This is a genomic window from Helicobacter sp. MIT 21-1697 (genome assembly GCF_026241255.1).
In the GTDB taxonomy this organism is placed as follows: domain Bacteria; phylum Campylobacterota; class Campylobacteria; order Campylobacterales; family Helicobacteraceae; genus Helicobacter_C.
In genome coordinates this window covers 56,314-113,370 of sequence record NZ_JAPHNC010000006.1, presented here as the reverse complement: position 1 = coordinate 113,370, position 57,057 = coordinate 56,314, and the positions used below count along the sequence as shown (strand labels likewise).

Below are 57,057 nucleotides of genomic sequence, written 5' to 3'. Positions count from 1 at the left end.
TGTATATGCGATGAACCTAGAATCTGCGTCTTTGATGATGCAAATGTGATTGCTCAAGCCTTTGGCACAATCAGCTATGAGATTCTCACTCATCTCTCGCCCTTTATCAAACGCACCATTATTTAGCTATGTCGCTACACTCCCATACATTTGAAAATACTTTTAGAATCTATCCCTTTACACATACTCCCATAGAATGCCATTTCAACGCCTCGCCTCGCGATTTTGTTATTAAAGAAATGCCACTTTATGAGCCAAGCGGGAGTGGTGAGCATTTATTGCTTTATGTGCGAAAAAAAGGTTTAAGCACCTTTGAACTCTTGAAGATTCTCTCCAATACACTAGGTTGCAGAGTGCGCGACATTGGCTATGCAGGGCTTAAAGATAAGGCAGCTACAAGCTATCAATATCTAAGCATTCCCCGCTCTTTGCACAATCGCATTGAATCTGCCCTGTCCTATTTATCCACCCAACACATTAAGATTCTCACTCTCACGCCCCACAATCACAAACTCAAAATCGGACATCTTAAGGGCAATAGCTTTTTTATACGCCTTAAAAAAGTTTCTCCAAATAATGCTACCAAACTTCACTCTATATTAGGATTGCTTGCTCAAAGTGGATTCCCAAATTATTTTGGTAATCAACGTTTTGGCAAAGAGGGAGATAATTTTCAAAGTGGCAAGGCTATAAGTGAGCATAAACTCACGCTCAAAAACAAAAAAATCAGTAATTTTCTCATCTCAAGCTATCAAAGTCATCTTTTTAACGCGTGGCTTAGCTCAAGGATACAGCTCACACAAATACTTCGCTCTTTTAAACCAAATGAAGTTTTACAAGCGCTCCAAAGCCCTAACTTTCCTGCCTTACACACCTTTGCTCACTCTTGCACATCAAAACTCATTCAATCTTTACAAAGCCAAAAACAACCTTTTGTGATTCTCCAAGGCGATATAATGTGCCATTATCCTTTTGGCAAAAACTTTGTATGTGAAGATACAGCCATAGAATCCACGCGTTTTTTACAAAAACATATCGCGCCCACAGGTGCGCTCTGTGGCACAAAATTCACACATTCAGAACACCTCGCCTTTGATATTGAAAAGCAGTTTTTAGATTTACATATTCAAGCAAATGGCACAAGACGTTATGCGTGGGTATGGGCAGAGGATATAGAGGGACAATATATTCCGCAAGAGGCACACTTTGAGCTGCATTTTTATCTCCCCAAAGGGAGTTATGCAACGATTTTTCTTGAAAGCCTGCTGGGCAATCACTCATAACTTGGTATGTCCAAAAGATGTTGCTCTTTCATTGCTTGAGCAATTTCCTCATAGCCTTTTAATGCGTTTTCATCACACAAAACCCATTCATTAAGTCCCTCTAAACTCATCATTGACGAGATTTTAGGGTCATTTTTAAGTGTATTTTGTGATTTCATCATTTCCACAAAGCTTTTTTTCAAGCTAGAATCAAAACTTTTCAAAGTTGTAAAATTACAATGGCAATAACCCGAACTTGTATAGAAATTCACCATTTCAGGGTAGTTTCCCTCTTGCATAATTCTCGCCCAAGTGCTTGAGCCAATCGCTCCCGCGTCTAATTCTCCATTTTTAATCTTATCAAGCACATCAAATTCACTTCGCCCTGTGTCGCCGTGTTTGCCCACATCGCTATTAAAGCGATAGATTCTTAGTGTCTCATCTGTGTTAGCAAGATGCAAAGAATCTAAAGGCATTTCTTTAAGCGCAAGTCGCGTTTGCTGCAAGTAAAATAAAGGCATAATCGCGGCTTGAGCAGAATCCAAACTCCCTAAACCAAATTTTTTGCCCTTTAAATCCTCTAAAGCCTTTATCGTGTCTCTTTTAGTGACAAATACGCTTTTAAAGCCAATATCAGTATCACGCATTAAAATTGCCTCTACACCATTACTTGTAATGTGTTGAGAGCGGATATAAGCAACATTTGTATTCCACGCAATATCAATTTTGCCCTCCTTGAGCCACTGCACTTGCCGCTCATAGTTGCTAAAGAGCACATAATCTAGCCTTATATCTTTAAAATAATCATTAGCATACTCTCTAATCGTATCCCAAATAGGGACAATTTGGGGTGCATACGCCACCGCACCTACTAAAATTGACTTCATTTTGCTTACTCCTTTGGCAAAAGTGCGTCAGAAAGCCACACTTGCAAAATATCAAGGCTTGGTGCCATTACTTGAGAGGCAAACGCGTCTCGTAAATATCGCTCTAATGGCAAGAGTTTGCTATAAGCCTTTCCTCCGCCAAGTCGCATTGCAAGAGCACAAATGTCCATAACAAGCTGTGTGGCATTGATTCTGCACGCAAAGATTTTACACACTGCATCAGCTTCTTGATTATCAAATGCCCTTGCAGCCTCATAAACAAGTGCAATTTGTGCTTGTGTTTTTGTATAAAGCTCTGCAATATGGATTCTCACTAGCTCTTTATCTGCCAAAGATGAGCCATCGGTATATTTTCTACTCTTACAATGAGCAAGTGCGCATTCATAGGCAGCTTTGCCAACGCCACTATACACCGCTCCAAGCCCTACGACAAAATACATTGCCACAACTCCAGCTTGTGTCTCACCCTCTCCGTCTTTGCCAAGCAAATATTTTTCGGGTAACTTCACATCATTATACTGCACAGGTTTTGAAACATTCCCACGCATACCTAACCCATTCCATACACCCTCCTCGTGTATAATGCCCTGTGCATCATTAGGTGTAATCCAATTATTTTTGCCACCATTTACCTTACAAGAATTTGTATAAGTAAGGTAGTAGTTTGCTTGTTGTGCGGAAGTTACAAAACTTTTACGCCCTTTTAAGATTCTATATTCTCCTGCTTGCGTTTCTGTTATATCAGGCAGCCCAAAATGTGTCCCAGAGCCACTTTCACTATAAGCAAGAGCAAAAGAAATCTCACCTTTTGCTACTTTTGGCAAAAATTCCTCTTTTTGCTCCTTTGTCCCAAAAGTTGCAATACACGCTGTTGCAACATTGTGCATCATATAGCAAAGTGCAGTAGAAGCGTCAAATTGTGCTATATTATAACATACTTGCGCGTGATGAGCGCAGTTTCCACCACTTCCACCATATTCTTTAGGCACGAGTAAGCCCATAAAGCCTTGCTTTTTGAGCTCATTATAAGCCTCTTTTGGGAATCTTGCTTCTTTATCAATAGATTCTGTATGAGGGGCGACAAATGCTCTCCCAAACTCTGCTGCTTTTTGTTCTAAGTTTTCCAAACTTAACATATGTTCTCCTTACATAAAATTAGGTGTGTGAGCCCTGCTTAAATCAAGGGCAAGTTCCTCATCAATGCCACATTCCACAAGCCGCTTTGTGCGGTTTTTTTCCATTTTTTTCTTTAATTCCAACACCTCCTCAAATCCAAGTGAAATTTCCGCACTGCTCTCCCCTCCCCCACGTAAAATTGCCATAGATTCTAAGAGCAAAGAAGATTCGCTACTTTGAGCGTCTAAATAATTCTTTCTCTTAAAAACGACTTCTTTTAAGGCAGTGATTTTGGCAGGATTTTGTGCTATTGCTTGTTTGACATTACTCATTCCATAGGCTACATGGCGACTTTCATCTTTTCTTGCCAAAGCAAATAAATGCGCGCTCGCCTCATCTCCTAAAGCCCTAAAGCTCTCTTCTAAAAATTTCAATAAATCAATGAAAGTCCCCTCTCCCATAATATGCAGCAAAAAGCTAGATTTGAAATAATCTTTCTCATTCCATAAGCTAAAGAGGCTTTGCTGCGTGGTGAGTGTGGAATATTGCACGCCAAGCCCGGTAATATTTGCTCTTTTGATAAAAGATTCAATATGCCTACTCTCATCGCCAATAATAGAAGAAAGCAAAAGCGGGATAGGCGTGAAAAAAGGTGAAATCTGCCCCAAAAATCGCGCAGGGATATATAGGGCTGAAAATTCATTTTCGGTTAAATAAGTCATAATCTGTGCGATTGCAAACTGCAAAGCGGGGCTAAATTGCGGGATTTCCTCCCATTGTATATCTGTGGTAGCATTCCATTGCGCCTTTTTAGAATCCTCATAAATGTGTGCGACATTGCTACTCAAAATATCAGTATGAGATTCTATGCCAAAATGATAATTTGGACTTGCTAACTCCACTTGCACACCATTTGGAGCTAAACCCTGCGTAGGCGGCGCAATATGAGCAGCACTATCAAATTTTTGGAATCTTGTGGGTGATTTTTTGCGCAATATATAGACAAAATTCCCTTTAGAATCTGTATTTTGGCTTATTATGCGCTTTTGTATAAATTCCTCGCCTTTAAAAGCACACCACATACTTATATCATTTTCTAAATTATCTCTATCACTCACAACTTCTATCAATGTGCCTTGTTGTGTGAGTAAAAGCGCATTTTCAAGTCGCATAAAAAAGAGTGTGCCAACAGGTAAGCACCCCATAAAAATACAGGATTTTGAATCTTGCATAAAATGACTTTGTATTAAACTACATTCAAGTTTGAGAAGACTTGTTTTCTTTCTTACAGAAAGCTTAGGAGGAAATAATAAAAATATTTAACTTAAATAGCTCTTAAAGATAGACTTCATATAAAGTTTAAAATATCTTCCAATACTTGCTCTTTGTTGATTTCATTTAGAATCTCGTGCCTTGCACCCTCATAAAGTATCAACTCCACATTAAAGCCACATTGCTCATACTGATATGCGATTTTTTCTACACCTATGCCAAAATTACCGCAACTATCACAGCTCCCACTTATAATTAAAAGTGGGAGATTCTCTCCTTGTAGCCCTTGCATATCATTTACACACTTCATACCCTTAAAAAGCCCTATAAAACTCTCTAAACTCAAAACAAATTGACACGCACTATCTGCTTTATATGCCTCTACTACGGCTTTATCACGACAGAGCCACGCAAAGCCACCTTTTGTATTGTCTTCACCCTTATTATGCAAAAATGGCGTATTAAAATTACCAAAAGAAAGATTATTAATCAAATGTTTTCCCCATTGCTTGAGTTGGCAGAACTTCAGAATCTCTGCCAATACCTGTCCAAAGCCAACAAGCCCATTATATGCAGGTGAGCCTGATAAAATAAGTGCATCAAGTTCGTGTTGATAGCTTTTGAGATAACCACGCGCAAGCAAAGAACCCATAGAATGCCCAAGCAAAACAAATTTTTGGGGAACAAAACGCTCTTTAAGCAAAAGTGTAAGCTGGTGCATATCTGCGAGTGCTTTTTGAAATCCATCAGCCTTATTTGCCTTATCTTGCACATTTCCTTTCATCTCGCCCCACATATGACTTTCATCAATGCTCTTGCCGTGCCCTCTATGGTCATTTATTGCCACAACAAATCCAGCTTGAGATAGAGATTTGCCTACCCACTCATAACGTCCTTTATGCTCTACCATTCCGTGCGCTATTTGAATAACAGCAATATACTCTGACAAAGTGCTGGGCATATACATATCATAAAAGATTCTAAGTTTATCTTGTGCTGAAATAAAGCTATTATCTTTTTGTATCAAAATTTCTTCTGTAATATTATTTTGCATAGTATTCCTTATTTTTTATTTTTTTTAATCCACTCCTCTAACTGCTTTTGCCCACCATTAAACACATTTAAATCAATATATTTTTCAGATCCGCTATATCCTTTTAATACACCTTTTGGATTATACTGCCAAAATACCCACGAGTTTTTATCAAAATACACATTAAATAACCTCGCCCACACAGAGTGTGGTGCAAAAAAAACCGACCTTATCCATAATGGATTATCTTTATATCGCCCACGCAAATACATATTATAAAAACTTGGCGTAGTATAGATAATAGGCTTTACTTTATAATGTTTCTCCAAACGCAAAAGCAATGAATCAAGCTCCTTATACACAGATTGAGCACTTGGGGGATTACTTGCCTTTGTGCCATAAAATTCTATATCTACCACAGGCGGCAAACTCTTAGGAGATGTAGAATCTTGCACATTACGAATAAAATTTTCTGCCTGCGTAAGTCCGCTACTATCAAAGCTAAAAAAATGATAAGCCCCTACAAATAAGCCTTCATTATGTGCATTTTCAAAATTATAGACAAAATGTTTATCTACCCATTTGCTTCCCTCTGTGGCTTTGATAAAAGCAAAGCTAATGCCTTGCTCTTTTAGAATCTTCCATTCAATGCGTCCCTGATGAACAGAGACATCTACGCCTTTAAGAGGATATGCTTTATCACTTGGCATATTAAACCACACCATACCATTATGTTGCAAAATAAAAAAAATAAAACCCAACACACATAGCACACCGACACGAATAGCAAACTTACCTACTCGCCGCAAAAATACCAAATAACGCAAATAGTGCAATCTCACTTTAATCTCGCATCATATTTTTCAAGCAAAAATGCTGGCTGATAAGAAAGTTTTGCCTTTCGCAAGCCTTCAATACCCAAATCTTCCTCGCGATTAGCATAGCGGTGATGTGGAAATTCATTTTTAAGTAAAGCTTGATTAATCGCTTGATATGCACCACTAAAAGCAATATTTGCCTTTTCAATATGAATAAGCACTAAATCATCATCAATCTCCTCACCAAAACTAAAGGCAATAATCTCCCCATCACAACGCAAAAGTCCCCCACGCAAACAAAGTGTATCAAAAGCGTTAAGAGCATCATTAATGCCTAGATTCTCAAAATATAATCCCTTATCCTCATTCTCTCCTGCCGCAAACCACGCATTACTTACTCTTAAAACTTCAGCAAGATTGGCATTTGAAAGAGATTCGTATTGTGTTTGTGGATATGTAAGCCAAAAACGATTAAGATGATTTTTTTTCTTATGAAACTTGCGTCCAGAAAGCGTGATGAGTTCCTCTATATTATACACATAATCAAATCTATCGCGTCTTTGTGTGATTTCAAAAGTATGTGGAAAATAAGATTCAATCTCCTCTACCTCATCTTTTTGCAAAGAATGAAATTCAAGCGGCAATGATATATCTTTATAAAATTGTATCAGAGATTCTATAATTGGTTTTTTACTGCCTTTGCCTAATGGATAAAACACAAATGGATTTTGATTGGGATAACGTGTCTGCACGATAAGATGCTCTTGTAAAAAACTCCAGCTAATCTCGCGTGAATGTCGCCACATAAACATATTGCTAAAGTTCATATCTGATAGCCATCGTCCCTTTTGATGTGTAAAGGGCTCTAGGATTGTCCTATCTTTAAGTTCTATTTTTTTAAACTCCATTGCCTCTCCTTAAGTTGCCCATATTGCATTTATTCTTTAATATCAGTAAAAATATAACTTCCAAGCCATTTTATTTCATCACTTCTTTTAGCAAAAAGTCGCTGCAATGGTTTATCAAGGTAATGCCCCTCACAATCAATAAAAAAACCTGTTTTAAAACTCTCATTTGAACGAATCGGACGAGAATCTATTTTAGTAAGATTAATACCCTCTTTTTGAAAATCACCCAACAGAGCAAACAAAGTGCCTACTTGGTCATCATTTTTTAGATTCACAAAAAGTGATGTTTTATCTTTTCCGCTAGGCGCATTCGCAAAATCACTGACTATAACAAAACGAGTTTTGTTATTTTGAGAATCCTCAATATGTTCAAACATCAATGGCAAATTATAAAGCTTTCCTGCAATTTTAGAACCAATAGCCGCACTTTGTGGATTGTTCGCAGCAAGCTGCACAGCACGCGCTGTTGAATCTGTGGGAATCTGCTCAATATGATGAAGATTGTGCGCGTGAAGAAATTTTTGACATTGCCCAAATGCAATATCTTTAGAAAAAATCTTTTTCACCTCACCCAAATGCTCGCAACTACTCAAAAAACTATGATGAATGGGCAAAATGATTTCTGCAATGATTTTAAAATCATAATGTGCCAAAAAGTCAATACTCTCGCCTACCATACCATTTGTATTGTTTTCAAGTGGTATCACGCCATATTTTACGCGCTTATAAGCAAGAGATTCAAAAACTGCACTAATAGTATTCAGTGGTATATATTCGCTCATTGCGCCAAATCGCTCTTCGGCAGCTTGATGCGTATAACTGCCAATAGGTCCTAAAAATGCTACTTTTTCAGGCAACTCAAGATTGCGAGAGAGAGCAAAAATTTCTTGATAAATTGCCTCAATAGCGCGTTCATTTAAATACTTGCTTTCTCTTTGGCTCAAACGTTCAATAATTTCTCTCTCTCGCTCTGGGCGATAAATTGCTCCACCTTGTTTTGCTTTATGCGCTCCTACTTGTGCTACAAGTGCCATACGTTTATCTAAAGCATTAAAAATCTCTGAATCAATGCTGTCAATCTCATTACGAAGAGCTTGAAGTATCATATCTTGCTGAATTTTGGGCATAATATGTCCTTACAAAGAAGTTTGAAGAGTATCTTGGAGCAAACTCTCCTCATCTTCTATCATTTTCTCAAAAGATTCTCTGTGTTTGATAAGTCGTGCATTACCTTGCATAATGGCTACTTCTGCAGGACGAGGACGCGTATTATAATTGCTCGCCATACTATAACCATACGCTCCAGCATTTTTAAGTATGAGCAAATCTCCTGCTTGCAGTGGCGGGAGAGGGATATTTTTAGCCAAATAATCACTACTTTCACAAATTGGTCCTACAATATCACACAAGCTAGATTCTAAAGAAGAATCCGCTCTTTTATCCCTTAAAAAATATTCCACCTGATGTATAGCACGATAAAGTGCAGGGCGCATTAAATCATTCATTGCTGCATCTACAATCACGAAACGTTTATGTCCATTATGTTTTTCATACAGCACACGCGTGAGTAAGACACCACTCTCCCCGACAAGAAAGCGTCCGGGCTCACAAATAATCGTTAAATCAAGTCCATACAGGGCTTCCAAAATGGCTTGAGCATAATCATAGGGGTTAATAAGAGATTCATCACTATAACGAATCCCTATGCCGCCACCAATATCAAAAAATTTCAAATCAATTTTAAGCGCAAGAAGACTATGTGCAAGCTGCGCAATTTTTTGAGCAGATTGTTTGATTGGCTCTAAATCTGTAATTTGTGAGCCAATATGAAAATGAATCCCGATGGGTTCAAGAAATTGAGCATTTTTAGCAAAAATGTACATAGATTTTGCCTGTTCAATATCTACGCCAAACTTATTTTCAGACAATCCTGTTGAGATGTAAGGGTGAGTTTTGGCATCAATATTGGGATTAACACGCACAGATATTCTTGCGATTTTATTGAGTTTTTTTGCAATAGATTCTATGCGCGTTAATTCCTCTTCACTCTCCACATTTAAAAATAAAATATCGCTCTCAAGTGCTTCTTGTATTTCATTATCTTGCTTCCCTACGCCGCTAAAAATAATTTTATATTTAGGAATCCCTGCCCTTAGTGCGCGTCTCACTTCACCAATAGATACACAATCCGCTCCGCTACCAAGTTGAGCCAAGTGATGAACAATAGAGAGATTAGAATTTGCCTTGAGTGCATAGCAAATGAGCGATTTACGCGCTTTAAAAGCATCTTTTATCGCACAAAATGCTTGAGTAATGCGCTCCAAATCATATATATAAAGTGGTGTTTGATAGGTATCTGCGAGGGCAAAATAATGTGTTTGCTCCATAATTACTCCGAATTTATCATTTGAATTGCTTTTATAAATGATAATTTTAGCCACAATAGCATAATATTATGTTAAAATCTAATTATGTAATAATAATTTCTCTTTAACAAGGATTGCTATGGCGTTATCTCCAGATGGTGTCTTTATGCTCATAAGCATATTTTTTGTAGCTTTATTCGTGCTCATCTCTATGCTCTATATTTTTGGTCCAGCACCCAAAAAACCTACATATGAATTTAAAGAGGAAGAACGGACAATAAGTATTGAAGATATTATGAAAATCCTTGATTCTCCTAAAAGCGATTTACCCAAGCTCAAAAAAGCAGCTAATATGTTTTTTGACCACTATGACAAGCTTGCCTTAAGTGATTATCGCAAAAAAAGTTTTCTCTTTGCAATTACCACGCACGCACATACCTCAACTGAACTGATTATGGACACAGAAAAACGTTTAAGAGAGCTTAACCCCGGTTTAGAAAAAGACCTGAACAAAACACTTCATCGCGCCCTTGATGCACGAGATATAATGGCTATATCTTAAGCACGATTAATGTTTGTGCTGTGTAGGTTGAATGTCTTTGTTATCAGCAAGATTTTGCGATGAGACTTTTTCCAAAAAGTTTAAAAGCTTTGTGGCTGCTTGCATATATGCCTTTGCACTTTTAGAATCTGGCTCAAAAAATGTGATAGGTTTGCCACTATCACCGCCTTCGCGCACCTTTGGTTCAAGCGGCACTTGGGCAAGAATGCTTGTGCTATATTGACTTGCTAAGTCCTCACTTGTGCCTTTACCAAAAATATCATATTCCTTGCCACAATCTGGACAAATAAAACCGCTCATATTTTCAATAATCCCTGCGATTGGCACTTTAAGCTTATCAAACATATCCAAACTTCTCGCACTATCATCAAGGCTTACTTTTTGAGGTGTCGTTACGATAACTCCTGCACTCACAGGCACACTTTGAGCAAGAGTAAGTTGTGCATCGCCTGTTCCCGGTGGCATATCAATCACAAGCACATCAAGATTGCTCCAGACCACATCTGTAAGCATTTGCTCAATTGCACGCATAATCATCGGTCCTCGCCAAATGAGGCTTTGCCCCTCATCATAGAGCACTCCCATACTCATCATTTCAACACCAAAAGCTTTGAGTGGGATAAGCTTTTTTTGACTCTCATCTACTTGAGCCTTATTAGCATTAAGTCCAAGCATTCGCGGGATATTAGGACCATAAATATCTGCATCAAGCAATCCTACCCTTTTGCCCTGTTGTGCAAGAGCAATAGCAAGATTCACACTTGAAGTAGATTTTCCTACGCCACCTTTACCAGAGCTTACCATTACAAAATGCTTAATGTGTGGAGCAAGATTCTTTGTTTTTGGTTGAGGTTGCGGGGCAGGTTTAGGAGAATTAATCTCAAGGTGCAATGTTGCTCCTTGTAAGGCATTTTCAAGCTTTTGACTTACCTCTTGTCTTAATTTTTCAATCGTCTCCTGTGCGCTTGAGGGTATGTCTATACGGATTCTCACCTCATTTTCATCTACTTTCACTTCTTTAACAAAGCCAAAGCTTACAATATCTTTTGAAAATTGAGGATAAATCACACTTGATAAAATGTGCGTGATTTGTTCTTGATTTTGTGGCATAGTTATCCTTTTGCAAATAATTTTTGCTTATGTAAAGTAATTTTACATTGCATTTATTCTTAAAAAATGGCAATTATATCAACTAAAATTTAACCTTTAATGCGATATTGGTTTATTGAATTATTCACCCAAATCAAACAAAATGCTATTTAAATATATGCAATCTATTTAAAATATGTTAAAATTCATTATAAACTCACTTTATTGGATAGAATATGCTCCTTGCGATTTATAGTGTATGTGTATTTATTTTTATTGGTTACATTGCAAAACTTTTGCGACTTGTAGGAAATAAACAAAGCGGTATTTTGCTTGGCTTTTTGCTTAATTTTGCCCTACCTGCACAAATCTTTAATGGCACTTATCACGCCGATATTGATAGGGTATTTTTTTCTGTATGTTTAATAAGCTTTCTTTGCTCTATAAGCGGTGGATTGGCACTATTTGCCATTGGCAAAGCCTTAAAACTCAATCGGGATTCTATTATTACAATGAGCTTTATGGGGGCATTTGGCAATACACTTTTTTTAGGGCTACCCATTGTTAATGGCGCACTTGGTGAAGCATATGCAAATAAAGTCATTATTTATGACCAAATTGTTACAGGTATTCCTATTGCGTTTCTTGCACCGCTTATTTTAAATCTTGGAGGCAAAGGAAGTTTTCGCCCTAAAGCTGTTGCTTTGCGACTTTTTCAAAGCCCTCTTTTCCTTGCCTTGCTCTGTGGCTTAGCACTCAAATCTTTACCCCTAAAAATCCCCGATGAACTCTTCCTCCCCCTTAAAAGCCTTGCGCAAACTGCTACTCCTGTGGCGCTTTTTGCCATTGGTGTGCAAATGAGCTTACAAAGTATCAAGGAGGAATGGAAGCTTACTTCAGTTTTACTCTTTGGCAAAATGTGTATTGCGCCTTTGTTTCTTTTTGGCATCGTCAAAATTGGTTTTAATGGGTTTAATGATTTGTGGCGTATGGCACTCATTGAAGTAGCTATGCCACCGGTAGTGAGTGCTGGAGCGATTGTTATTAGAGCAGGACTAAATGCAAGACTTGCTGTAAGTGCTATTGCTTTTGGTATTTTACTTAGTTTTGTGAGTGTGCCATTATGGCTTACTCTCACATAATCTTACATTGAAAGGTGGAACAATGTTTCAAAAGTATCTTATCCCGCTGTGTATCGTTACAATCATCTATCTTGTCTCTACGAGTGAAGCTCTTACGAGTGTTACTGCTGGACTTGCAATTTTACTCTTTGGTATGCTTAGTCTTGGTAATGGTTTTAGAGTGTTTAATGGAGGATTTTTAGAGAATCTTCTCACCACATCAACAAATACCTCTGTTAAAAGTGTAAGTTTTGGAGCGATAGCTACGGCAATTATGCAAAGCTCCTCCCTTGTTTCTGTGCTTTCCATATCTTTTGTTTCAGCAGCACTCCTCAATCTTTCACAAGGTATTGGCGTAATGTTTGGAGCAAATCTTGGCAATAGTGCTGGTTCGTGGCTTATCGCAGGAGTAAGCGGTATGAAAATTTCAGCCCTTGCATTGCCACTTGTCGTGGGTGGTGTATTATTCAATTTTCAAGCCAATAAAACCTCAAAAGGCGTAGGACAAATTTTTATTGGTATTGGATTCTTTTTCTTAGGTGTATCCTACATTAAAGAAGGCTTTGAAGAATACAAAGAAATCATTGACTTTTCACAATATTCCATAGAAGGCTTAAGAGGAGTGCTCTTTTTCGTAGGGCTTGGTGCATTGATGACAGCTATTGTGCAAAGCTCACACGCCACGCTCACTATTATCATTGCTGCATTTGCCGCAGGAAGTATGACTTATGAAAATGCTTTAGCTGCGACACTTGGCACAAGTGTTGGTGGTGTGGTAACTGCGGCAGTAGCCTCACTTAGCACCAATATTGATGGTAAGCGCCTAGCTGCAGCAAATTGTATATTCAACTTCGGGATTGCCCTCCTTGTAATCGCAACATTTGATTATTTTGTATGGACTAATAGCACACTTGCTTCGTTTCTTGGCTTAGATGAAGAAAGTGTGTTGCGCATTGCTTTATTTCACACACTCTTTAATCTTGTAGCCGTTGTAATTTTGCTACCCATCATACCCAAAATCGCGAATCTACTTGAAAAACTTATGACACAAAAAGATACACAAGTAGATAAACCTCTTTATATCAACAGCACAATCGTGCGCTATCCAGATACTGCTTTTGTTGCCCTCATCAAAGAAATTGAACATCTCTACCAAAATGCTTTTGAACTTATCGCACACTCTCTAGGTCTTTCGCGCGCAGATATTACTAGCGATAAAAATATGAGTGAAGTATTAAAAAAAGATGTGTGGAAAAAAGAAGATATTGATATTGAAATTTTTTATATCAAAAAAATCAAAGTGCTTTTTAATGCCATACTTGATTTTTCTACACAAGTGCAAGCCCACACGCAAGATGCAGCTTATATTTCTAAATTTGCACTACTGACTTCATCTTCGCGTCATATTGTTGAGGCTATAAAAAGTATGGAACTTTTACAACCTAATCTCAAAAAAAATAGTCTCTCTAAAAATTCAATCCTCTCAAATGAATATAATAATCTAAGAATACATCTTGCCGCACTTTTGCGCAATATCCAAGAAATAGGATTTGATAGACAAATCCACCCACAAGAGGCTATTATTAAGCTTAAAGCACAAAAAAAGACATTCAAAAAAATAGATAAAGAATCCATTGTGCATATAGAATCTATGCTTAGCAAAAAAGAAATCAGTGTCTCTCATAGCACTTCATTGCTTAATGCGATAGGTTTTAGCCATAATATTGCCAAAGAACTTGCAAATGCAATCATTCAAATCCAAAAAACATATATAGAAAAAGAGCAAGTGCCAAATAATATTATAGGAGGCAATGATAATGAATCAAGCGAAAGTCTTGATGAAAAATAAACGAGTAATCCTAAGTTTTATATTTATCACTATATGCGCTAGTGTGGGCATTATAGCTTATATATTCTTACATCAAAAACACTTAAGTCCGCCAAGCATAGAATCTATTATGGCTAAATATGAGCACCTTAGCCCCACTCAATGGGGAGAGCATTTAGAGGGTATAACTTCGCTTTTACCCGATAAAAATAAGCCTGTGGTATATCTTACCTTTGATGCGTGCGGTGGGGCGTATGATAAGGCATTGATTGATTATTTAATCGCTCATAATATTCAGGCGACTTTATTCATTAATGCACGTTGGATTCGTAAGCATCGTGAAGATTTTTTGCTCCTTGCGCATAATCCACTTTTTTCAATTCAAAATCACGGCACAAATCACCGCCCTTTAAGCGTAAATGGTAAATCAATCTATCATATCAAAGGCACAGATTCTGTGCGCGGAGTATATGAGGAAATTATGGATAATGATAGGCTTATTTTCACTCTTACAGGCAAGAGAGCACATTATTTTCGCTCTGGCACAGCCTATTATGATGAAATTGCCATACACATTGCCAAAGACTTAGGTTATAAAATCGGCGGTTTTGATGTGTTGGGCGATGGTGGAGCAACTTTCTCTAAAGAAAAAATTATCAAACAAGTTCAAAAAGTGCGCAATGGCTCAATTCTTATTTACCATTTTAATAAACCTCAAAGCGATACATTTGCGGGAATTCAAGAAGTTGTGCCTCTCCTTTTAGAAAAAGGCTATCATTTTAGTAAGCTTTAAAGAATCCCCTCCTATAAGGAGGAGAAAAAGTAGTCTTAGTTACCTTTTACAACCACTGTTGTAGTAGAGTAAAGTCCAAGAATACCAAAATTCTTAGCGTCTGCACTCTTAATTTGAGTAATACCTCCAGCTTTCGCTGCAGTATCAATAGAACAATCACCAAGTGCTACAAGACCAAGAATATTTTTGCAAGTTGCAGTTCCTTCTTTTGAAGATCCACTTGCTGAAGTAGCTGTACCCGGAGTAGTATTGCCTGTATAAAGCATACCCGGTGCTGTTCCAGCTGTAGAACAAGCTGCAAAGAATGCCATACTACCACCTAAACCTAAAGCTAAAATAAGCTTTTTCATAATAAACTCCTTATGAGATAAAATATTATACACATTGGATAAATCCTAATGTGGAGCGCTGATTATACAAAAAAAAAAAAAAAACGAAATCAAGAGTAAATCAATATTTTCTGCACTAAAAGTAAAATCAGTAGTTGTCCTTCTTTGCTATATACACGCCAAAAATAATAAGCGCAATGCCACATATTTCATATATACCAAGATTCTCTCCCAACAATATAAAGCCCATAAATGCAGCAATCACAGGAGCAAAAAGCAGTAAAAATGAGGAAGTTTGGGTATTAACCTTACCCATAATGTAATTAAAGAATCCCTGCCCTATTACCTGCCCACAAAGTGTGATAAGTACTACTATGCCCCAATCTCTAGTATCCTTTGGTAACTCAAACCCCTCAAAAACAAGCACTAAGGCTAAAAGCACAATGCTTGAGCCCACACAAGCAAAAAACATAATCTCAAATGTGCCATATTTGCGCCGCAGTGAGTAAATCACAGCCAAAAAACAGCTATAACACAGCACGCTTAAAAATGCCATAAAGTCTCCATAAGGTGTCGCTACGCTTAAATCTCCCTTGCCCCCAACAAGCACACATACACCTATAATGGCTACAAAAGCGCCAATAAAGAAACTTTTTTTGATTTTTTCTTTAAAGAAAAATATGCCAATAGGGACAAGGATAAAACAAGCAAGGGAAGCAAAAAGATTCACATTTGCAACGCTTGTATGGCGCAAAGCAAGATTAAAAAAGAGTAAGTCAAAAGCAAAAAATATCCCAGCTATAAACATAAGGGCAATATCTTTCAAAGGGATTTGAAAAATCTTTCTACGCGTATTCACCATAAGCCAAAAAATTGGTAAAGCAAGTGCTATGCGATAGAATCCTAGATTTATAGGCGACATATCTGTGAGTTTGACAAGCACACTTGCGTAAATAATAAAACATTCTGCCATAACAGCCAAAGCAATGAACAAGAGAGTATTTTTAGATTGAGACATTTATATCCTTAAAGAGAATCTGTGCGGAGTTAAAAGAGATTCTAACACAAGTAGGTGATAAAATTTATGCTATAATGCACTGGTTTGAAAGCTTATTTAAGGATTCTCTATGAATTTATCTCTGTTAAAGCACCCACTTACACTTTTAATTATCCGCACTTGTCTTTTGATATTTACTCTTCTACTTCTTTGCACACTAGCACGTGGTATTATGGTAGCACATTTTTTGCCTCAAAGTATGTGGGAATCACATTTAAGCGATTTTGGTGCAATGTGGTTTATGGGATTCAAACTTGATATGCGCAGCATTGGCATTGCTATGCTTGGATTTATGGCATTAACTTATCTTGTAGAAACAATATATACTCTGAGTATGCGTGTCAGAAACAATTTAATGGGGGGGGGGGCATAATAATCTTTGTGAAAAAATCCGCCTAATTCCACAAATATATGCCTTTTTACTTGGCTTTGTGTTTATGGTGGCTGGGATTATTAATTTTTATTATTTTCGGACCTATGGAAACAAAATTGATGTTTTTATTTTTGGATTAAAAGATGATGACACACTTGCTATCTTGCAAATTATGTGGCAAGATTATCCTGTTCTGCTTGGTGTATGTAGTGCTTTTCTTTTTGGATTACTTACCCTTTATATCTATAAAATTCCAACCAAAATGCCCCCTCTTTTAACAAAATTACAACTCCCATATACTAAACTTCGCCCTATACAATCTATCTTAGCACATCTCCTCCTTATTATTTGTTTGATTATTGCAGCGCGTGGCTCACTTGGGACTTTTCCTATTACTTCAAATAATTACTATATCTCCACCCTACCCATTTTTAATCATCTCGCCACAAATCCACTTCTTGCACTTGATTGGGCATATAAAGATTATAAAGCAAATGCCCATTTTACTCCGCCCTCACCCCAAAAAGGTGAAAATTTGCAAAAAGCACTTTTCCCTTTACTTCACAAAAGCGCAGATTCTGTATTTTTAAAACATAATCCGCCTCATATCGTGCTCAATCTTATGGAAAGCTTTGGTAGCAATATGCTCGTCTATGACGAGTTTCCACATAATGACTTGCTTGGCTCATTGAGAAAACATTTTAAAGAAGATTTTGTATTTTATAAATTCCTATCAGGGACAGATGGCACTGCTGGTTCTTTTGCCGCACTTTTCTTTAATAGTCCAACTGCACATATTTTGCGTGGAGCTACCAAAAATACGCCTCTCCCTTACAATCCATTTTCTATCTATGCAAATGCAGGATACGAAGTTATTTATATTACTTCAGGCTATGCTTCGTGGCAAAATTTAGGCGAATTTATTACAATTCAAGGCGCACATCATATTTATGATGCCCTCTCGCTTATGGAGCGCTTCCCACAAAGCAAAATAGACAAAAACGCCTATGGTATCCCCGATGAGTATGCTTATAAGTTTGCATTTGAGATTTTAGAAAATGCACAAAAGCCAACTTTTATTGCTATACTTACCACGAGTAATCACCCACCCTATCATCTCCCACATAATTACACATCAAAACCTATTGCCCTGAATGAAAAATTCAAGACAAGAACAACAGATGAATCAAGAAGTAAGATTAAAATTTTTACCTTGCTCTATCAATATGCCAATGATGCTTTTGGAAACTTTATGGATAATATAAAAAATTCTTCCTTAGGAAAGAATACGATTGTTGCTGCAAGCGGAGACCATCGTTTGAGGGATTTTATTCATAACCCAAGCACCGATAAAGCACTCTATCACGCTGTGCCACTTTATCTCTATGTGCCACAAGACTACGCACATCATATACATTATGACCCAACTCGTGTAGGCTCACACAAAGACATATTGCCAACACTTTATGAGTTAAGCCTTTCAAATACACAATATATGAGCTTAGGTGGGCGCAATATCCTCGCCAAAGAAGATAATGAAAAATATGCTTTTGGCTATAATGCAAGTGTTTGGATTGATAGGGAGGGTATTTATCCGATTCTAAGTGATGTGGGCTATAAATGGGAAGATTCTCACGATGCCTTTGGACTGCTCTCTACTGATACACAAATACATCTTTCGCCCTACAAAAAGGCTTTTGGCTCTACCTATCAAGAACTTTTTGATTACTCAATAGCTTGGCGGATTTTTAATCCACAACTCCAAAATGATTCTCATTAGATACCTCAAAACAGCGGATTCCTGCAAAACCAAGTAATCCTAACTCCCTAAGAATAGGGATATGATGATGATTAATGCCTCCGAGTGCTATAATGCGCGAACGCAAAAAGTGTGGTATCTGGTGAAAGATTCCCATACCTAGTGGTGTGCCTTTATTTGGCGTAGAAAATATCGGGCTAAGCGTGCAATAATCCGCCCCACACGCTAAGGCATATTTGACCTCATCTACACTATGTGCGCTATATCCAATGATTTTTTTTTCATCAACATAAGATTGCCTTAAAGGAGTAATCCAAGAAAGATATGCGGACTTTAAATGCACACCTGCAAAGCTTTTTGATAAATGCAATATCTCCTCTATATTTTTAAAAGGGAGATTAAGTAAAAGAGGCTTGTGTAACGGAGATAGTGCGTCTATAAAAGATTGCACCCATTCACTATTTTGATGACGATACATAATCCAATCAACAGACAAAGATTGTACTTTAAGCGCAAGATTCTCAAGATATGCCCCATTCATATGGGGCGTAATAAGAAGTGTAATAAAATCAGTGTTCTTCATCCACGACCACTGCGCCGTGAATATACACATAAGTAAGTATCATAAACACAAAAGCTTGAAGCAGAGCCATAAAAGTAAGGATTGCAAAAGGAGCAACAGGCACAATCCAAGGTGCGAGCATTAGCATTACAAGCAAAAACATATCATCACCTTTAATATTACCAAAAAGACGAAAAGAAAGTGAAATAATGCGCGAAAAATGTGAGATGATTTCTACGGGAAACATAAGCGGAGCAAGCCACCATACGGGACCCATAAAATGTTTAAAATATTTGAATACGCCTTGAGCACGAATACCCTCAAAATGATAATAAAAAAATACAACTAATGCCAACACAAGCGTAAAGCTCCAGCTTGAAGTAGGAGCTTCAAATCCGGGTATAATCCCTATGGCATTGCCAAAAAATACTAAAAATGCAATAGTCGCAGCAAGTGGAAAATATTTGCGCGCAACTTGCTCACCTACAATATCTTTAGCAAATGAAATAATGCCAGAAATAATAAATTCAAATACATTTTGTATGCCACTTGGGACAACTTGCATTTTATATGTCGCATATCGTGCAAGAATAAGTAGAATTACTGCCACAAGCAATGTATGAAAACCAATGATGAAGTCGTGATCAGGATTAATCAACCCTGCAAAAGTAAAAAGTCTCTCGTCCATAGCAACACCCCTTTATTTATAATGGTTGATTGTGCCCAGTTTTTGGTTAGTTTTACTTTAAACTTTAAAATTTTTATGAAAACTTTTGATTTAAATACCGAATATGCCACAAAAATACCATAAATAAAATCCCCATAGGAAGCAATAAGCCTATTTCAGGATATATGAGCCCTGCAACACTTAATTGTGAGAGAGAAAAAAATAACCCCCACACTGCTAATGCACCAATAATACATACAAAACTAATAAAGGTAAGATTCCCATAACGAGGCAATGATGGAATATAATAGGAAATAATAGCAATACATAAAGGCACAAAAAATGGAATCACAAGAAGCGCATACAAAATACTACGTATTTTATCAGAACTCACATTTTGTTTGTGTGCGATTCTAAGCGAAGCGAGTGCGTCAATGACTGAAGCTGTGGGTTTATCTTGCGCAATGGTTTCAAGCACTTTTGAACTAAAACCTTTGAGAATCTCAAGCTCCCCACTTGTGGTTATGCTTAAAGCTTTTTCGCCAAGTGTAAGCGAAGGGGCAACCTCAAGGCTTTTGACATTTTTAAGAATCCAAACATTATTTTCAAAAAAAGCCTCTTGTGCTTCGTGATAATTTTTAAGCTTATGCTCACCATCAAGTGTAAAAATTTTAATGCCCTCTGCTCTTGCCTGTTCATTCAGTAAGGGATAAAGTTTTCGGACAAAAATATATTGATTGTCGCTTTTTAAAAGGAGATTCTCACGCGCATTTTGTGTATTTTGTTGATAGATAATGGATTCTGCATATTCTTTTGCGTAGGCAAAAGATGTTGTATTAAGCCCGATAAATCCGCCAATCAGCATACTTGAAATAAGAAGTAAAGGCGCAAGAATCTGTCGCTTAGAATATCCTAAAGCCATAAGTGCTGTTAGTTGTGAGCTTTTGAGAAATGCCATATAAAACATAATTGAACATAACACAAGCGATATAGGCAAAGTATAAGTGAGTGCAAATACTCCATCATAAAATAAAAATAAAATGAGCAAGTTTGCAGAATCTGGCAATTCATCAACATACTTGAGCATATCAATGGCAAGAAAAAAGCCTTCCAAGCCTAGAAAAATAATAAAAAAATATTTAAGATAATATATACCCACAAAACGAAAAATCATTCTCTACCCTTGTGTAAATCTGGTATGCTGCATTTGCGAAGATTGTGCAACAGAGGATTGAGTATTTTGAGCTTGGGGTGCTGTGGATTGAGACATTTTAAGAGTAAAATGCTGCTGCAAATAGGCAAGAATATGCTCTTTAGGATATTGTGCCATATTACAAAAGCTCATAACTGCTTGCTTAGCGTGCGTAATCAGTCTGTCAAGCTGCTCTCTTTCTTGTATGTTAAAATCACTCAAAACATATTCCACTACATTTTTATCTACGCCTCGTCCTACGCCAAAACGCAACCTAAAATATGTATCTCCCATATGAGAATCAATAGATTTTAAGCCATTATGTCCGCCACTTGAGCCACCATATTTAAAACGTATATTACCAAAACCAATATCAATATCATCGTGAATTACAAATGTATGCGTAATATCAAAATACCGCACAAAAGGAGCAATAGCTTCGCCAGAGAGATTCATAAAAGTTTGTGGTTTAAGAAAAAAAACTTTGTGAGAATCAATCTTGACAACACCTACCTCTGCATTAAACTTTTTATCCAAAGAAAAATCAAAACCTAATTCTTTTGATAAAAAATCAAGCACCATAAACCCAACATTATGCCGAGTATTTTGATATTTGGCACTCGGATTACCAAGTCCTGCGACAAGGAGGCAAGACATTATTTGGCTTTAATAACTCCAACTACTGCCACAGATGGACGATTCAGCACATTTACATTATCAAATTGTGGTAAATCGCGAATAAGGATAGAATCCCCCACATCTAAATCACTCACATCAAGCTCATAAACATTAGGGAGATTTTCAGCAGCACATTTAACGCTAATGCGCTTTGTAGAAACAAAAAGCACACCTTTATTCTTCAACCCTTTCGCGCTTCCTTTAACTTTTACAGGAACTTTGTATTTATTTAAAATACCTTTTTGTGCCAAAAGCAAATCCACGTGGATAAGCGTATTTGTTACGGGATCTTTTTGATACTCCTGAATCACCACTTCCAAAGTTTTATTGCCTACTTTCACAGGAAAAATCAAGGTAGTCTTTTGCTTCATTGCTTTAATGAAATCATTAAGCTTAAAGGCACAATGAATATTTTGCTGCCCTTTGCCATAAATGTTTGCAATTAGATAACCATCATTCCTCAAAGCTTTTGCTTGAGATTTTGAAATACTCTCTCTAATCTGTCCTTCTAACATTGTGTGTCCTTTGTGAAAATTTAAGGGTTGCATTATAGCTAAAAACCCTTAAATACACTTGAGTTACTCACCTATATATACTTGTCTTGGTCGTGTGATTCTCGTAGTTGGGTCTTTAACGTGCTCTAAAAGCTGTGCACACCAACCCGGCATACGTCCGATAACAAAAATAGGTGTGAAAAGAGACACAGGAATTTTAAGTGCAGAAAGAATAATACCAGAGTAAAAATCAACATTTGGATAAAGATTTCGCTCTACAAAGTAACTATCACTTAACGCCACTTCTTCAACCTTATGCGCCAAATCGCTTAATCGTGCATTCATTTTAATGCCCTTAGCATCAAGATCATCTTTGAGCTTTTTAAGAATCTTAGCGCGTGGGTCATAGTTTTTATACACACGATGTCCAAAGCCCATAAGCCTAAATGGGTCATTTTTATCTTTTGCTTTATTAATGTATTTATCTACATTTTTTGCATCGCCAATCTCATTAAGCATATCTAGCACTTTTTCATTTGCACCTCCGTGTGCTGCACCCCATAGTGCATTAACCCCAGCACTTAATGCTGCATAAGGGTGTGCGCCCGTAGAAGCGACATTCCGCACAGTAGTAGTGGAAGCATTTTGCCCGTGGTCAGCGTGAAGTGTAAAAATCTTATCCATTGCTTCTACCTCTAAGGGAGTAATCTCAACCTCACCCTTAGTTGTATGTTTCATTTTTCCACCCGGATATGCACGCAACATATAGAGGAAATTCTCAACATAGCCACGCGCAACATCAGGGTAAATATAAGGAATCCCTAAAGAATGTCTATATGCAAACGCTGCAAGTGTAGGAATTTTAGCAATTGCTCGTCTTGCCATCACTTGACGTTCTTCCTCATTACCCATATCTAAATGGCGGAAATGAAAAGTAGAAAGTGCAGAGAGAGAGGCAGAGAGATTTGCCATAGGGTGAGCACTATCAGGAAATGCATTAAAAATATTAATGAGTCCCTCATTCAAAAAGCTGCGATGCACAAGCTCAATCTCAAACTCTTTGGTTTCTGTCTCATTTTTAGGAACTTCACCTGTAATAAGCAACTTACACACATCAGTAAATTGATATTTTTCTACAATTTTTTCTACCGGAAGCCCTTTATAAAGCAGTTCTCCCTCTTTCCCATTAATATAACTAATGGTTGATTTGCATCCTGCGGTTGAACCGTAACCGGGGTCATAAGAAAAAATATTAGCGCGTTCAAAAAGCTTGGAAAAATCCACTGCTTTTGGTCCTCTTGTGCATTCAATGAGTTCAAATTCAAAGCTCTCTTTTGTCTCATTATTTGTTAAAGTAATGCTTGCCATTGTATTCTCCTTTTTAACAATTTTAGAATCTATACGCTTTTATTATGGCACAAACCTATTTCAAAAGTCAAAAAAAAATTAAATTTTGCATACATTTAGCACCAAAAGTGCCAAATCTTACATTTTATTTTCAAAAATATCATTTTCTTATTTATTTTTTAGAAGTTTTGGTTTTTTGTATAACTTTGTTTTATATAATCACATCAAAGCTTAAAACGAAGGAGAAAATATGTCAAAGCATAAGGTTGTCTTAACAGCACAGGATAGAAAAGAACTTGCGCCTTTGCTCCATATTACAAAAGCTGAACGAGAACTTATGCCTCAAGAGATTCTTGACAAACTTGAAATTCTTGCCAAGGAACAAGACAAAAATGAATTTCAAGATTTAGAACAAATCATTGAAGAATCATTACACATTGTAGAATCTCTTGCGCCAAATGCGAAAACAACCTACAAAAAACAAAGACATATCAAAGATTATCTTTGGTGGCAGACAAATTATAGAATCTTCCTTGCTCAACGCAAAGCCCAGCGCGCACGCCGTAAATGCTATAAAAACAAATCAAATTAGCTCCTTGGCACTATGTGTCCTTATTTGCTTGTTTATCTACATCAAGCAAATCACTTGTATCAATATCAAAATCAAAAAATTCAGATTCAAAGTTTGTATTTGCGATTTTATCATAATGCTGTGTCGCAGCTTTCATATTCTTGCCCTCCTGATAGAGCAATCCAAGCGCATATCGTGCTTCAAAATTAGTCGCAGATTCTATCTTTGAAAGCTGTAAAAGAGCTACTGCGTTTTCGTGGCGACCTGCTCCCATAGCCGCAATCGCAGCATAAAAACGTGTTTGAGAATCATCTTCGTGCAAATCATCAAGCAATGAGTTATAAAATGCGAAAGCCTTTTCAAAATCATTGCTGTATATATTTGAAAGTGCTAATGCCTGCAAAATGCCATTGCTTGTGCGTGTTTCTACCACAAGCTTCGCTTCTAATTCTTCTTGCACAGAACGCAGAGAACCTGTTACAAAACCCACATATACATATAATTCACGCGCAAGAGAAGGACCATAATAAATTGAGCGCATATCAAGATTTTTTTCTTTATAAATAATATTCATTTGCAAGGCAAAATCTTTTAAATTACTGCCAAATCGTTTGCCTAGCTCATACATTGTATTTGCCACAACATCTTTGGTGTAAATCTTTTTTATCCTCTCAAATGCACCCACTATTTGATTTGCATTTGCGGTATAAATACCATACACGGCATCAAGCGCATAATAAATAGGCTTTCTATCCTGCAAGGCTTCACTTTGCATACTATTAAGCCAAGCGAGCGAATCTGAAGGAGAATTGCCCGTGTAACGAAAGAGCGAAAGTAAAAAATTATACTCAATTTTGCTTGTATAATTAATTTCTGCTAAATCATTAGAAATTGAATTGCTAAGACGCGAAGTATCTCTATAAGTCAGCTCGGCGCACATTAATGCAAAAATACCTGACATTGTATCATTACCATCAAGATGATAGGCGCGAATAAAATGTAAATACGCATTGTCAAAATCGCTCATCTGCGCATAAAGTAAGCCTACATTATAATGCAAAATTGAATGATTTGGATAATCTTTAAGCAGAGATTCCATTGACTTAATCGTTTCTCTAATATCTTGATTAAGGGATAAAGTGCGCAAATCTTGTGCAAGAGAACGGTTAATTTGTGAAACTTTTTGCCCCTCTTGCAAAATGCTTCTAGCACTCTCAATATTATTTGAGTAAGCATTGATATTCCCATCTTCAATAATTGCTAAAGCATTTTTTGCATCAAACACTCTGAAAGGCGCATAATAAAAGAGAATCTTATAGCCGAGTATTTTATTATGCTCAAAGCGGCGATTCCAAAAATTTTCCTGCGCAAGATTAATATCAAACAAATCATCACGCAATTTAACCTTAATCGGATAATCATTAAAAACTTTTGCGTCCTCTTCTTTAGCATTAAGTCGTTCTAAAATTAATGCACCCTCTTTAAAATTTCCACTTTTAAGCTCAATAAGCTGTAAAGCCATAAGTGCTTGCGCATCGCCTATATGTGAGCCAAGATATTCGTATAAATATCGCTTTGCCTGTGTGTATTCTCCAAGCCGAGCGTGCAAAAGTGCAATAGCAAAATTATCATCTTTAGTTGCCACTTGTTTGAGTTGAGCAAGTGCATTATATTCATCACCAAAAACCAAAAACGCCTCTGAAGCCATTTTTTTGCTCTCTTTTGCATAACTTGTTGAGCTTGGATTCAAAAAGGGCGAAAGGGATTCAAAATAAAATCCTTTATAATATTGCAACAAACCATAAAGATAGGAATAAAGCGGTTGATTTGCTGTGTAATATAAATAACTTGAGCTAATCCCCAAATAATATTCATAAAGATTCATATCACCTAACATATATGCGCTATAAGCGGCATTAAAAGCACTTACGCTAATATCCTCTCCAGCATTAATTGCTCCATCAAAAGAATTAATTGCCTTTTTATAATCGCCCTCTTTGAGCTCAATAACACCTAAATTATAATAAGCAATGGATTGTGAATACACAGCAATATTTTCAAATAAATGAAGAGCCTCCATCTTATCGCCTTGCGTATAGAGGAGATTCGCTTTTTTTATCATATTTCCAAGTTCTGTATTATCAACTTCTGGACGCTTAGAAGCACCAAGAATCGGAGCTGGCTCAATAATTTTGCGCGAAATAGGTGTAGGTTCTGGCTCTTCTTGTGGGGCATTTTTACTCAAAAGTAATACAATGACTAATATTAAAAATATTACGATAAGCACAAAAATAGCAATCACACCAATCATTAATACCTTGTTTTCTTTGAGCATTTGTAAAAAAGGTTGCAAGCGCGATTCAAGTGTCCCTATAAGAGCCTTAATTTTATTTTGCCCAGCAGCAGATTCTGTGCCTTCTTGATTTTGAGAATCTCCCTCATTCGCACCATCTTTACCTTGCGAATCTGGGATTTCTAAATTATCACCGACATTGTTTTCTTGTTCTTCTGCCATAATTGCTCACTTTTTATAGATACTTGTGTAATACTTCAGGGATTATGATACTCCCATCAGCTTGCTGATAATTTTCCATAATCGCAATAAGTGTGCGCCCTACTGCCAATGATGAACCATTTAATGTATGCACAAGAGCATTTTTACCATTTTCTTTATAACGAATCTTTGCTCTACGCGCTTGAAAATCACGCGTATTTGATATAGAACTAATCTCGCGATAACAATTTTGCCCCGGAAGCCACACTTCAATATCAATTGTATTGCTTGCGCTAAAGCCCAAATCACCTCCACACAGCTGCACCAAACGATGAGGAAGCTTCAATTCACTTAAAATCCCACTTGCTGTTTGCACCATTTTTTCCTGCATTGCTACACTTTGAGTTGGGTGAGTGATAGCCACAAGCTCAACTTTATCAAACTGATGTTGGCGTATCATTCCGCGTGTATCGCGCCCTGCACTTCCTGCTTCTTTACGAAAGCAAGGCGTTTGAGCTGTAAGCATAATAGGCAATTCCTCACTTGGAATAATGCTATCTTGATAGAGATTAGTAAGAGTAATTTCGGAAGTAGAGATAAGATACAAATCGTGCTCACTTTGTTCATCATCAAAATGAGAATCCACCTTAAACATATCTTCTTCAAACTTTGGCAGCTGCCCTGTGCCAAAAAGTGCACGTGCATTAACAATCACAGGTGTTATGACAGATTCAAACCCTGCTTTTTCATTATAATCAAGCATAAAATTAATAAGCGCACGATTGATCTTAGCACCCATTCCGCGTAAAACAGAGAATCTGCTCTTGGCAAGTTTCACTCCCGCTTCAAAATCAATCCACCCATTTGTAACACCAAGCTCCCAATGCTCTTTAGGCGCAAAATCAAAATGTGGTGGTGTAAGCACTTTTTTGATTTCAACATTATCATTTTCATCTTCGCCCTGTGGTGTAGCATCATCAGGCAGATTTGGAATCCCATAAGCAAGAATCTCTAAATGCGATTCTATATCTTTGAGGGCGGATTCTAAAGTGCTCATTTTCATTTTATTTTCATCAAGTGCTACTTTGAGCTCTGTAATATCTTTTTGCTCTCTTTTATATTGCCCAAAAAGCTTTGAAGTCTTATTCTGAAATGCTTGCAACTCCTCAAGCTCCTGCTTGCAAGATTTATAAGCAAGAGCTATCTTTTTAAGTTCGCTTAAACTTTCTTCACTCACCTTTTTAATGGCAAGTCGCGCTTTTATCTCATCAAATTGATTTATTAATGCCTTTGTATCAATCATCACTGCTCCACTTTATCTCTTAAACTTGCGAATTTTAACCAAAAAAAGCATTTTTTATTCCTAAAAAGCCAAGCAAGAAACTTGTAAAGTTACTAAGTTATTATAAAATTATGAATCTAGTTATGTGAGTAGTTTAGTAGAGTGAAAACGAGGTAAGTATGTTTGGTGTTGGTATTTTTGAAGTATTAGTTATTTTGATTGTGGCAGTTATTGCACTCGGTCCTAACAAACTTCCGCAAACTATTGTTGATATTGTCAAATTTTTCCGCGCTGTCAAAAAAACTATGGCAGAGGCAAAAGAAAGTTTTGATAAAGAAATTCAGCTCTCTGAAATCAAACAAGAAGCGCTTAAATACAAAGATACCATTGAAAGTGAAGTCAATAAACTCACAAAAGATATAAAGCTTGATGAATTACGCGAAATAAGCGTGGATTCTCTTGCCAAACCCTTGCAAGAGACAAAAGAATCTCTCTCACAAGAAGCAAAAAATCTACAAAGCACTCTGACATCTCTTAATAGTGATATAAGCTATGAAAGTCCCTCATCAACACAAACATCTGCCATAGAGCAATCCCTACCCACAGATTCTACAAAAGAGATTGCATACGCCACGCAAAGTCCTCAAAATCCAACAGATTCTGTGCATTCTTCACCTTTGATAGAATCTGCACAAACTTCACCATCTACAAAGGATTCATAGCTATGCTTGAAGACCTCAAACCACACATACAAGACTTACGCAAAAGACTTATTGTTAGTATCTCTGTATTGTTTATTGCCTTTGTTGCGTGCTTTGGCTTTTGGGAAGAAATTTTCCACATTATCAAACTCCCTCTTGTTGAAGTGCTAGGAAGTGAAGTAAGAGGTAAATTCATTGCTTCAGGTATGATAGAGGGGATTTTCATCGCAATGAAATCTGCGCTTTTTGCCGCACTTGTTATCTCTACGCCTGTTATTTTTTGGCAAGTATGGATTTTTGTCGCTCCGGGCTTATATAAAAATGAAAAAAAAGTAGTGATTCCCTTTGTATTCTTTGGGACGACTATGTTTGCCATCGGTGTGGTATTTTCTTATTTTGGCGTGCTTCCTTTTATTATTAAAAATGTCTTGCTCTTTGGCAATGACCAATTTGAAGCCTACATCACAGCAGAAAATTATTTTACATTCTTTATCCGCCTTGTTATCGGCTTTGGTATTGCTTTTGAATTGCCTGTATTATGCTTTTTTTTGGGAAAAGTAGGTTTAATCACAGATGAAAGCCTAAAGAATTTTTTTAAATATGCAGTGGTGCTTATATTTATCATTGCTGCTCTTATTGCCCCGCCAGATGCAATCTCACAAATTCTTTTAGCTATTCCTCTCACAGCACTTTATGGAATCTCTATTGTCGTACTCAAATTCGTTAATCCAGCTCAACCTCAAGATGAGGAAGAAGATGAAGAAGACATTGCCAAAACAGATTTGCAAGAAAAACAAGAGGACAAAGAGAGTTCTTTATGACATATTTTGAGCAAAAAATCCAAGAAAACGACTTTGCTCTCTCTAGCTATGATTACACCTTGCCTTCTTCTGCCATAGCGCAAAATCCAGCCAATCCTCGCGAAAGTGCAAAGTTACTTATCTATCAAAGAGAGAATGAGCGCATTATCCATAGTGATTTTTATCATTTTTGTGATTTTGTGCCACAAGACACTCTTGTTGTATTCAATGATACGCGCGTCATCAAAGCGAGAATCTACGCTCATAAACTTGATTACACCACACAAAAACCAAGTGATAAAATTTTTGAAATCTTTTATCATAAACCCTTACCATCAACATCTGTGCCACTTTTTCTTGTGCAAATTAAAGGACGCGTAAAATGCGGTGATATGCTTCTGATACACACAGATTCTCAAAATCTATCTTTTAGCGCCCAAGTCCAAGAATGCCTTGATAATGGCTTACGCGTGGTGAGTTTTATGCACAATGAACACATACTTGGACTTACACAAGTGCTTGATATGCTTGAAAAATATGGGCATACTCCTCTTCCTCCTTATATTAAACGCCACGATACACCACAAGATGCGTATTTTTATCAAAGTGTCTTTGGTAAAAAACTTGGGTCAATCGCTGCTCCTACTGCCTCATTGCATTTTAGCCAAGAAAGTATAGAATCTATAAAGACACATTTTCAAACTTGTTTTTTAACCCTACACGTAGGTGCAGGAACATTTATGGGGGTAGAAAGCCCAGATATACGTCAGCATTCTATCCATAAAGAATCTTTTTCTCTCTCGCCTCAAAGTGCAGTCGCTATTGAACAAGCTCACAAGGTGCTTTGTATCGGAACAACAAGTGCGAGATGTGTAGAATATTATGCAAGATATAAAGTTTTGCAAGGAGAGTGCGATATTTTCTTATATCCAAGCAAGGCTTTTAAACGCGTAGATTACTTGCTTACAAATTTTCATCTCCCTAAAAGCACTTTAATGATGCTTGTAAGTGCAATGATAGGGCGAGAGAAATGTCTTGAGATTTATGATATTGCTCTCAATAAGGGATATAAATTTTACTCCTATGGAGATGGAATGTTGATACTATGATAGATTTACAAGAGAGACTTCAAAGACATCGCATTATGTTGCCAGAAATATGCTATAAACACTTTACTACCTTTGGTGATGAACTGCTCAAATGGAATAAGATTCACAATCTCACAGGTGCGAGTAGCATAGAATCTGTGATGGAAAATATTTTTGATTCACTTTATCCATTAAAGTTTATTGATGATTTTGCAAGCTGTATGGACATAGGCTCGGGTGGAGGATTCCCAGCAATCCCCCTTGCTATTGCCAAGCCACAATCACATTTTATCCTCATTGAGCCACGCAATAAACGTTCTTGCTTTTTACAAAATATCATTATACAATTAGAACTCAATAATGTGCAGGTGCGCTCTATTCGCATTCAAGATGTGCCCATTACTGAAGTCAATAATCTTGACCTCATCACTTCGCGTGCGCTTATGGACGCCAAAGAGCTTATTTCACTTTCACGCAAGTTTCTTAAAAGTGAGGGTTATTTTCTTCTCTATAAAGGCACAAGATTCCGCCAAGAGATGCCAAGTATGAGCATAGAGGAATGTTTTACACGAGAAAATCGTATTTATTACTATAAACACAGCCGTGATTTATAGATTTTGTTTTTGTATTGAAAAATTAAAGGAGAGAATATGAAATTTTTACTCATTGTGCTCACTCTTGGCTTACTTGTATATCTCATTATTCGTCCAATGCTTAAAGGCAAAAACCCTCGCAGACATACCAAAGATGAGAGTATTGAAGAAATGCGTGAATGCGCACATTGTGGTGTGTATATTTCTACGCAGGAAGCATTTTTATCCCATAACAAATACTTTTGCTCTAAAGAATGTATGCAAGAGGATACAAAATGATTATTATCGGACATTGCGCAATTGCTTATCAAGAATTTAGCAAAATCACATCTATATCGGATATATCACACACAGATGCTTCTCATATAGTATGGTTTGATACGAACGAGCTCCTGCAAGAGCAGGCTTTTGCACTTGGCAAACACTGCTATGAATATAAAGTCAATTATGCGGTAATAATACACTCTCTTGAAGAACTGCTCATTTATGCTAATTTGATGCCACAATATCTTATTTTACACAAAGATATGCAAAGTCAAGCCAAAGCGTTTCAGGGCATTATAGAGCATTATTTGCTTGATTGCAAATTATTATGTGTAATCAAATCAAGTGCGCATTTGCCAAAGATTGCTCAACTTGGCATTGATGGAGCAATCTTTAAGCAAGTTTTGGATAATATAAAACCCTCATAGAGAGGTGTCCGAGTGGTTGAAGGAGCACGCCTGGAACGCGTGTAAAGTGTAAGCTTTCGAGGGTTCGAATCCCTTCCTCTCTGCCATTAGATTCTATGTTTAAAGCACACAAATATTACTCCTCCTAATACACTCCATACAATCAGTGCAATAACTGATGGCATCTTAAGCGCTGCTGGAGAAAAAGGTAAAAATTCTAGCAATAAAAATAAAATACTTACAATGATACTTAAAAAGCTAGAGAAACTAAAATACTTCAGATGAGTTTTTTTGAGCCTAAAAGTGATAATACTCACATACAAAAATCCTATAATAATCCCTACACAAGCCATATCCACAATATAAAGCAATGCGCTTCTGCCAAAAAGAACCATCACACAAGAGAGAAACCCGATAATATATATTATACGATATGGGATTCCAAAGCAATTAGAATATAGAAGACTTTTTGGCAAAAAATGATGAACGCTCAAAGATTCTATAATTTTGCTTGTTGTGATGAAAAATCCATTTATGCCACTTAAAATCGCTCCAAAAACTCCAATACAAAGCAATATACTGCCATAAGTGCCAAAAGATTGGTAAATGCCCTCATAAATTGCCCAATGAGGCGAAAGAATATGCTCTTTATCTACACCAAATGCGCTCACACAAATAAGTAAAACATACAACAAAAAACCAATCCAAATGGATACATACATAAAAGCATTAAATAAGCGCTTTTTATAACGCAGAGATTCTATAATTTGCACAGCACAATCAAAGCCTAAATACGCCCAAGGTGTGAGTGTAAAAACAATCAAAATGGAGTGAATATTGAAATGCTCAAAACTCAAATAAGAATGAAAATTATACCACGATGACACATCTACACTCATCGTTACAAAAAAGAACAAGACACTTGCACATAAAATAAGAATAAGAAACTTTTGCAACATAAGGGCTGTTCTAATGCCTAAAATATTAGCTACTCCTACACAAAAAATACTCAAAATACTGATGATAATATCAACAAGGTAAATTGATTCGTTATTAATAACATAGATAATCACATTGCCACTCAAACCAAGAGAGTGACTCATTATGTGCAAAGCTGTGGCATTTAAAGGAATAATACATAAATACGCCAAGCTCAAAAACCACCCACAAATAAATCCGTGTGTCCTCCCTAATGCTTGAAGTGCAAAATAAAACTCACCTCCACCTTTCCTAAATACTTCAAGCAAAAATGCGTAATTTGAAGCAATCAAACACATAGCCACCGCTCCTAAAAATAAGCCAATAATACTCTCACTTAACCCAATTTGTGATAAAAATAAATCTTGAGGCAGCACAAATGCTCCCCACCCAATGATACACCCTACACATAAAAATATTACATTTACATTATTCATTTTTCCACAATGCCCCAAATGTTTCATCATAACTATGTGGATTAAATTTACCACTTCCGCCATTTGGAGTAAATGTCAATTCTCCAACAAATACTTGCTCCCCTACACAATATAAATCAACGCGCACATAATTGAAGCAAGCAGATAATTTTTGCGCAATAGCGCACATACTCTTAAGTTGAGGGGGTTGAAGTGGTGGATTCTCACTAGGAGCATTTAGATAGCTTATATCTAATCTATTCCAAGACACATCAAAAAGGTCATTACGTGTATGAGCAGCATTTGCAACTTGAATAAAACCAATTTTTCCACTAAAACAATGGAATCTAAAATCTTGCATATCCATACCTAGCATTTCTTCGGCAAAAATTCTAGGTTCAATATCTTTATAATGCCACTCTCTATACAAAGAATAATAATTTGTTTGCAAGTGCTCTGTAAGCTTTTGCAAAGATTGTTTATAAATCTTGCAATCCTGCAAAAAAATGGCTTTATCAGGCACAAGCACCACTCCTCCACAATCGTGGTTCGTTTTGAGCACAAAACTTTGAGGCAATGCGTTAAAGTCAATGTCTTCAATATTTTTATACATACCATAAAGTTTGGGAATATAAGGACAATCGTTTGTAGCAAAAAGTTCGCTATGTAGAGAATCTATGGGTGCAAAGATGGAAGTAGAGATAGCTTTTAAGCTATGAGTTATACCCCCCCCCCCCCGATATTATTTGTTGAATCTAAAAGAGTATGAGCAATATATATCCTTGCTTTAAGTTTATCAGCAAGAGCTGTATAAATGGGATTTCTATCAAATAAGATTCTATGAATAATCTTTTCATTAAAGGTTCGAGGATTTTTAAAATTTGGTTTGTAGCCAAAAATGTTCTTATATCTTTTTGTAAAATAATCCTCATCACTCATTGCACTTTGCTTTTTTGCTCTATACACCTGCAACCACGGACGAAAATGATTTTGATAAAAAGTGCTCTGTTTTAAAAATGCCTTAATCCCCATAAACCCTCCTTTGTGAAAAATAATAGAAGTATATTTAAAATACTCCTATTCCTCACTTAAAATTGAATTGTTTTCTTTATTATGAAATATACGCCATTTTCTTATCAAGATAGCGCACAAGCACAGAAAGACTAAAACAAATCACAAAATACACACCAGCAACTAATCCAAGCATAGCAAGTATTTCTTCAAAACTCGCTAACTGGGCTAAGATAATTTTAGATTGATAAGTAAGTTCTGCAATCTGTAATCCTGCCAAAAATGAAGTATCCTTAAAAGTCGTAACGATTTGGGAAAGCATAGAAGGGATAACTTTTCTGAAAGTTTGAGGCAAGATAATATAAAAAAGTGTAAAAAATTGACTAAAACCCTGTGAATATGCCGCTTCAAATTGTCCTTTGGGCACAGAATTAAGTCCGCCACGAATAATCTCTGCCATAACAGAGCTTGTATAAAGCGAAAAGCCGATAGTCCCCCATATTGCAGGTTCAGCACGTCCAAAAAAACTCGGCAAAACAAAAACCGCAGTAAGCATCCACAAAAGCAAAGGTGTGTTTCTAAATACTTCAATATAAATAGCTGCAAGAGAACTTATAATCCTACCGCCATAATTACGCGTAATGGCTAAAAATGTGCCAAATACGATAGAAATAACACAAGTTGCCAATGCTACAATAAGCGTTAAATAAAGTCCATCAAGTAAAAATTGCAGATTTGATTGATTCAATACATTTCCCATACTATTCCTTATCGTTTGAGATGAGCCATTTTGAGTTTATCTTCATAAAACTTCGCAAAATAAGCCAAAGGATAGCACACAATAAAATACAAAAATGCCGCAAAAAGATATGCCGGCGCATAATTGCTCGTATCTCCTGCATAGTTATCAGCCACATACATAATCTCCCCACCTGCGACAATTAAAAGTACCGAAGTGTTCTTGATAAGATTCACTACTTGGTTGGTAAGTGGAGGCAAGATAATTTTAATAGTTTGAGGCAAGATAATATAACGCATTTGTTGTGCATAAGTAAAACCCTGTGAGGCAGAAGCTTCAAATTGTCCTTTGGGCACAGCAAGTATCCCGCTACGCACAACTTCACTCACATAAGCGCCGTGATAAGCACCCACACCCAATACGCCTACACTAAACACATCAAGGTGGATTCCAAGCGGAGGCAAAGCAAAATAGAGAAAAAATATCTGTATCACTAAAGGCGTATTTTGAAAAATCTCAACATATACCCGCGTATAAGCACGCAAAATCTTTATCTTGCTTGTCGCCATAACTCCGCCGATTGTGCCAAATATAAGTGATATAAGCAGAGCCAAAACACTTACGCTCAAAGTATAGCCAAAGCCAGAGAGAAACTCATCGCCTTGCGCAAGGGTATCAATAAACTTCCACATTGCAAATGGGCTAGAACTTTCCTCATCATATAAGCCTATACCTTCTAAAAATGTGCGTAGATTCTCTACCCAACCTACATTATCCACGATTATAAGCCCCACTTTTTTGCCAATTCATCAATTTGTGCTTTATGCTCTTTCACAAATGTATCAACAAAAGCTGCAAATTCCTTATCTTTCTTTGGGCTTACAATGCCATATTCTTGAGGCTCAAAACTATCGGGGAGAATCTCACTTTTTTTATCAACATAACCTAAAAGAATAGATTTATCAACACTAAAGGCATCAACTCGTTTTGCATCAAGTGCAGCTTTTATACTTGGATAATCAGGAAACTCGTTAAATTTTACATTTATGCCAAGTTTTTTTGCTGCTGCGGTAATAGCCCTTTTAGAAGTTGCAGCTTGAGCCACACCAATAGTCGCATCTTTCATATCTGCGAGTGATTTGTAACCCTTTTCTTTAAGCACAAGCAACCCCACAGAATCTTTATAGTAAGGTTGCGAAAAATTATAGGTGCGTTTGCGTTCAGGCGTAATGGTAAAAGTCGCAATCACAACATCAACACTTCCATTATCAAGCAATGGTCCTCGTGTTTTAGCATTCACGGCAACAAGTTTGAGCTTGTTTTCATTGCCCAAAATGCTCTTTGCTAGAAGTTTTGCAACATCAACTTCAAAACCCTTAATTTCTTTTGTTTTTTGTTCAAGTAAAGCAAATTGCGGGACATCATTTTTGACACCCACCACAAGTTCACCCTTTTTCTTAATATTTTCTAACATACCTGCATTTGCTTGTGCGACAAACATAGCTAAAAACAAAAATAATCCCACCACTTTGGTTAATCTTTTCATATTTGCAAAACTTTTCATCATTTCTCCTTATCATTTAATGCAACTTAATGGCTTAAAATTTTTCCTAAAAAAGCTTTTGCTCGTTCTGTCTTTGGAGAGGCAAAAAACTCCTTAGGCACACTTTCTTCCACAATAGCACCATCTTCCATAAAGATGATTCTATCAGCAACTTCTCTTGCAAATCCCATCTCGTGCGTTACAACAACCATTGTCGTATTGCTCTGATGTGAGATTTCGCGCATAACATCTAAAACCTCTTGTATCGTTTCAGGATCAAGCGCAGAAGTAGGTTCATCAAAAAGAATGTAGGGCTTTTGGGTGCAAAGACTTCGTGCAATCGCTACGCGCTGCTGCTGCCCTCCACTTAGTGTAGCAGGATAAACCTTTGCCTTATCTACAAGTCCCACAACCTCTAAATATTTATAGGCTAATTCTTGAGCCTCTTTTTTACTTTTGCCTCGTAATTTAATAGGCGCAAGCGTGAGATTCTCAAGCACATTTAAATGTGGGTAGAGATTAAAATGCTGAAATACCATTGCGCAATATTCTCTACAAATTTTCGTTTTTGTTTTGTGATTAAGCGTAATGCCCTCCACAATGACTTCACCAGAGCTCACCTCTTCAAGCCCATTCATACACCGAATAGTCGTGCTCTTACCACTCCCACTAGGTCCAATGATAACAAGCTTTTCGCCATCTTTTATACCTAAATTAATATCTTTTAACACTTGGTGCTGCCCATAAAATTTATTTACATTTTTTAATTCAATCACATTTAACCCTTGCGTAAAATATACAATAAACGACTTTAACATAAAAAATGTAAATAATGCCAAACAACAATAAATACCTCATTGACAAAAAGTAGTAGAATCTACTCATTAGACAAATTGCTCACTTTAAAATCTATATTACTCAAGCTCTGATTGTTTGGGCAAACAAAATGCAATCAAAAGCACTACAACCATTAATATGGCGACATAAATAAAAAAGCCATTTTCACACCCAGCATTTTTAAACCAAAGAGCCACAAAAGGTGCAGAACCACCAAAAATCGCATTAGGTATTGCATATCCAAGTCCTGTTCCAAGTGCTCTTATATGTTCAGGGAAAAGTTTTGCTTTGAAAATCCCTGCTACTGAAGTATAAAAACTCAATATAACAAACAAGGCTAGAACTAAAGTCAAAACAACATAAGGATTCGCACTTACTTTTAAGGCTGCAAAAATAGGATAAATTCCCAAAAATCCTAATACCGAAAAAATAAGTATGGAATTTTTGTGTCCAATTTTATCACCCAGTAAGCCAAACAAAGGCTGAATTATCATTAAAACAAATAGAGCTATGAGATATATATTGTTTGATAAAGTATTATCTATTAAGTGTGCATTCATAATAAAAGTTTTTGTATAGGTTGTTATAGTGTAGAAAGCCAATGAACCACCTGCTGTAATGCCAACAACAAGCAAAAAAGGCTTCCAAGAGAAAGACAAAAGTGTTTTTAGTGTTCCTCTATCACTATGTTCGTGGAGTTTAGTTGCACTTTCATTCATAATATTACGAACAAACAAAGAACCTAACGCCAAAATTCCACCAACAACAAAAAGAATCCGCCAAGCATAATCTTTCATTTCCTCTTCGCTAAAAAATAAAAGCATTATGCTAATGCTTGCCACAGCCAAAAGTTGTCCCCCGATAAGAGTTACATATTGAAAAGACGAATAGAATCCTCTTTTACCCTTGCTTGCAAGCTCTGACAAATAAGTCGCGGCAATGCCATACTCACCTCCTACACTTAAACCCTGAATGAGTCTTGCCACAAGAAGTAAAAAAATAGCAACATCGCCCACACTCTCCTTACTTGGCAAAGCAGCAATAATAAAAGAACCCAAAGCCATTAAAATAACAGAAGTTACCATAGATTTTTTTCGCCCAACTTTATCTGCCAAAGAACCAAAAATCCAGCTACCAATAGGACGCATAAGAAATCCAGCTGCAAACACACCAAAAGCACTGATTTGTTGGACTATTTCATTATCAGAATGCGAAAAAGAGTGAGCAAAATAAATAGCGCTAAAAGCATAAATATAAAAATCAAACCATTCTACTAAATTCCCACTGCTTGCAGCAATGATAGAGCGAATTTTTTGCATTTTTGTTAATTCTTTCATCAATCCACCTTTTATATAAATATTGTTCAATCAAGTTGAGCGTAGCATTGAATCTTTAATTAAAATTAATTCTATCATTGCAGAAAAATGATAAGATGAAGAAATGTTACAAAATTATAAATCCTAAAAGCGGATTAGCCTATTTGAGCTAGAATCCAAATGTATCATACGCAAATAAGCTGAGGTTAATTTACTACATTCCTAGCATTCCATTAAAATCATTTTCAATTTTGAGCATATCTAGCGCACCAGCGATTTGTCCGCGATGATGTGTCGCGTGGTTTAAGAGTGCAAGGATAAAGAATCCACGAGATTTTTGAAACTCCACATTCGGAAAGCTAAGCGTGGCAATGCTTTCAAAATCCTCAATGGATTCTATAAGCGCAATAATTTTGCTATCTACTTTATTTCGCAATGCCTCAAATGCTACCATATCCTCATAAATTGTGCTTTGCAATTTATGTTCAGATGTTACAGAGGCGAAAATCTCCTCTATGTTCTCTAACTTTTTGGACGCAAACGCACCAAAATGCCCCAAAACAATGCCAATATCACCACAGAGGATATGCTCCGCAGTTTGCATTATACTCCCATAATGCAACCCACAATCCTTATACAACACTTCCTTTGGGCATTTCTTAAAGGTGGCAAACATATTTGTATTTGCAAACTCATTGTATTGCGCCTGAAGCAACAAAGTCTTTTTCATTTTCTCTCCTTTAGGTATTAAATTTACTTTGGTATTTTATAAAACTTAGTATTTATAATCAAGTAAGCACTTTTTTAATATATAATATCTATTTTGATACTATTATGTAATTTTGGGATTTAGTTATACTATAATTTTTGAAAATTTAGAATCTTGCATTGAAATTTAGAGAGAAAAGAGGTGCAAAATGAACGCATATATTTCAGCTTGTCCGATTGAGACGACACTCAATCTCATTGGTAACAAATGGAAAATCATCATTATCCGTGATTTACTAGATGGCACAAAGCGATTTGGTGAGCTGAAAACATCTGTGGGTGCGACAAGAAATCAGAGTATTTCGCAAAAGGTTTTAACCCAAAACTTGCGCGAATTAGAGGAAGCAAAGTTGCTCAAAAGAAAAGTCTATGCACAAGTGCCTCCACGCGTGGAATACAGCCTCACTCCACTTGGGCAGAGTTTAGATTCTATATTGGAGGCTTTAGAATCTTGGGGAGAGGATTATAAGAGAGGGCATTAAGAGAGTATGTGTTTAGACAATGCTGTTTGTGCCAAAACAAAAATTATGTTAGAATTTAAAAACTCAAAGACCTCTTAAGGAAAAGCAATGCGGCGCAAAGATTTTGACTTTAAAGACACCCAAATAATCGGCAAGTTTTTAAACCAAATCATCTTTGGCACGCTTGTGATACCTGATAGTATCCCTTATGCTGTGCCGCTTAGCTTTTGCTATGAGGATTCTAAAATTTATCTGCACGGGGCAAAGGCTGGGCGCAAATATGAACTTTTAAAACACAATCCCAAAGTCGCCTTTAGTGCGGCAAAGCCTTATTCCTATATCCCCTCACACTTTTTGCATCACACGATGATTCCCACGCAATTTTTCTTTTCTGTCTTTGTAGAGGGGCAATTTTGTGTCGTGGAGGATTTAGAGGAGAAAAAACATATTTTAACGCGCCTTGTGCAAAAGTATGAACCAAATAATCAAACAATGGATATGGAGAGTGGGCAATTTATCGGCAAAGAAAAGGGTGTATTTGTAGGGAAAATCTTTGTGGAATCTTTAAGTGCCAAAGCGAAATTTGGACAAAATCTTAAACAAGAGGATTGGGAGCAAATCGTGCAGGATTTGCAAAATCGCAATGATAGGCTAGATACGCTAACAATAGAGCAGATGAAAAAGTTTAAATGAGAATAAAGCGACATTTCTACAATCTTTTTGCGTTTTTTGTGTGGCTTTGCTTTATATTCTGTTGTGCAAAATTTGATTTCTTAAATCCGCAATGTTTTTACACAAGATTCTCGCACTCTATATTTGGAGGCTTTAGCTCTATGCTCTATTTTCCAATGTTTCTTAAAGCGAGTTTTGGTTAAGATTGCACTAGAGATTAAAACACACATAAGGGAAGCAAATTGAGCATTCAAGCGCACTTGGATAGAATCCAAACCATTTTTCAAGGGAGTTTTTACACGCCCGATTCTATCGTGTGCCTTGTGTATCAAATGCTTTTGGATTCCCTGCCACAAAGCAAAGATTATGTTTTGCTTGATAGTTCGTGTGGGTATGGGAGTTTTTTGGAGATTCCACAAAGATTCCAAAGCACACAATTTACACAAATTATCGGTGCAGATATTGATAAACAAGCCTTACAACAGGCACAAAAAAACTTTAAAGATTGTGCTATTGCACCTTTATTCCTCCATACAAACTCATTACAGAATGTTTCAAGAGAAAAATTTAATATTTTAGAATCTTCTAAACTCGTTATTATAGGCAATCCACCTTATAATGATAAAACCTCTATTGTGCAACACCACCTTAAAAATAGTGATTTTTTTGAAATAGATTCCACACTCAAGGCGCGTGATATAGGCATTAGCTTTTTGCGCTCCTTTGATACATTAAAGGCGGATTATATCTGTGTGCTTCACCCGCTTTCTTATGTGATTAAGGAATCAAATTTCAAATCTTTAAAAAACTTCGCTCAAAACTACCGCTTGACAGATTCTCTCATCATTAGCTCACAAATCTTTTGCCCTAAATCGCTGGGATTTTTTCCTATCCTCATTGCCTTGTATAAAAGAGACAATCAAGGAATGGATTATGATTTTATTTGTGATTTTTCTTTTAAAACTTGTGAGGGCAAGGAATTTAGGCTTAAAAGTTTTGACTTTATCACTAAATATATTGATAAATATCCAAATAAAAATCGTGTGGATTCAGGACACAAAGTGGCGATGTTTTACACGCTACGAGATATAAATGCCCTACGCCGTTCAAAGACTTTTATTACCAAAGATTGCACGAATGCAGTGTATGTTACGCGCGAAAAATATAGCCTTTATTGCTATGTTGATGTGTTTAAGCAAATCATCAAACACATTCCCTATTATTTTGGAAATTGCGATGTGATGATTGACTATGAGGCTTTTAGGGCTTTAGAATCTGATTTTATTCAAGCAAGTGAAAGCAAGATTCTAAGTGAGAATATAATGCAGTATTTCAAAGATTTGTTAGGGGAGCATTATGCGGATTGAGAGGTTGGAAAAAGGCAGAATTTGTGTAAGTTAAATATAAAATGTTAAAATGCTAATTCTAATAATAGTATAATAAAAGGAGTTATTTATGTATAGTGTTAAGCTTAATCAAAAAGCAATAAGTTATTTATCTAAACCTGTAAATGGGAATGGCGGTTATCAAGAATTGCTACGAAAATTGCAAGGACAATATGATCAGGATTCGCAAACTTTAAATTACAATGATGATGATTTGGAAAAAATGAGAAGATATAATAAATATGATGAGGGTGGTTTTGAAAACATACTTCAATCTATTCTATTTTGCATAGATAAAAGCTAGGTCAAATAAAGAAAATAATTAAGAGAAGAAAGTGCTACAAGCACAAATTAAAACTTCTCTTATCAAAAACAAGGGAGTTAGATGACAATAAGTGCTAATAATATGCCTATCAATAATCAAAAGGCAAATAGTATTGCATTTGACTACAACAACATCATATTATACCAAGATTCTATTTTGCATAAAAAACTTTTAAAACCCAAAACCCTTGATTTAATCATCACTTCTCCACCTTATAATGTGGGCATAGAATACAACTCTAACGCAGATTCTAATGATTATAAAGAATACTTAGAGTTTTGCAAAATTTGGTTAAAAAACTGCTATTTTTGGGCGAAAGAGGAAGCAAGATTCTGTTTAAATATTCCTTTGGATAAAAACAAAGGTGGGCAGCAAAGTGTAGGGGCAGATTTAACACAAATTGCCAAAAAGGTAGGTTGGAAATATCATAGCACAATCATTTGGAATGAGGGGAATATTTCAAGGCGCACTGCGTGGGGGAGTTGGCTTAGTGCCTCTGCGCCTTATGTGATTGCTCCTGTGGAACTTATCCTTGTGCTATATAAGGGCGAATGGAAGAAAAAGCACAAAGGACAAAGCGACATACAAAAGCAAGAGTTTATGGATTGGACAAATGGGCTATGGACATTCAATGGAGAATCTAAAAAGCGTATTGGACACCCCGCACCTTTTCCTAGAGAGTTACCTAGACGTTGCATTAAGCTTTTTTCTTTTGTGGGTGATGTAGTATGCGACCCTTTTAGCGGAAGTGGCACAACAATGATAGAATCTTATCTTAATAAGCGTCAGTTTGTAGGTATTGAACTAGATTCTACCTATTGCGAACTAGCAAAAAACCGCTTTTTAGAAGTAATTAAAAAAGAGAAGGGGTTGTTTGATGAGTGATGAAAAGCAGGGCAGTCAGCTTGATTTGATAATGGAATTTTTTAAGGCAAATCCAAAGAGAGATATTGCTCACCCTGAAGTTGTGGATTGGGTGGTAAAGCAGTGGCAAATGCGCACAGGAAAAGTCTTTAGAGACCCTGATAGGGGGATTAGAAACTTACATCAAAAAGGATATTTACAAAAAATTTCAAAAGGAATTTATCGTTATGACCCTGATTTTGTGAATTTAAGAGAGGATTTGGAGGATTTTAGCACAAGCCTTAAAAAACAAATTTTAGAGCGAGATAATTATAAATGTGTCATCTGCGGTATGGGGAAAAGAGAGGGCGTTGAGCTACATATTGACCATATTAAGCCAAAAGATTTGGGAGGGAAAGCGACTTTAGAAAATGGGCAAACGCTATGCTCAAGGCACAATTTCTTGAAAAAGAATCTAAAACAAACCGAAACAGGAAAGAAAATGTTTATCCAAATGCTAGAAAGTGCCAAAGAATCTAATCAAACAGAACTTATAGAATTTTTAGAAGAGGTGTTAAAAGTTTATGAGAAACATAATATCAATGGGCATATTGTGTGGAAAAAGTAAAATTTATACCACCACTTTTAGGCAAAGTAGCAGAAACCAAAGAATATGGAATTTTGTCATTAGATACTAGACATAAGTCATTTTTGCTTGAATGTTTTAAAATTTTTAGCATTTTAAGCAAGAATCATAATTACGATGTATTAGAAATTTTAAGGGTGATTAAGGAGAAGCAATGAATACAAATAATGTCCAAATTTTAGTGCTAGATTTTGGCTCTCAATACACGCAGCTTATCGCGCGGCGTTTGCGTGAAGCGGGAGTTTATACCGAGATTGTGCCTTATTTTGAAAAGTTAGATTCTATAAAGGCAAAAAATCCTAAGGGGATTATCCTAAGTGGCGGACCTGCGAGCGTGTATGAAAAAGACGCCTACAAGCCCGATAATGCAATTTTCACACTTGGGATTCCTATTCTTGGAATCTGCTATGGTATGCAGCTTATCGCACAGCATTTCGGGGGCAAAGTCATTCGTGCAGACGCACAAGAGTTTGGCAAGGCGATGCTAGAGATTTTGGACTTTCAAGCAGATTGTAGGGATTCTAAGCACTCTCAAAGCACCCAATACACAGAATCTCAATCATTGCAATCTGAACAACCCCAAATCGCGCTTTCCTTTGACATTTTCAATCATCGCAAATTCCCTCAAATGCTAGAAGCATTGCTAGATTTGTGGGAAGATTCTGTGCGTGCGAGCCATTACTTTTTAAACGACAAGCACATCGCAGAGATAAGGCTAGAAGTGAAATCCACACTGCAAAGCTCTCAAAATATCATCACTGCAAAGGATAAAGAGGATTTTTTGGGCTTTATCGGCGTGGAGAAAGATTGCATTGAAATGCTCTTTGTCGCTCCAAAAGCCTTTAAAAAAGGTGTGGGCAAGGCACTCATCAAAGAGGCGATGAATCGGTATTTGAAAGATTATAAGCGCATTCAAGTAAATTGCAACGAGCAAAACACGCAAGGCTTGAGCTTTTATCAATATCTAGGCTTTGAAAAGAGGGGCAGAAGTGCAAAGGATTCTAAAGGACGCGCATTTCCTATCGTGCATTTGGAAGTGGGCAAAGAGAGGTTGCAAATCGCTTTAGAATCTCTGCATTATACGATTACTCCCGCAAGTAAGCGAGATTTAGAGGCGATTTTGCGCTTGCAAAAAGCCGCCTTTGCTGATGAGGCAAAGCGGGTGGGCAAAATGGATATTCTGCCACTCACACAGGATTTAAAGAGTATTCAAAAAGAATTTCAAACGCACACTTTTTTAAAATGCACCCTTAAAAATGGCGCAATTATCGGCTCTGTGCGGGGATATACAAAGCAAGGCACGACTTATCTTAACAAGCTGTGCGTGGATAGTCTTTATCGGCATAAAGGCATTGGAAGTGCGCTCATTGAGTCTCTGTGTGCTACACTTCCTGCGAAGCGATATGAACTTTTTACAAGCGAAAAAAGCCTTGAAAATCTTGCCCTTTATCAAAAGCTAGGTTTTGTGGAATATAAGAGGGAGCAGTTAGAGGATTTTCCAATAAAGGCAGTATTTTTGGAGAAATTCGCAACGCATTCACACAAGGCGATATGCGAGAGTGAGCGGTTACTTTTGCGTCCTTACACACAGGCGGATTTTGCGCAATTACATAGAATCTTAAGTGATAAAGAGACAATGTATGCGTGGGGAGGGAGCTTTAGCAAAAAGCAGAGCCAAGAATGGCTAGAGAAACAGCTCAATCATTATCAAAAATATGGCTTTGGTATTTGGGCGATTGTAGAGAAGCAAAGCGGCACAATTATCGGCAATGCAGGGCTAAACTATGAACACATTTGCCTTGAGCCTTTAGGTAAAAAGGTGCAAAAAAGCAAAAGAAAAGGTGAGCAAATCGTAGAAATTGGCTATCTTTTGCACCGCGATTTTTGGGGCAGGGGCTATGGGATTGAGGCAGCGAGGGCGTGTGCGAAGTATGCCTTTGAGACTTTGGGGCTAGAGCAGGTGTATTGTCTTATCAAAAAAGACAATCTTGCCTCGCAAAAAATCGCTTCTAAGCTTGGAGCAACTTGTGTTGGCGTAAATAGCGCGATTACCACGCATAAAGAGTTAGTGTTTGCACTTGAAAATCCTGTTGTCTTCCAAGCAAATATCCTTTTTAAAGGCGTGAAGCAAGGTTCTATCGTGTGGATGAGCCACGCGGACAAGGTAGAATCTATCCCGCAAGGATTCAAAGAACTTGCAAAGTCAGGCAACACGCATTATTGTGCGATTGCAGATTCCAAGCGTAAGATTTATGCCCTGCAATTTCACCCTGAAGTCGTGCATAGCGAATGTGGGGGGCAGATGTTGCAAAATTTTGCCATTGACATTTGCGAGGCAAATACAAGCTGGAATATGCGTAACTTCGCAGAATCTGAAATCGCAAAACTGCGCCAAATCGTCTATGGAAGCGAGATTATAGAATCTAGTAGCAAGGTAGCCTTTCTTACTATCAAAGAAGCTTTTAAACAAGTAGGGAAAGCACAAGTGATTCAGCGTCTTGTGGGTGTTTGGGAGGAAGGCGCAAGGGCTACACATACAGATTTGAGTGAAAATGAGATTTCTAGTATGAGAGAGGGAATCAAAGGGGATATTTTAGAATCTAAAAACTTGCTCATCGCCCACAAAGGCAACATTTGGCTAGGATTTATCGCAGTGGAGAAAAATGAAATCACAATGCTCTTTGTCGCTCCACAAGCCTTTAAAAAAGGTGTGGGCAAGGCGTTAATCAAAGAGGTATTTGAACGGCATTTGAACGCATTTAAGACAATAAGAGTTGCAAGTATTGAGTGGGCTTTAGGCTTTTATCAACATTTAGGATTTCAAAGGACAAAGGCAAAGCCTATCCCTGCGGGAAGCGTAGGTGTGTTTTCACCCGAGCTTATCCCCCTAAGTATTAAAAATGAGGATTTGCGTCAATCTTTAAGAGCGCAAGGAGAGAATGAGAGGGTGCGTTGTGCGTGGGCGACAGATAAAGACAAATCGGCGCGCAAACTCTATGAGGACTACCACGATACAGAGTGGGGAGTGCCATTGCACGATGAGAGGAAGCTTTTTGAGTTTCTTTTGCTAGAGGGCTTTCAAGCGGGGCTTTCTTGGATTACGATTTTAAAGAAGCGCGAGAGATTTAGAGCGGCATTTGATGACTTTGATTATCATAAAATCGCCACCTATGATGAGCGCAAAATCAATGCGTTAATGCAGGATAGCGGCATTATCAGAAATCGTGCCAAAATAGAATCTGCGATTATCAATGCTAAGGCGTTTATGGCGGTGCAAAGGGAGTTTGGGAGCTTTGATAAGTATATTTGGGGTTTTGTGGGTGGTAAGCCTATTATCAATACCTTTGCTAGCATTGCGGAGTTACCCGCTTCCACGCCACTATCTGATACAATAGCCAAAGATTTGAAAAAGCGTGGGTTTAAGTTTGTGGGCAGCACGACTATATATGCGTATATGCAGGCGATTGGGATTGTCAATGACCATCTCACCTCGTGCTTTAGGAGGCATTCAGTTTGTGGCGACTTTTTGGCGAGTGCTTCGGACGCTTCACTGCGGAGTATGTCTAATACGCCTCATTCGCTTACCTCGCACAACACCAAAAATTCACACACAATCTTAGAATGCCAAGATAAAGCGAGAACAAAAACTAAAGATTCTAAGGAGGAAAGATTTTTAAAATATTCTGCAAAAAATCAAGAAAGGCATTCTGGCTTGGAAGTATCTTTAGACAATTTTTGTGGTTGTCAAGCTCTCAACGAGGGAGTTACCTCAAGGGTAATGACCGAAGTTGAGAGGGCAGACTCCGCAAAAAGTGGCAAAGAGACACCAAGCAAAGTGTTGTGTGCGGTGAGTGGTGGGGTTGATTCTAGTGTCGTTGCAGCCTTGCTCTATCGCGCCATAGGGGAGAATCTTATCCCTGTGTTTGTGGATACCGGGCTTTTACGCAAAGGCGAGAGAGAGGCAGTGGAGAAAATGTTTAGAGAAAACTTAAAAGTGCCTTTGATTACTGCAGATGCAAGTGAGTTATTTTTAAAGCGGCTTAGAGGTGTGATTGACCCAGAGAGGAAGCGTAAAATCATCGGCGAGACTTTCATTGAAGTGTTTGAAAAAGAGGCGAAAAAGCACAATGCAAAGGGCGAGATAAAGTTCCTTGCACAAGGCACACTTTACCCCGATGTGATAGAATCTGTGAGTGTCAAGGGTCCCTCTAAGACGATAAAGTCCCATCACAATGTCGGTGGGTTGCCTGAATGGATGAAGTTTGAGCTGATTGAGCCTTTAAGGGAGCTTTTTAAAGATGAAGTAAGGGAGCTAGGCAGTGAGCTTGGAATGCCCGAATCTATGCTAATGCGCCACCCCTTTCCGGGACCCGGACTTGCTATTCGCATTATGGGCGAGGTGAATAAGGCGGATTTGGATTTGCTGCGCGAGGCGGATTCTATCTTTATAGACGAGTTGCACAAAGCGGGGCTTTATGACAAGGTGTGGCAAGCATTTTGTGTGCTACTCAATGTGCGAAGTGTAGGCGTAATGGGCGATAATCGCACTTATGATAATACGATTTGTGTGCGAGCTGTGGAGGCGTTGGACGGAATGACAGCGACTTTTGCGCATTTGCCTCACGATTTTTTGGAGAATGTAAGCAATAGAATCATCAACGAAGTAGAGGGCATTAATCGTGTCGTCTATGACATCACTTCTAAGCCCCCGGGCACGATTGAGTGGGAGTAGGAATATGATTATTTTTTTGCAAAACTTAAGCAATTAGTTGATATAAAGATATTTTATAACTTAGAGGAGAAATTGTATGTTAGAAATAGAGTATAGTCTAAAAGCCAACACACGAGAAGAAATAAGAAAAGAATTAGTTTGTCTATTTTTGCAAGAGAAATCTGGTTGGGATTTTGATGAAGGTAAATCAACCTATAAATACATAGTTGAACGCATAGAACAATATGTTATTTATTTACAGAGACCTGCACCACTTAATAAAGGCTTTGACTTTATTGTTAATGTTGAAAATATGTATTTTAAACTAAATGATAGTAGAAGGCACAGAAATCCTTCCCATAAAGATATTGTTTATATATTAATGATATATAAACAATCTTTTGCTAGAGAATACAGTAAAATTCAAGAACTGATAAAGAGGATTTTTCTATGTGAAAACTTTAATATTGCAAAAGAGGTACAAGATTTATCGCCTTTTGTAAATTATGATGGCGAAGCAATACCTATTGCTGTTATTTTATGTTGTATTAAGTGGTTATTTATTGAACAAGATGTTACATATTGGAATTGGTCTGGTAGAAGTATGTTGTTTAATCACTTGCAAGAAAGTGGTCTAGTTTTTGATGACTGCTAAATTTCATACACTCAAGCCTACTTTTACAAGTACAGATTCTTTTTTCACCCTTTATCAAGGAGATTGTAATGAGATTTTACCTCAATTTGAAAACACATTTGATCTTATTTTTGCCGATCCACCTTATTTTCTTTCAAACGATGGCTTAAGCATACAAAGTGGAAAAATTGTAAGTGTCAATAAAGGGGATTGGGATAAAGAAGAGAGTATTAACGATATTGATGAGTTTAATTTACAATGGATAAGCAATGCAAAAAAAGCTTTAAAAAATACAGGAAGTATTTTAATTAGCGGAACTTATCATAATATTTTTTCTTTGGGACGCATTTTGCAAAAACTTGATTTTAAGATTTTAAATCTCATCACTTGGCAAAAGACAAATCCTCCTCCAAACTTTAGCTGTCGTTATTTGACGCATTCAACAGAGCAAATTATTTGGGCAAGAAAAAGCCAAAAGCATAAGCACATTTTTAATTATGAGATTCTAAAAAAGCTAAATGGCAACAAACAAATGCGTGATGTGTGGAGCTTCCCTGCTATTGCGCCTTGGGAAAAGGTCAATGGTAAGCACCCCACTCAAAAGCCTCTAGCACTACTCGTGCGATTGCTTTTAATGGCAAGTGATGAAGATTCTCTCATTTGCGATCCTTTTAGTGGAAGCTCTACCACAGGAATAGCCGCTAATCTTTTGGGCAGAAAGTTTATCGGCATAGAAAGAGAAAGCGAATTTATAAAAATATCAATGGATAGGAAAAAAGAATTAGAGAAAAATGCTGCAATATTCAAAAATAAAATGAATGATTTAAGGCTTTTGGAAAATATGGACTATTACACAAAAAATAATTTCTTTTGATAAATTTAATATAAAGGTGGAACTATGAAAAGTTTAAGAGGCAAAGAAGCTATTAGAATCCAAAAGGACATAAACACATCTTCTATTGCAAGAATTAATAAAGTTAAGGAGAACAAATGCGAATATGGGGAGCTTAAGGCAGGACAAAATAAGGTGAATATTGCAGAATCTAAGAAAGTGGCAAATGTATGAAATGGAGCAAAACACACTTGTTATACTCTTTTACTCATCTTGCCCTACAAAATCTTGCCAATAAGTATTGATTAAAGATTCTTAATTGTTAATAGTTTTTATATACTATGTAGGGATTTTGAATAAAGCAATTTTACCAAAAGAGCAGATTATCCAAATCTAGGTAGTTCAAAATACATCAACATAAGGAGAGCAAACCTTAAGATTTAATTAATAATAAGCGTATGTTAGGATACATAACATTTGAATATTCTTAAGATTATGTATAAACACTTTGATAAATTTGCAATATTATTCAATCAATTTATGATAAAACAAAGGCTATAAAATGAGATATTTAATTTTCCTCTTCATAACTCTTTTGTTCGTGGCGTGTTCGTCAAAGCCAAAAGTTCATCAGCCTAAAACTTCGCCTATAAATGAAAAAGATTTAGGCATAGGGCTAACCCCAATGCCACCACCAAATCACCAAATACCGGGCGAAAAATCAAGAAAAATGTTAATGCAAGCGCAAATGCAAAAAACAAAAATCCCCTTAACAAGCTCTAATGAAAATGCACCGAAAATAGACAAAAATGCTTCTAATCCTCTCTCTATTATGTCCTCATCAGGAGGCATTTTAACACTTTGGGCGTTAAACCCGGGAAATTGGATATGGGGATATACACCTCTTGATGCACGCGAGTTTGGTGAAGCAGCATTTTGGCGCATTATTAGTTTGCCAAATGGACAAGTAATGATTAAAAACGAAGAAAAAGGCACTTGTCTCCAAGCCTATAAAAATGGTGTGATTCACGAAGTGTGCGATAGCAAATATCCACCACAATTATGGAATCTTAACTTTTTTGACAATCAAGCCATACAGATTCAAAGTGTGAGCGCAAAAACTTGCTTACAAACCCCACTTGTGCGAACTACGACATATTATAGTATTTATCTCACAAAATGTGCGATAAATACGCCTACTCTTGACCAACAATGGTATATCACTCCTATCATAAACGCAGCAAAACCTCTTTTTGTAATTGACTCAGCGGAGGGATTAAAATGAGAATCTTATTATGCTTTTTAACAATCTTTAGCTTTGCATTCGCTAATATTGAGGATTATAGAGTGAGCACTTGGAATTTACAAGGTGCTTCAGCAAATGCAGAAAACAAATGGAATGTAAGTGTGCGGCAACTCATCACAGGCGATAATCCCGCAAATATCCTTATGGTGCAAGAAGCGGGTGCTATCCCTGCAAGCGCTAGGAGAACAGGCAGAATGGTTCAGCCCGGCGGCACACCTGTGGAGGAATTTATTTGGGAACTTGGGACTCGCTCTAGACCAAATTCAGTATATATCTACTATGCTCCTCTTGATGTCGGGGCAAGAAGAGTAAATCTTGCGATAGTTTCCGATAGGAGGGCTGATGAAGTCTTTGTGTTGCATCAAAATATAGTTGCTAGAGAGGTATCACGCCCAAGTCTTGGTATTCGTATCGGCAATGATGTATTTTTTAATATTCACGCTCTAGCAAGTGGTGGTGGCGATGCACCTGCTATGGTTACAGCAGTGCACGATGTTTTTATCAATATGCCACAAATTAATTGGCTCATCGCAGGAGATTTCAATCGCGACCCAGCTCTTTTACAAGCGGGACTTGATACAAGAATTACGAATCATATCCACATTGTAGCACCAAATGCTGCGACACATTTTGGTGCTAGAGGTGCGAGCAGGACACTTGATTATGCAGTAGTTGGTAGGTCAAGTGAAAGTCGCTCCGCAATAAGTTTGCCACAAATCACAGCCCTGCTCATTGCCGCGAGCATACGCACTCACCTTTCATCTGACCATTTTCCTGTGCATTTTGGACGCTTTTAGGAGGTAAAAATGAAAAAAATTATTCTATTGTTTGCATTTATCTCAAGCTTTGTATATGGTGGCAATCCCGAAGACTTACCTGATTTTACAGCACCATTTTCTCTAAGAAGTGCTTTATCAGGAGATTTACTTGCTCCAGATTATAGACACCCAAATTGGAATCTCAAACAAATCGTGCTTGATGAGGAGATTCGCAAAAGCGACCCTTTTGACAAGTTTAACTTAGGAGCTGTGCAGTTTGTCAATACAGATAACCCAAAACTCTGTCTAGGTATTGAAGAAAGTGGTTTTTTTGGGCTTATTTCGTGTGAAGAGGATTTAAAAAACAAAAATTTTCAAACCCTCTTTACCATTATCCCTACAACGACTGCTGCTGTGCAGATTCGTTCTTTCGTATTAGATAAAAATGAATGTATTACAACTTTTTTTAATCCGCGATTACCCGGAGGAATAGGTATTGGTATTAACTTGTGTGATGTAGATAGTTTTTTTAGCGTTGATTTGCGTAATCTTATGCTTATCCTCCCTCCCCTCATTGAAGCGAGAACGATTAATCCTTAATTGTTATAATCAAGCTTATCACAACAAAAGGCAAGATATGAGTGATTGGCTTGACTTACTCACAACACCCACATTTGAGGGTATAAGCCCTGCTTTCTACGCGCTCTTTTTTGTAGCCTCTGTTGTAGGTGGGCTTGTAGGCTCACTCTCTGGCGGGGCGGGAATGATAACGATGCCCTTGCTCCTTGTGAGTGGATTAAACCCTCTCCAAGCTCTAGCTACAAATAAACTTCAAGCCTGTGTTGGCTCATTTACAAGCGCAGCACATTACTATTATCAAGGCTTAGTAGATATGAGAGAATCCCGCGCAGTGATGATAATCGCAATGCTCTTTGGAGCATTGGGCGCAATTTTGGTGCAGTGTGTAGAAGTCGCCTTGCTTTCAAAAATCTTGCCTTTTGTGATGATAATCGTAGGTGCGTATTTCCTGCTCTCTCCAAATATCAGTGAGGAGGATAGAGCGCAAAAACCGCATAGAATCTTTTTATTTGCTTCTATGGCAGGGGCAAGCTTGTATGGAGGGCTTTTGGGCATTGGGATTGGCTCTTTTGTCTTGGCTCTACTTGTGAGTATTGGCGGATATGGACTTAGCAAGGCTTTAGCGCATTCGCGTTGGGTGGTTTTTAGTATCAACATTGCCTCTACTTTGTTTTTTGTGCTTGGGGGCAATGTGCTATGGATTCTAGGCGTTTTAATGTGTATAGGGCAAATCATCGGAGCGACTTTGGGAGTGCGCCTTGCACTTAAGCACGGAGCAAAGATTATCCGCCCGATTGTTATCTGTGTATGCTTCGCTCTCTCTGTGCAACTACTTATCAGGGAGTTTTTGTAAAACTTAAAGATTCTATGATTTTAAGCCCGATTGTATTTATTTGCTTACTTATCACTTTTCCTACGATTACACTCGCGACAGAGCATTTGGCAGTTTTCTTTCACGCTTTTACCTCCCTTGCTCCAAGGCTTGATATGATCAGCCTCCATTTCCTCTATCGCAAAAGTTTCTTTGCAATGCGGACAAATGCCCCCTTGCGCCTCATACACTGCCCGAATTATGCCCTTTTCAAATGCCCTTAAATTGAGGTGTTTTTCCTCTCCACTTAGCACATACGCGTAAATGCCACTCTTTTTTTGCACCTCATCATCAGCCATAAGATCTGCTACGCGTTTTTCTAGCTCCTCTTTATCCAAAGGCTTATCTTTATACTCATTATACAAAAGCCCCCATTCTATACCTTTCATCTCCTTGCGGTATGTTGGGAATTTCATCTCCACCCAATCAATGACTGCGCAAAAATAGCCCCATAGCTCATCAGCATTTTTGCAATCTTTCGCACTCTTTGCCATATATTCACAAATCGCCTTATCCTCCCTTTTGCCCACTATCCACGCAAGAGCAGATTCTAAAAACTCCTGCCTTATACTTGAGCCATTAAGGTATTTTCCACCCTTTTGTTCCGCTAGAGAGTTTGTTTTGCTAAATCTCCTTTTGGCATCACTTAGCCACACACTCGCATAAATCGCATTACGCAATTCTTGCTCTGTGAGCCTCTCTCCTGCGATATTAATCACCCTAAACCACTCTAGCTTCTCACTTTCCTCTCCCTCGCATACATAAATCATCAACCCATAGTTTAAAAACGTTTCTTTTCTGTCCTCTGGCAAAGTATGAAAATACTGCTCTTTAAGCGAAAAATCACCCTTATAATACTCACAAATGCTAATGGTTCTTTGCTGCCCATCTAGCACTTCATATTCATACTCGGCATTAGATTCGGTGTTTCTCACCCAATACATTGTATTTAAAGGAAATCCTTTGAAAATCGTCTCAATCACCGCATTTCTTTGCTTGTCTTTATACACAAACTCCCTTTGGTATTTAGGGCGGATATTGAGTCTTGCTTTAGAATCTTCACTTTTGCAATCCCCATAAGCTACAACTTCTCCACTCTCCTCATCTCTGCTGTATCCTGCTACTAAGTCCCTAACTTTGATTCTGCACTCTGTGATTTTCATTTTTACTCCTTTGGTTTGATTGTAATTCCTTTTGATTGTCCTATGCTGAAGGGATTCTGCGGATAAGGATTCTGTTGTAAATCTTTTGTCCATTTAGAAAAGTAAAACACTTATACCCAATATATCTTGCCGAATTTGCTATCCCTAAAATCTCAAACTGCTTAGGATTATGTTTATCTAAAAAGGTAATAGGCACACCCATAACGCCCTCATAATCAAGCGGAATCTCATTTATTTTATTTATATTAATTACATCGTAATTATCATACTTTGGGTATTTCTCGGGAGTTTTAGCATAGGAATAAATCGTTTCTAAAAGCTCGTGCCGCTTTTTAATATCTAAATTTGAATACCAACAAATATTACCAAACTGCTTAAAATCTTTGTTTTCTGCATTTGCGTCAATAAAAAGTTTTGGATTGGTATAGCCCTGCCAAATTTGATTATTTTTCAGATAGGGAAAGAAATCTTTATAAGTTATCGCGTGGAGATTCCCAATAATCAAAAATTTTTTATCATATTGTATGAGTTGGGCGACATACTCGCGGAAAAGCGAAAAAGGCGGGTTGGTTACGACAATATCGCTTTGCTTGAGAAACTTAATACATTCCTCACTCCTAAAATCGCCATTTTCTTTTAAGGGTAAAGGTTTAGGGTTTTTGATAAAGGCGTTTTTATGCGTTAGCGGCTGCGTGTTGTGTTGTGTTGTGTTGTGTTGTGTTGTGTTGTGTTGTGTTGTGTTGTGTTGTGTTGTGTTGTGTTGTGTTGTGTTGTGTTGTGAGCGGCGAAGCCGCTCACAACACTCTTATCAAAAATGCTAAGAGTGATATACTCCCTGCTTTTCTCCACCATTTCACGACTCAAAACACTTGCATAACTTGGACTCCCATTTGCCTTATAATGCGTAGTAATGAGCTTTTTAAGCCCTAACTCCATAAAATTAAGCCGAAAATAACGATGAAAATTACTATATTCTGGGTCATCGCAGTTGCAAAACACGATTTTGTCTTTAAAATGTGCTTTGTAGTGCTTGAGTTCATTTTCTATATCGCTAAGTTGCGTATAAAACTCATCTTTTTTATTTGCTTTTGCCTCGTGTAGATTGCTGTTCTTTGCCATTTACCCCTCTTTGCCCTTGTCTAAAACTTGCTTTGTGGAATCTTTGAAATTCTAAAGGTGCGATTATAGCAAGTTTGGCTTAATAATTTATCCAAAATGCGCTTTTTTACTAGACTCGTGCCACCTACATTAATCCCTTTATTTAAAAAGCTGGGAGTGGCTGCCAAGCCTTGTAAGATAGAGCATATCTTCTATGGATATTATAAATCACAAGTGTATCGCCTCCGATATGAAACTCTCTAAAGCCTAGCCAATCGCCTTTAAGTGCGTGGTCGTTCGCTTCTTGTGGTAATGTTTTACCCTCGCAAAGCAGAGAGAGATACCTTGCAAATTTTGCAAGTTCGCTATTGTTTAACCCACGCTTTTGCAAATCTTTTACAAATCTTTTTTCCTGCTTAAGATTCAACATTTTCTAGCCTTGCTTGTTTTGCAATTTCTATGAGTTCCTCTAAAGTGTATTCTACGATATTCTCGCCATTAATAACATTCTTCATCGCTTGAGCTGTTTGCTCATTAGGAATCTCCGCTTTTAAATCAAAAGGGATTCCACTCTCGCGCACCACTGCTTTAGCAAAGATATTAAAAGCCGAGCTTAGATTTAAGCCCAAAGCGTGGATTACAGCCTCAAACTCTTGCTTGTCTTTTTTGTCCATTCTAAAGGTTACATTAATCATTTGGTTTTGCATTGTAAGCTCCTTGCCTTATATTCAAATTTATTGTATTATACCATAATTTCATTGCTTTTCATTGTTATTTGCTGGAGTGATTCTGCGAATGAAGTTTAGGCGCAGAATCTCGTCATTTGTGTATGGATAGTTAAACTCATTAATCCCTGTCTCGCCACTTTCTTAAGTGCCTGTTAATTGAAAAAATTGAAATTTGTTATGTTATAATATTTAAACGCTTTTTAAGGATTATTCAAGTGAAACAATCAAAAACAGAGATTTTTTTAAAACTTGCCAAGCCCAATGAAAATGGTATCTCAAGGTGGATAAGTGTGGAAGAGTTTGTGGGAGATTACAAAGCACTTGCACTTGGTAATGGTGGAAGTTGGTGTCGCGCAAGCAGTGCTTTGGCAAAAAAATATATTGTAGAATTTGATAAAAATAAGAAAGCTTAGGTGATGAGCGTTAAAAAGGTTGGCAAATGACTTATGATGATGCAATAGAAAATATAATGCTAAAAAATGGAGGATTCGCTTCATTAAAATTTTTATATGAACAAATTTGAATTATAAAGACAAAAATGAAGTTAAAGGGAAAACGCCAAATAATACTATACAAGAAAGATGTCAAAGAAATCCGAAAATTACAAGGATTGCTTATGGTGTCTATGCCCTTAAAAGTTTTATTGATGATATAGAAAATAACAAAAAAGATTTGCAAATCATTTTAGATTCCCATATTAATAATCAATTGGAAACAAGAAACA

At 37.2% G+C, this 57,057-nt stretch carries 62 protein-coding genes, 1 tRNA gene and 2 pseudogenes (2 of these 65 cut by a window edge); 33 read left to right on the top strand and 32 right to left on the bottom strand.

The genetic code is table 11. From position 1 onward, the window contains the following. Both OQH61_RS07245 and truD read left to right on the top strand, forming a co-directional pair. Positions 1–126 carry the final stretch of an alanine racemase gene (locus OQH61_RS07245; protein ID WP_266026710.1) on the top strand. It extends 909 nt beyond the left edge of the window, so the window shows 126 of its 1,035 coding nt (coding positions 910–1,035); the start codon falls outside the window, past its left edge; it ends in the stop codon at positions 124–126. A 2-nt stretch (positions 127–128) separates the two neighbouring features. Beyond that, positions 129–1,283 (top strand): tRNA pseudouridine(13) synthase TruD, encoded by a 1,155-nt coding sequence (truD, locus tag OQH61_RS07240; RefSeq protein WP_266026708.1) that lies wholly within the window; start codon positions 129–131, stop codon positions 1,281–1,283. On the opposite strand, the gene OQH61_RS07235 is transcribed toward truD, so the two are convergent. The 8 genes from OQH61_RS07235 to lysA form a co-directional block, all read right to left on the bottom strand. After that, entirely contained in the window at positions 1,274–2,149 is an 876-nt protein-coding gene (locus OQH61_RS07235; RefSeq protein ID WP_266026707.1) for a phosphate/phosphite/phosphonate ABC transporter substrate-binding protein, read from the bottom strand. The genes truD and OQH61_RS07235 overlap by 10 nt on opposite strands. Positions 2,150–2,154: 5 nt before the next feature. Continuing rightward, positions 2,155–3,285, bottom strand: coding sequence for an acyl-CoA dehydrogenase family protein (locus tag OQH61_RS07230; protein WP_266026706.1), 1,131 nt, complete (start codon positions 3,283–3,285; stop codon positions 2,155–2,157). A gap of 9 nt (positions 3,286–3,294) precedes the next feature. Then, positions 3,295–4,497, bottom strand: a complete 1,203-nt coding sequence (locus OQH61_RS07225) for a ferritin-like domain-containing protein (RefSeq protein WP_266026705.1) — start codon at positions 4,495–4,497, stop codon at positions 3,295–3,297. A 116-nt stretch (positions 4,498–4,613) separates the two neighbouring features. Continuing rightward, the gene (locus OQH61_RS07220; RefSeq protein ID WP_266026704.1) at positions 4,614–5,591 is read right to left on the bottom strand and encodes an alpha/beta fold hydrolase; all 978 of its coding nucleotides are present in this window, start codon (positions 5,589–5,591) and stop codon (positions 4,614–4,616) included. Between the two features lie 8 nt (positions 5,592–5,599). Continuing rightward, positions 5,600–6,412 (bottom strand): GH25 family lysozyme, encoded by an 813-nt coding sequence (locus OQH61_RS07215; RefSeq protein ID WP_266026703.1) that lies wholly within the window; start codon positions 6,410–6,412, stop codon positions 5,600–5,602. After that, the gene (locus tag OQH61_RS07210; RefSeq protein WP_266026702.1) at positions 6,409–7,296 is read right to left on the bottom strand and encodes a DUF2156 domain-containing protein; all 888 of its coding nucleotides are present in this window, start codon (positions 7,294–7,296) and stop codon (positions 6,409–6,411) included. The genes OQH61_RS07215 and OQH61_RS07210 overlap by 4 nt, the downstream gene beginning before the upstream one ends. 29 nt (positions 7,297–7,325) lie before the next feature. Continuing rightward, entirely contained in the window at positions 7,326–8,423 is a 1,098-nt protein-coding gene (gene pheA / locus OQH61_RS07205; protein ID WP_266026701.1) for a chorismate mutase, read from the bottom strand. A 9-nt stretch (positions 8,424–8,432) separates the two neighbouring features. Next, the gene (gene lysA / locus OQH61_RS07200; RefSeq protein ID WP_266026720.1) at positions 8,433–9,722 is read right to left on the bottom strand and encodes a diaminopimelate decarboxylase; all 1,290 of its coding nucleotides are present in this window, start codon (positions 9,720–9,722) and stop codon (positions 8,433–8,435) included. A 79-nt stretch (positions 9,723–9,801) separates the two neighbouring features. Between lysA and OQH61_RS07195 the strand changes: the two genes are divergently transcribed. Next, positions 9,802–10,224: a hypothetical protein gene (locus tag OQH61_RS07195; RefSeq protein WP_266026700.1), complete on the top strand. Its 423-nt coding sequence runs from the start codon at positions 9,802–9,804 to the stop codon at positions 10,222–10,224. Between the two features lie 6 nt (positions 10,225–10,230). Here the strand turns inward: OQH61_RS07195 and OQH61_RS07190 are convergent, their stop codons facing one another. Then, positions 10,231–11,334, bottom strand: a complete 1,104-nt coding sequence (locus tag OQH61_RS07190) for an Mrp/NBP35 family ATP-binding protein (RefSeq protein ID WP_266026699.1) — start codon at positions 11,332–11,334, stop codon at positions 10,231–10,233. 215 nt (positions 11,335–11,549) lie between these two features. Between OQH61_RS07190 and OQH61_RS07185 the strand changes: the two genes are divergently transcribed. Genes OQH61_RS07185 through OQH61_RS07175 form a run of 3 tightly spaced genes read left to right on the top strand, consistent with a single transcriptional unit; the run spans position 11,550 to position 15,055 of the window. After that, positions 11,550–12,455, top strand: coding sequence for an AEC family transporter (locus OQH61_RS07185; RefSeq protein ID WP_266026698.1), 906 nt, complete (start codon positions 11,550–11,552; stop codon positions 12,453–12,455). A 22-nt stretch (positions 12,456–12,477) separates the two neighbouring features. Then, positions 12,478–14,283 (top strand): Na/Pi cotransporter family protein, encoded by a 1,806-nt coding sequence (locus OQH61_RS07180; RefSeq protein ID WP_266026697.1) that lies wholly within the window; start codon positions 12,478–12,480, stop codon positions 14,281–14,283. Then, positions 14,252–15,055, top strand: a complete 804-nt coding sequence (locus tag OQH61_RS07175; RefSeq protein WP_266026695.1) for a polysaccharide deacetylase family protein — start codon at positions 14,252–14,254, stop codon at positions 15,053–15,055. Before OQH61_RS07180 ends, OQH61_RS07175 begins: the two co-directional genes overlap by 32 nt. A 35-nt stretch (positions 15,056–15,090) precedes the next feature. On the opposite strand, the gene OQH61_RS07170 is transcribed toward OQH61_RS07175, so the two are convergent. Both OQH61_RS07170 and OQH61_RS07165 read right to left on the bottom strand, forming a co-directional pair. Further along, positions 15,091–15,405: a TRL-like family protein gene (locus tag OQH61_RS07170; RefSeq protein ID WP_266026694.1), complete on the bottom strand. Its 315-nt coding sequence runs from the start codon at positions 15,403–15,405 to the stop codon at positions 15,091–15,093. A 127-nt stretch (positions 15,406–15,532) separates the two neighbouring features. Beyond that, positions 15,533–16,402 (bottom strand): DMT family transporter, encoded by an 870-nt coding sequence (locus OQH61_RS07165; protein ID WP_266026693.1) that lies wholly within the window; start codon positions 16,400–16,402, stop codon positions 15,533–15,535. A gap of 109 nt (positions 16,403–16,511) precedes the next feature. Here OQH61_RS07165 and OQH61_RS07160 point away from each other — a divergent pair, with 109 nt between their 5' ends. Beyond that, positions 16,512–16,814, top strand: a complete 303-nt coding sequence (locus tag OQH61_RS07160) for a hypothetical protein (RefSeq protein WP_266026692.1) — start codon at positions 16,512–16,514, stop codon at positions 16,812–16,814. A gap of 64 nt (positions 16,815–16,878) precedes the next feature. Next, positions 16,879–18,594, top strand: coding sequence for an LTA synthase family protein (locus OQH61_RS07155; protein ID WP_266026690.1), 1,716 nt, complete (start codon positions 16,879–16,881; stop codon positions 18,592–18,594). On the opposite strand, the gene OQH61_RS07150 is transcribed toward OQH61_RS07155, so the two are convergent. The 6 genes from OQH61_RS07150 to OQH61_RS07125 all read right to left on the bottom strand — a co-directional run bounded on the left by OQH61_RS07150 (position 18,563) and on the right by OQH61_RS07125 (position 23,534). Further along, positions 18,563–19,156, bottom strand: coding sequence for a thiamine phosphate synthase (locus OQH61_RS07150; protein ID WP_266026689.1), 594 nt, complete (start codon positions 19,154–19,156; stop codon positions 18,563–18,565). The genes OQH61_RS07155 and OQH61_RS07150 overlap by 32 nt on opposite strands. Continuing rightward, on the bottom strand, positions 19,143–19,823 hold the full coding sequence (locus OQH61_RS07145; RefSeq protein ID WP_266026688.1) for a F0F1 ATP synthase subunit A: 681 nt from the start codon (positions 19,821–19,823) through the stop codon (positions 19,143–19,145). The genes OQH61_RS07150 and OQH61_RS07145 overlap by 14 nt, the downstream gene beginning before the upstream one ends. Before the next feature lie 73 nt (positions 19,824–19,896). Beyond that, positions 19,897–20,976, bottom strand: coding sequence for an LptF/LptG family permease (locus OQH61_RS07140; RefSeq protein WP_266026687.1), 1,080 nt, complete (start codon positions 20,974–20,976; stop codon positions 19,897–19,899). A 3-nt stretch (positions 20,977–20,979) separates the two neighbouring features. Then, the gene (gene pth / locus OQH61_RS07135) at positions 20,980–21,651 is read right to left on the bottom strand and encodes an aminoacyl-tRNA hydrolase (RefSeq protein WP_266026686.1); all 672 of its coding nucleotides are present in this window, start codon (positions 21,649–21,651) and stop codon (positions 20,980–20,982) included. Next, on the bottom strand, positions 21,651–22,187 hold the full coding sequence (locus tag OQH61_RS07130) for a 50S ribosomal protein L25/general stress protein Ctc (protein WP_266026685.1): 537 nt from the start codon (positions 22,185–22,187) through the stop codon (positions 21,651–21,653). Before OQH61_RS07130 ends, pth begins: the two co-directional genes overlap by 1 nt. A 63-nt stretch (positions 22,188–22,250) precedes the next feature. Beyond that, on the bottom strand, positions 22,251–23,534 hold the full coding sequence (locus tag OQH61_RS07125) for a citrate synthase (protein ID WP_266026684.1): 1,284 nt from the start codon (positions 23,532–23,534) through the stop codon (positions 22,251–22,253). A 229-nt stretch (positions 23,535–23,763) separates the two neighbouring features. On the opposite strand from OQH61_RS07125, the gene OQH61_RS07120 reads away from it, so the two are divergent. Further along, positions 23,764–24,105, top strand: coding sequence for a hypothetical protein (locus OQH61_RS07120; RefSeq protein ID WP_266026683.1), 342 nt, complete (start codon positions 23,764–23,766; stop codon positions 24,103–24,105). 10 nt (positions 24,106–24,115) lie between these two features. Here the strand turns inward: OQH61_RS07120 and OQH61_RS07115 are convergent, their stop codons facing one another. Both OQH61_RS07115 and serS read right to left on the bottom strand, forming a co-directional pair. Further along, positions 24,116–26,599, bottom strand: coding sequence for a tetratricopeptide repeat protein (locus OQH61_RS07115; protein WP_266026682.1), 2,484 nt, complete (start codon positions 26,597–26,599; stop codon positions 24,116–24,118). A 13-nt stretch (positions 26,600–26,612) separates the two neighbouring features. Continuing rightward, on the bottom strand, positions 26,613–27,881 hold the full coding sequence (serS, locus tag OQH61_RS07110; RefSeq protein WP_266026681.1) for a serine--tRNA ligase: 1,269 nt from the start codon (positions 27,879–27,881) through the stop codon (positions 26,613–26,615). Positions 27,882–28,039: 158 nt separating this feature from the next. Between serS and tatB the strand changes: the two genes are divergently transcribed. From tatB to OQH61_RS07075, 7 genes are all read left to right on the top strand, one after another. Further along, entirely contained in the window at positions 28,040–28,582 is a 543-nt protein-coding gene (gene tatB / locus OQH61_RS07105; RefSeq protein ID WP_266026680.1) for a Sec-independent protein translocase protein TatB, read from the top strand. 2 nt (positions 28,583–28,584) lie between these two features. Beyond that, positions 28,585–29,382 carry a twin-arginine translocase subunit TatC gene (gene tatC, locus OQH61_RS07100; RefSeq protein WP_266026679.1) on the top strand — a complete coding sequence of 266 codons (798 nt, stop codon included), beginning with the start codon at positions 28,585–28,587 and terminating at the stop codon, positions 29,380–29,382. Further along, on the top strand, positions 29,379–30,470 hold the full coding sequence (gene queA, locus OQH61_RS07095; protein WP_266026678.1) for a tRNA preQ1(34) S-adenosylmethionine ribosyltransferase-isomerase QueA: 1,092 nt from the start codon (positions 29,379–29,381) through the stop codon (positions 30,468–30,470). Before tatC ends, queA begins: the two co-directional genes overlap by 4 nt. Further along, positions 30,467–31,063 (top strand): 16S rRNA (guanine(527)-N(7))-methyltransferase RsmG, encoded by a 597-nt coding sequence (gene rsmG, locus OQH61_RS07090; RefSeq protein ID WP_266026677.1) that lies wholly within the window; start codon positions 30,467–30,469, stop codon positions 31,061–31,063. The genes queA and rsmG overlap by 4 nt, the downstream gene beginning before the upstream one ends. A gap of 36 nt (positions 31,064–31,099) precedes the next feature. After that, entirely contained in the window at positions 31,100–31,321 is a 222-nt protein-coding gene (locus OQH61_RS07085; protein ID WP_266026676.1) for a PP0621 family protein, read from the top strand. After that, positions 31,318–31,734, top strand: a complete 417-nt coding sequence (locus tag OQH61_RS07080) for a hypothetical protein (RefSeq protein WP_266026675.1) — start codon at positions 31,318–31,320, stop codon at positions 31,732–31,734. Before OQH61_RS07085 ends, OQH61_RS07080 begins: the two co-directional genes overlap by 4 nt. Then, a tRNA-Ser gene (locus tag OQH61_RS07075) sits at positions 31,733–31,820 on the top strand. Before OQH61_RS07080 ends, OQH61_RS07075 begins: the two co-directional genes overlap by 2 nt. On the opposite strand, the gene OQH61_RS07070 is transcribed toward OQH61_RS07075, so the two are convergent. From OQH61_RS07070 to OQH61_RS07030, 9 genes are all read right to left on the bottom strand, one after another. Next, positions 31,821–33,182 (bottom strand): APC family permease, encoded by a 1,362-nt coding sequence (locus OQH61_RS07070; protein WP_266026674.1) that lies wholly within the window; start codon positions 33,180–33,182, stop codon positions 31,821–31,823. After that, on the bottom strand, positions 33,121–33,720 hold the full coding sequence (locus tag OQH61_RS07065) for an ATP-grasp fold amidoligase family protein (RefSeq protein ID WP_266026673.1): 600 nt from the start codon (positions 33,718–33,720) through the stop codon (positions 33,121–33,123). Before OQH61_RS07065 ends, OQH61_RS07070 begins: the two co-directional genes overlap by 62 nt. 107 nt (positions 33,721–33,827) lie before the next feature. Next, positions 33,828–34,139, bottom strand: a complete 312-nt coding sequence (locus OQH61_RS07060) for a hypothetical protein (RefSeq protein WP_266026672.1) — start codon at positions 34,137–34,139, stop codon at positions 33,828–33,830. A gap of 79 nt (positions 34,140–34,218) precedes the next feature. Then, positions 34,219–34,878, bottom strand: coding sequence for an amino acid ABC transporter permease (locus tag OQH61_RS07055; RefSeq protein ID WP_266026671.1), 660 nt, complete (start codon positions 34,876–34,878; stop codon positions 34,219–34,221). 8 nt (positions 34,879–34,886) lie between these two features. Next, a complete protein-coding gene (locus OQH61_RS07050) occupies positions 34,887–35,639 on the bottom strand; it encodes an amino acid ABC transporter permease (protein WP_266026719.1) in 753 nt (250 codons plus the stop codon). Then, positions 35,639–36,403, bottom strand: coding sequence for a transporter substrate-binding domain-containing protein (locus OQH61_RS07045; RefSeq protein ID WP_266026718.1), 765 nt, complete (start codon positions 36,401–36,403; stop codon positions 35,639–35,641). The genes OQH61_RS07050 and OQH61_RS07045 overlap by 1 nt, the downstream gene beginning before the upstream one ends. A 44-nt stretch (positions 36,404–36,447) precedes the next feature. Next, positions 36,448–37,176: an amino acid ABC transporter ATP-binding protein gene (locus tag OQH61_RS07040; protein ID WP_266026669.1), complete on the bottom strand. Its 729-nt coding sequence runs from the start codon at positions 37,174–37,176 to the stop codon at positions 36,448–36,450. 138 nt (positions 37,177–37,314) lie between these two features. Then, positions 37,315–38,574 (bottom strand): MFS transporter, encoded by a 1,260-nt coding sequence (locus tag OQH61_RS07035; RefSeq protein WP_266026668.1) that lies wholly within the window; start codon positions 38,572–38,574, stop codon positions 37,315–37,317. 193 nt (positions 38,575–38,767) lie between these two features. Further along, entirely contained in the window at positions 38,768–39,283 is a 516-nt protein-coding gene (locus OQH61_RS07030; protein ID WP_266026667.1) for a DinB family protein, read from the bottom strand. Between the two features lie 187 nt (positions 39,284–39,470). Between OQH61_RS07030 and rrpB the strand changes: the two genes are divergently transcribed. The 15 genes from rrpB (at position 39,471) to OQH61_RS06955 (ending at position 53,326) form a co-directional block, all read left to right on the top strand. Then, positions 39,471–39,803: a MarR family transcription factor RrpB gene (gene rrpB / locus OQH61_RS07025; RefSeq protein WP_266026666.1), complete on the top strand. Its 333-nt coding sequence runs from the start codon at positions 39,471–39,473 to the stop codon at positions 39,801–39,803. Between the two features lie 87 nt (positions 39,804–39,890). Continuing rightward, on the top strand, positions 39,891–40,475 hold the full coding sequence (locus OQH61_RS07020) for a pyridoxamine 5'-phosphate oxidase family protein (protein ID WP_266026664.1): 585 nt from the start codon (positions 39,891–39,893) through the stop codon (positions 40,473–40,475). A gap of 221 nt (positions 40,476–40,696) precedes the next feature. Continuing rightward, positions 40,697–41,821, top strand: a complete 1,125-nt coding sequence (locus OQH61_RS07015; protein ID WP_266026663.1) for an N-6 DNA methylase — start codon at positions 40,697–40,699, stop codon at positions 41,819–41,821. 88 nt (positions 41,822–41,909) lie between these two features. Further along, on the top strand, positions 41,910–42,143 hold the full coding sequence (locus tag OQH61_RS07010; protein WP_266026662.1) for a hypothetical protein: 234 nt from the start codon (positions 41,910–41,912) through the stop codon (positions 42,141–42,143). An 81-nt stretch (positions 42,144–42,224) separates the two neighbouring features. Beyond that, positions 42,225–43,049, top strand: a complete 825-nt coding sequence (locus OQH61_RS07005) for a DNA-methyltransferase (RefSeq protein ID WP_266026661.1) — start codon at positions 42,225–42,227, stop codon at positions 43,047–43,049. Then, complete coding sequence (locus OQH61_RS07000) at positions 43,042–43,635, top strand: HNH endonuclease (protein WP_266026660.1); 594 nt, start codon at positions 43,042–43,044, stop codon at positions 43,633–43,635. The genes OQH61_RS07005 and OQH61_RS07000 overlap by 8 nt, the downstream gene beginning before the upstream one ends. Next, positions 43,623–43,811: a R.Pab1 family restriction endonuclease gene (locus OQH61_RS06995; protein ID WP_266026659.1), complete on the top strand. Its 189-nt coding sequence runs from the start codon at positions 43,623–43,625 to the stop codon at positions 43,809–43,811. Before OQH61_RS07000 ends, OQH61_RS06995 begins: the two co-directional genes overlap by 13 nt. After that, a complete protein-coding gene (gene guaA / locus OQH61_RS06990) occupies positions 43,808–48,385 on the top strand; it encodes a glutamine-hydrolyzing GMP synthase (protein WP_323054059.1) in 4,578 nt (1,525 codons plus the stop codon). The genes OQH61_RS06995 and guaA overlap by 4 nt, the downstream gene beginning before the upstream one ends. A 76-nt stretch (positions 48,386–48,461) precedes the next feature. Beyond that, positions 48,462–49,019, top strand: coding sequence for a hypothetical protein (locus tag OQH61_RS06985; RefSeq protein ID WP_266026658.1), 558 nt, complete (start codon positions 48,462–48,464; stop codon positions 49,017–49,019). After that, positions 49,009–49,872 carry a DNA-methyltransferase gene (locus OQH61_RS06980; RefSeq protein ID WP_266026657.1) on the top strand — a complete coding sequence of 288 codons (864 nt, stop codon included), beginning with the start codon at positions 49,009–49,011 and terminating at the stop codon, positions 49,870–49,872. The genes OQH61_RS06985 and OQH61_RS06980 overlap by 11 nt, the downstream gene beginning before the upstream one ends. A gap of 24 nt (positions 49,873–49,896) precedes the next feature. Beyond that, on the top strand, positions 49,897–50,064 hold the full coding sequence (locus OQH61_RS06975; RefSeq protein WP_266026655.1) for a hypothetical protein: 168 nt from the start codon (positions 49,897–49,899) through the stop codon (positions 50,062–50,064). Positions 50,065–50,392: 328 nt separating this feature from the next. Further along, positions 50,393–51,115: a cytolethal distending toxin subunit A/C gene (locus OQH61_RS06970; protein ID WP_266026654.1), complete on the top strand. Its 723-nt coding sequence runs from the start codon at positions 50,393–50,395 to the stop codon at positions 51,113–51,115. Further along, positions 51,112–51,933, top strand: a complete 822-nt coding sequence (locus tag OQH61_RS06965; protein ID WP_266026653.1) for a cytolethal distending toxin subunit B family protein — start codon at positions 51,112–51,114, stop codon at positions 51,931–51,933. The genes OQH61_RS06970 and OQH61_RS06965 overlap by 4 nt, the downstream gene beginning before the upstream one ends. Before the next feature lie 9 nt (positions 51,934–51,942). Continuing rightward, positions 51,943–52,494: a toxin gene (locus OQH61_RS06960; protein WP_266026652.1), complete on the top strand. Its 552-nt coding sequence runs from the start codon at positions 51,943–51,945 to the stop codon at positions 52,492–52,494. Positions 52,495–52,531: 37 nt separating this feature from the next. After that, on the top strand, positions 52,532–53,326 hold the full coding sequence (locus tag OQH61_RS06955) for a TSUP family transporter (protein ID WP_266026651.1): 795 nt from the start codon (positions 52,532–52,534) through the stop codon (positions 53,324–53,326). A 44-nt stretch (positions 53,327–53,370) separates the two neighbouring features. Here the strand turns inward: OQH61_RS06955 and OQH61_RS06950 are convergent, their stop codons facing one another. The 4 genes and pseudogenes from OQH61_RS06950 to OQH61_RS06930 form a co-directional block, all read right to left on the bottom strand. Further along, positions 53,371–54,507: an HNH endonuclease family protein gene (locus OQH61_RS06950; RefSeq protein WP_266026650.1), complete on the bottom strand. Its 1,137-nt coding sequence runs from the start codon at positions 54,505–54,507 to the stop codon at positions 53,371–53,373. A 40-nt stretch (positions 54,508–54,547) separates the two neighbouring features. After that, positions 54,548–55,626, bottom strand: a pseudogene (locus OQH61_RS09580) (adenine-specific methyltransferase EcoRI family protein). A gap of 142 nt (positions 55,627–55,768) precedes the next feature. After that, positions 55,769–56,035 (bottom strand): type II toxin-antitoxin system YafQ family toxin, encoded by a 267-nt coding sequence (locus tag OQH61_RS06935; protein WP_266026648.1) that lies wholly within the window; start codon positions 56,033–56,035, stop codon positions 55,769–55,771. After that, positions 56,022–56,312, bottom strand: a complete 291-nt coding sequence (locus OQH61_RS06930; RefSeq protein ID WP_266026647.1) for a type II toxin-antitoxin system RelB/DinJ family antitoxin — start codon at positions 56,310–56,312, stop codon at positions 56,022–56,024. Before OQH61_RS06930 ends, OQH61_RS06935 begins: the two co-directional genes overlap by 14 nt. A gap of 236 nt (positions 56,313–56,548) precedes the next feature. On the opposite strand from OQH61_RS06930, the pseudogene OQH61_RS06925 reads away from it, so the two are divergent. Further along, positions 56,549–56,737, top strand: a pseudogene (locus OQH61_RS06925) (restriction endonuclease); the annotation flags it as partial. 115 nt (positions 56,738–56,852) lie between these two features. Further along, on the top strand, positions 56,853–57,057 hold the start of the coding sequence (locus tag OQH61_RS06920) for an HNH endonuclease (protein WP_266026646.1). 404 nt of this gene lie beyond the right edge of the window; 205 of the gene's 609 nt are visible here — the first part of the coding sequence; its start codon is at positions 56,853–56,855; its stop codon lies off the right edge, out of view.

What these genes read in the sequence shown, in the direction of transcription:
- OQH61_RS07055 (WP_266026671.1), bottom strand. Translation starts at nt 34,878, where the DNA reads ATGGGAAATGTATTGAATCAATCAAATCTGCAATTTTTACTTGATGGA.
- queA (WP_266026678.1), top strand. Translation starts at nt 29,379, where the DNA reads ATGACATATTTTGAGCAAAAAATCCAAGAAAACGACTTTGCTCTCTCT.
- OQH61_RS07115 (WP_266026682.1), bottom strand. Translation starts at nt 26,599, where the DNA reads ATGGCAGAAGAACAAGAAAACAATGTCGGTGATAATTTAGAAATCCCA.
- OQH61_RS07125 (WP_266026684.1), bottom strand. Translation starts at nt 23,534, where the DNA reads ATGGCAAGCATTACTTTAACAAATAATGAGACAAAAGAGAGCTTTGAA.
- OQH61_RS07175 (WP_266026695.1), top strand. Translation starts at nt 14,252, where the DNA reads ATGAATCAAGCGAAAGTCTTGATGAAAAATAAACGAGTAATCCTAAGT.
- guaA (WP_323054059.1), top strand. Translation starts at nt 43,808, where the DNA reads ATGAATACAAATAATGTCCAAATTTTAGTGCTAGATTTTGGCTCTCAA.
- OQH61_RS07020 (WP_266026664.1), top strand. Translation starts at nt 39,891, where the DNA reads ATGCGGCGCAAAGATTTTGACTTTAAAGACACCCAAATAATCGGCAAG.
- OQH61_RS06960 (WP_266026652.1), top strand. Translation starts at nt 51,943, where the DNA reads ATGAAAAAAATTATTCTATTGTTTGCATTTATCTCAAGCTTTGTATAT.
- OQH61_RS06970 (WP_266026654.1), top strand. Translation starts at nt 50,393, where the DNA reads ATGAGATATTTAATTTTCCTCTTCATAACTCTTTTGTTCGTGGCGTGT.
- OQH61_RS07060 (WP_266026672.1), bottom strand. Translation starts at nt 34,139, where the DNA reads ATGGGGATTAAGGCATTTTTAAAACAGAGCACTTTTTATCAAAATCAT.
- OQH61_RS07225 (WP_266026705.1), bottom strand. Translation starts at nt 4,497, where the DNA reads ATGCAAGATTCAAAATCCTGTATTTTTATGGGGTGCTTACCTGTTGGC.
- OQH61_RS07160 (WP_266026692.1), top strand. Translation starts at nt 16,512, where the DNA reads ATGAATTTATCTCTGTTAAAGCACCCACTTACACTTTTAATTATCCGC.
- OQH61_RS07155 (WP_266026690.1), top strand. Translation starts at nt 16,879, where the DNA reads ATGGTGGCTGGGATTATTAATTTTTATTATTTTCGGACCTATGGAAAC.
- OQH61_RS07045 (WP_266026718.1), bottom strand. Translation starts at nt 36,403, where the DNA reads ATGAAAAGATTAACCAAAGTGGTGGGATTATTTTTGTTTTTAGCTATG.
- OQH61_RS07035 (WP_266026668.1), bottom strand. Translation starts at nt 38,574, where the DNA reads ATGAAAGAATTAACAAAAATGCAAAAAATTCGCTCTATCATTGCTGCA.
- pth (WP_266026686.1), bottom strand. Translation starts at nt 21,651, where the DNA reads ATGTCTTGCCTCCTTGTCGCAGGACTTGGTAATCCGAGTGCCAAATAT.
- OQH61_RS07120 (WP_266026683.1), top strand. Translation starts at nt 23,764, where the DNA reads ATGTCAAAGCATAAGGTTGTCTTAACAGCACAGGATAGAAAAGAACTT.
- tatB (WP_266026680.1), top strand. Translation starts at nt 28,040, where the DNA reads ATGTTTGGTGTTGGTATTTTTGAAGTATTAGTTATTTTGATTGTGGCA.
- OQH61_RS07030 (WP_266026667.1), bottom strand. Translation starts at nt 39,283, where the DNA reads ATGAAAAAGACTTTGTTGCTTCAGGCGCAATACAATGAGTTTGCAAAT.
- OQH61_RS06985 (WP_266026658.1), top strand. Translation starts at nt 48,462, where the DNA reads ATGTTAGAAATAGAGTATAGTCTAAAAGCCAACACACGAGAAGAAATA.
- OQH61_RS07165 (WP_266026693.1), bottom strand. Translation starts at nt 16,402, where the DNA reads ATGTCTCAATCTAAAAATACTCTCTTGTTCATTGCTTTGGCTGTTATG.
- OQH61_RS06965 (WP_266026653.1), top strand. Translation starts at nt 51,112, where the DNA reads ATGAGAATCTTATTATGCTTTTTAACAATCTTTAGCTTTGCATTCGCT.
- OQH61_RS07065 (WP_266026673.1), bottom strand. Translation starts at nt 33,720, where the DNA reads ATGTATAAAAATATTGAAGACATTGACTTTAACGCATTGCCTCAAAGT.
- OQH61_RS06950 (WP_266026650.1), bottom strand. Translation starts at nt 54,507, where the DNA reads ATGAAAATCACAGAGTGCAGAATCAAAGTTAGGGACTTAGTAGCAGGA.
- serS (WP_266026681.1), bottom strand. Translation starts at nt 27,881, where the DNA reads ATGATTGATACAAAGGCATTAATAAATCAATTTGATGAGATAAAAGCG.
- OQH61_RS07210 (WP_266026702.1), bottom strand. Translation starts at nt 7,296, where the DNA reads ATGGAGTTTAAAAAAATAGAACTTAAAGATAGGACAATCCTAGAGCCC.
- OQH61_RS07190 (WP_266026699.1), bottom strand. Translation starts at nt 11,334, where the DNA reads ATGCCACAAAATCAAGAACAAATCACGCACATTTTATCAAGTGTGATT.
- OQH61_RS07170 (WP_266026694.1), bottom strand. Translation starts at nt 15,405, where the DNA reads ATGAAAAAGCTTATTTTAGCTTTAGGTTTAGGTGGTAGTATGGCATTC.
- truD (WP_266026708.1), top strand. Translation starts at nt 129, where the DNA reads ATGTCGCTACACTCCCATACATTTGAAAATACTTTTAGAATCTATCCC.
- OQH61_RS07195 (WP_266026700.1), top strand. Translation starts at nt 9,802, where the DNA reads ATGGCGTTATCTCCAGATGGTGTCTTTATGCTCATAAGCATATTTTTT.
- OQH61_RS07080 (WP_266026675.1), top strand. Translation starts at nt 31,318, where the DNA reads ATGATTATTATCGGACATTGCGCAATTGCTTATCAAGAATTTAGCAAA.
- OQH61_RS06980 (WP_266026657.1), top strand. Translation starts at nt 49,009, where the DNA reads ATGACTGCTAAATTTCATACACTCAAGCCTACTTTTACAAGTACAGAT.
- rsmG (WP_266026677.1), top strand. Translation starts at nt 30,467, where the DNA reads ATGATAGATTTACAAGAGAGACTTCAAAGACATCGCATTATGTTGCCA.
- OQH61_RS07130 (WP_266026685.1), bottom strand. Translation starts at nt 22,187, where the DNA reads ATGTTAGAAGGACAGATTAGAGAGAGTATTTCAAAATCTCAAGCAAAA.
- OQH61_RS07005 (WP_266026661.1), top strand. Translation starts at nt 42,225, where the DNA reads ATGACAATAAGTGCTAATAATATGCCTATCAATAATCAAAAGGCAAAT.
- pheA (WP_266026701.1), bottom strand. Translation starts at nt 8,423, where the DNA reads ATGCCCAAAATTCAGCAAGATATGATACTTCAAGCTCTTCGTAATGAG.
- OQH61_RS07140 (WP_266026687.1), bottom strand. Translation starts at nt 20,976, where the DNA reads ATGATTTTTCGTTTTGTGGGTATATATTATCTTAAATATTTTTTTATT.
- OQH61_RS07235 (WP_266026707.1), bottom strand. Translation starts at nt 2,149, where the DNA reads ATGAAGTCAATTTTAGTAGGTGCGGTGGCGTATGCACCCCAAATTGTC.
- OQH61_RS07185 (WP_266026698.1), top strand. Translation starts at nt 11,550, where the DNA reads ATGCTCCTTGCGATTTATAGTGTATGTGTATTTATTTTTATTGGTTAC.
- rrpB (WP_266026666.1), top strand. Translation starts at nt 39,471, where the DNA reads ATGAACGCATATATTTCAGCTTGTCCGATTGAGACGACACTCAATCTC.
- OQH61_RS07145 (WP_266026688.1), bottom strand. Translation starts at nt 19,823, where the DNA reads ATGGACGAGAGACTTTTTACTTTTGCAGGGTTGATTAATCCTGATCAC.
- OQH61_RS07150 (WP_266026689.1), bottom strand. Translation starts at nt 19,156, where the DNA reads ATGAAGAACACTGATTTTATTACACTTCTTATTACGCCCCATATGAAT.
- OQH61_RS06955 (WP_266026651.1), top strand. Translation starts at nt 52,532, where the DNA reads ATGAGTGATTGGCTTGACTTACTCACAACACCCACATTTGAGGGTATA.
- OQH61_RS07220 (WP_266026704.1), bottom strand. Translation starts at nt 5,591, where the DNA reads ATGCAAAATAATATTACAGAAGAAATTTTGATACAAAAAGATAATAGC.
- OQH61_RS06930 (WP_266026647.1), bottom strand. Translation starts at nt 56,312, where the DNA reads ATGCAAAACCAAATGATTAATGTAACCTTTAGAATGGACAAAAAAGAC.
- OQH61_RS07010 (WP_266026662.1), top strand. Translation starts at nt 41,910, where the DNA reads ATGTATAGTGTTAAGCTTAATCAAAAAGCAATAAGTTATTTATCTAAA.
- tatC (WP_266026679.1), top strand. Translation starts at nt 28,585, where the DNA reads ATGCTTGAAGACCTCAAACCACACATACAAGACTTACGCAAAAGACTT.
- OQH61_RS07000 (WP_266026660.1), top strand. Translation starts at nt 43,042, where the DNA reads ATGAGTGATGAAAAGCAGGGCAGTCAGCTTGATTTGATAATGGAATTT.
- OQH61_RS07230 (WP_266026706.1), bottom strand. Translation starts at nt 3,285, where the DNA reads ATGTTAAGTTTGGAAAACTTAGAACAAAAAGCAGCAGAGTTTGGGAGA.
- OQH61_RS07085 (WP_266026676.1), top strand. Translation starts at nt 31,100, where the DNA reads ATGAAATTTTTACTCATTGTGCTCACTCTTGGCTTACTTGTATATCTC.
- OQH61_RS07180 (WP_266026697.1), top strand. Translation starts at nt 12,478, where the DNA reads ATGTTTCAAAAGTATCTTATCCCGCTGTGTATCGTTACAATCATCTAT.
- OQH61_RS06935 (WP_266026648.1), bottom strand. Translation starts at nt 56,035, where the DNA reads ATGTTGAATCTTAAGCAGGAAAAAAGATTTGTAAAAGATTTGCAAAAG.
- OQH61_RS06975 (WP_266026655.1), top strand. Translation starts at nt 49,897, where the DNA reads ATGAAAAGTTTAAGAGGCAAAGAAGCTATTAGAATCCAAAAGGACATA.